This is a genomic window from Herbaspirillum sp. alder98 (genome assembly GCF_020179755.1).
Classification (GTDB): domain Bacteria; phylum Pseudomonadota; class Gammaproteobacteria; order Burkholderiales; family Burkholderiaceae_D; genus Herbaspirillum.
In genome coordinates this window covers 57,466-112,107 of record NZ_JAIUCY010000003.1, presented here as the reverse complement: position 1 = coordinate 112,107, position 54,642 = coordinate 57,466, and the positions used below count along the sequence as shown (strand labels likewise).

At 61.2% G+C, this 54,642-nt stretch carries 58 protein-coding genes and 2 tRNA genes (2 of these 60 cut by a window edge); 34 read left to right on the top strand and 26 right to left on the bottom strand.

Features of this window, described 5'->3' with window-relative positions:
- From hisH to tatC, 9 genes are all read left to right on the top strand, one after another.
- Window positions 1-407 carry the 3' portion of an imidazole glycerol phosphate synthase subunit HisH gene (hisH, locus tag LBW87_RS08375; protein ID WP_225200993.1) on the top strand. 232 nt of this gene lie to the left of the window's left edge, so only the last 407 of its 639 coding nucleotides appear in the window; its start codon lies beyond the left edge, outside the window; the stop codon is at window positions 405-407.
- Between the two features lie 80 nt (window positions 408-487).
- Window positions 488-1,285, top strand: coding sequence for a 1-(5-phosphoribosyl)-5-[(5-phosphoribosylamino)methylideneamino]imidazole-4-carboxamide isomerase (hisA, locus tag LBW87_RS08370; RefSeq protein WP_225200992.1), 798 nt, complete (start codon window positions 488-490; stop codon window positions 1,283-1,285).
- Between the two features lies 1 nt (window position 1,286).
- Complete coding sequence (gene hisF / locus LBW87_RS08365) at window positions 1,287-2,051, top strand: imidazole glycerol phosphate synthase subunit HisF (RefSeq protein WP_225200991.1); 765 nt, start codon at window positions 1,287-1,289, stop codon at window positions 2,049-2,051.
- Window positions 2,048-2,524, top strand: a complete 477-nt coding sequence (hisI, locus tag LBW87_RS08360) for a phosphoribosyl-AMP cyclohydrolase (RefSeq protein WP_225200990.1) — start codon at window positions 2,048-2,050, stop codon at window positions 2,522-2,524. The genes hisF and hisI overlap by 4 nt, the downstream gene beginning before the upstream one ends.
- Window positions 2,521-2,859 (top strand): phosphoribosyl-ATP diphosphatase, encoded by a 339-nt coding sequence (locus LBW87_RS08355; RefSeq protein ID WP_225200989.1) that lies wholly within the window; start codon window positions 2,521-2,523, stop codon window positions 2,857-2,859. The genes hisI and LBW87_RS08355 overlap by 4 nt, the downstream gene beginning before the upstream one ends.
- A gap of 28 nt (window positions 2,860-2,887) precedes the next feature.
- On the top strand, window positions 2,888-3,268 hold the full coding sequence (locus LBW87_RS08350; protein ID WP_225201405.1) for a histidine triad nucleotide-binding protein: 381 nt from the start codon (window positions 2,888-2,890) through the stop codon (window positions 3,266-3,268).
- A gap of 76 nt (window positions 3,269-3,344) precedes the next feature.
- The gene (gene tatA / locus LBW87_RS08345; RefSeq protein WP_225200988.1) at window positions 3,345-3,548 is read left to right on the top strand and encodes a Sec-independent protein translocase subunit TatA; all 204 of its coding nucleotides are present in this window, start codon (window positions 3,345-3,347) and stop codon (window positions 3,546-3,548) included.
- A gap of 141 nt (window positions 3,549-3,689) precedes the next feature.
- Window positions 3,690-4,214, top strand: coding sequence for a Sec-independent protein translocase protein TatB (gene tatB, locus LBW87_RS08340; protein WP_225200987.1), 525 nt, complete (start codon window positions 3,690-3,692; stop codon window positions 4,212-4,214).
- A 48-nt stretch (window positions 4,215-4,262) separates the two neighbouring features.
- Window positions 4,263-5,045: a twin-arginine translocase subunit TatC gene (tatC, locus tag LBW87_RS08335; protein ID WP_225200986.1), complete on the top strand. Its 783-nt coding sequence runs from the start codon at window positions 4,263-4,265 to the stop codon at window positions 5,043-5,045.
- Between the two features lie 86 nt (window positions 5,046-5,131).
- Here tatC and LBW87_RS08330 read toward each other — a convergent pair whose 3' ends face one another.
- Entirely contained in the window at window positions 5,132-5,830 is a 699-nt protein-coding gene (locus tag LBW87_RS08330) for a DUF2461 domain-containing protein (protein WP_225200985.1), read from the bottom strand.
- A gap of 61 nt (window positions 5,831-5,891) precedes the next feature.
- Window positions 5,892-7,073 (bottom strand): S1C family serine protease, encoded by a 1,182-nt coding sequence (locus LBW87_RS08325; protein WP_225200984.1) that lies wholly within the window; start codon window positions 7,071-7,073, stop codon window positions 5,892-5,894.
- A gap of 24 nt (window positions 7,074-7,097) precedes the next feature.
- Between LBW87_RS08325 and LBW87_RS08320 the strand changes: the two genes are divergently transcribed.
- Window positions 7,098-7,862 carry a Nif3-like dinuclear metal center hexameric protein gene (locus tag LBW87_RS08320; RefSeq protein ID WP_225200983.1) on the top strand — a complete coding sequence of 255 codons (765 nt, stop codon included), beginning with the start codon at window positions 7,098-7,100 and terminating at the stop codon, window positions 7,860-7,862.
- Window positions 7,863-7,882: 20 nt separating this feature from the next.
- Here LBW87_RS08320 and mscL read toward each other — a convergent pair whose 3' ends face one another.
- Entirely contained in the window at window positions 7,883-8,320 is a 438-nt protein-coding gene (mscL, locus tag LBW87_RS08315; protein WP_225200982.1) for a large conductance mechanosensitive channel protein MscL, read from the bottom strand.
- A 296-nt stretch (window positions 8,321-8,616) separates the two neighbouring features.
- Here mscL and petA point away from each other — a divergent pair, with 296 nt between their 5' ends.
- The 7 genes from petA (at window position 8,617) to LBW87_RS08280 (ending at window position 14,174) form a co-directional block, all read left to right on the top strand.
- Window positions 8,617-9,225 carry a ubiquinol-cytochrome c reductase iron-sulfur subunit gene (petA, locus tag LBW87_RS08310; protein ID WP_225200981.1) on the top strand — a complete coding sequence of 203 codons (609 nt, stop codon included), beginning with the start codon at window positions 8,617-8,619 and terminating at the stop codon, window positions 9,223-9,225.
- Between the two features lie 2 nt (window positions 9,226-9,227).
- On the top strand, window positions 9,228-10,634 hold the full coding sequence (locus LBW87_RS08305) for a cytochrome b (RefSeq protein ID WP_225200980.1): 1,407 nt from the start codon (window positions 9,228-9,230) through the stop codon (window positions 10,632-10,634).
- 24 nt (window positions 10,635-10,658) lie between these two features.
- Window positions 10,659-11,423 carry a cytochrome c1 gene (locus LBW87_RS08300; protein WP_225200979.1) on the top strand — a complete coding sequence of 255 codons (765 nt, stop codon included), beginning with the start codon at window positions 10,659-10,661 and terminating at the stop codon, window positions 11,421-11,423.
- Window positions 11,424-11,521: 98 nt separating this feature from the next.
- Entirely contained in the window at window positions 11,522-12,133 is a 612-nt protein-coding gene (locus tag LBW87_RS08295) for a glutathione S-transferase N-terminal domain-containing protein (protein WP_008115639.1), read from the top strand.
- Window positions 12,134-12,259: 126 nt separating this feature from the next.
- Window positions 12,260-12,739: a ClpXP protease specificity-enhancing factor gene (locus tag LBW87_RS08290; RefSeq protein WP_225200978.1), complete on the top strand. Its 480-nt coding sequence runs from the start codon at window positions 12,260-12,262 to the stop codon at window positions 12,737-12,739.
- A 23-nt stretch (window positions 12,740-12,762) separates the two neighbouring features.
- A tRNA-Thr gene (locus tag LBW87_RS08285) sits at window positions 12,763-12,838 on the top strand.
- A 490-nt stretch (window positions 12,839-13,328) separates the two neighbouring features.
- Window positions 13,329-14,174 carry a fimbrial protein gene (locus LBW87_RS08280; RefSeq protein WP_225200977.1) on the top strand — a complete coding sequence of 282 codons (846 nt, stop codon included), beginning with the start codon at window positions 13,329-13,331 and terminating at the stop codon, window positions 14,172-14,174.
- A gap of 53 nt (window positions 14,175-14,227) precedes the next feature.
- On the opposite strand, the gene LBW87_RS08275 is transcribed toward LBW87_RS08280, so the two are convergent.
- On the bottom strand, window positions 14,228-14,824 hold the full coding sequence (locus LBW87_RS08275) for an NUDIX domain-containing protein (protein ID WP_225200976.1): 597 nt from the start codon (window positions 14,822-14,824) through the stop codon (window positions 14,228-14,230).
- Window positions 14,825-14,912: 88 nt separating this feature from the next.
- Here LBW87_RS08275 and LBW87_RS08270 point away from each other — a divergent pair, with 88 nt between their 5' ends.
- The 3 genes from LBW87_RS08270 to LBW87_RS08260 all read left to right on the top strand — a co-directional run bounded on the left by LBW87_RS08270 (window position 14,913) and on the right by LBW87_RS08260 (window position 16,362).
- Complete coding sequence (locus tag LBW87_RS08270; protein ID WP_225200975.1) at window positions 14,913-15,668, top strand: DeoR/GlpR family DNA-binding transcription regulator; 756 nt, start codon at window positions 14,913-14,915, stop codon at window positions 15,666-15,668.
- Window positions 15,669-15,767: 99 nt separating this feature from the next.
- Window positions 15,768-16,031, top strand: coding sequence for a type II toxin-antitoxin system HicA family toxin (locus tag LBW87_RS08265; protein ID WP_225200974.1), 264 nt, complete (start codon window positions 15,768-15,770; stop codon window positions 16,029-16,031).
- A 4-nt stretch (window positions 16,032-16,035) separates the two neighbouring features.
- On the top strand, window positions 16,036-16,362 hold the full coding sequence (locus LBW87_RS08260) for a type II toxin-antitoxin system HicB family antitoxin (RefSeq protein WP_225200973.1): 327 nt from the start codon (window positions 16,036-16,038) through the stop codon (window positions 16,360-16,362).
- A gap of 92 nt (window positions 16,363-16,454) precedes the next feature.
- Here the strand turns inward: LBW87_RS08260 and LBW87_RS08255 are convergent, their stop codons facing one another.
- On the bottom strand, window positions 16,455-18,308 hold the full coding sequence (locus LBW87_RS08255) for a PAS domain S-box protein (RefSeq protein ID WP_225200972.1): 1,854 nt from the start codon (window positions 18,306-18,308) through the stop codon (window positions 16,455-16,457).
- Window positions 18,309-18,664: 356 nt separating this feature from the next.
- On the opposite strand from LBW87_RS08255, the gene LBW87_RS08250 reads away from it, so the two are divergent.
- A complete protein-coding gene (locus LBW87_RS08250; protein WP_225200971.1) occupies window positions 18,665-19,258 on the top strand; it encodes a response regulator in 594 nt (197 codons plus the stop codon).
- On the opposite strand, the gene LBW87_RS08245 is transcribed toward LBW87_RS08250, so the two are convergent.
- Genes LBW87_RS08245 through LBW87_RS08230 form a run of 4 tightly spaced genes read right to left on the bottom strand, consistent with a single transcriptional unit; the run spans window position 19,180 to window position 23,355 of the window.
- A complete protein-coding gene (locus LBW87_RS08245) occupies window positions 19,180-20,430 on the bottom strand; it encodes a c-type cytochrome (RefSeq protein ID WP_225200970.1) in 1,251 nt (416 codons plus the stop codon). The genes LBW87_RS08250 and LBW87_RS08245 overlap by 79 nt on opposite strands.
- On the bottom strand, window positions 20,424-21,227 hold the full coding sequence (locus tag LBW87_RS08240) for an ABC transporter ATP-binding protein (protein ID WP_225200969.1): 804 nt from the start codon (window positions 21,225-21,227) through the stop codon (window positions 20,424-20,426). Before LBW87_RS08240 ends, LBW87_RS08245 begins: the two co-directional genes overlap by 7 nt.
- Window positions 21,221-22,264: an ABC transporter permease gene (locus tag LBW87_RS08235; RefSeq protein WP_225200968.1), complete on the bottom strand. Its 1,044-nt coding sequence runs from the start codon at window positions 22,262-22,264 to the stop codon at window positions 21,221-21,223. Before LBW87_RS08235 ends, LBW87_RS08240 begins: the two co-directional genes overlap by 7 nt.
- Before the next feature lie 41 nt (window positions 22,265-22,305).
- On the bottom strand, window positions 22,306-23,355 hold the full coding sequence (locus tag LBW87_RS08230) for an ABC transporter substrate-binding protein (RefSeq protein WP_225200967.1): 1,050 nt from the start codon (window positions 23,353-23,355) through the stop codon (window positions 22,306-22,308).
- A gap of 211 nt (window positions 23,356-23,566) precedes the next feature.
- Between LBW87_RS08230 and LBW87_RS08225 the strand changes: the two genes are divergently transcribed.
- The 3 genes from LBW87_RS08225 to LBW87_RS08215 all read left to right on the top strand — a co-directional run bounded on the left by LBW87_RS08225 (window position 23,567) and on the right by LBW87_RS08215 (window position 26,470).
- Entirely contained in the window at window positions 23,567-24,133 is a 567-nt protein-coding gene (locus tag LBW87_RS08225) for an OsmC family protein (protein WP_225200966.1), read from the top strand.
- A 94-nt stretch (window positions 24,134-24,227) separates the two neighbouring features.
- Entirely contained in the window at window positions 24,228-24,854 is a 627-nt protein-coding gene (locus LBW87_RS08220; RefSeq protein ID WP_265112903.1) for a cysteine dioxygenase, read from the top strand.
- Window positions 24,851-26,470 carry a rhodanese homology domain-containing protein gene (locus tag LBW87_RS08215; protein ID WP_225200965.1) on the top strand — a complete coding sequence of 540 codons (1,620 nt, stop codon included), beginning with the start codon at window positions 24,851-24,853 and terminating at the stop codon, window positions 26,468-26,470. Before LBW87_RS08220 ends, LBW87_RS08215 begins: the two co-directional genes overlap by 4 nt.
- 130 nt (window positions 26,471-26,600) lie before the next feature.
- Here LBW87_RS08215 and LBW87_RS08210 read toward each other — a convergent pair whose 3' ends face one another.
- Window positions 26,601-27,080 (bottom strand): Lrp/AsnC family transcriptional regulator, encoded by a 480-nt coding sequence (locus tag LBW87_RS08210; RefSeq protein WP_225200964.1) that lies wholly within the window; start codon window positions 27,078-27,080, stop codon window positions 26,601-26,603.
- A gap of 244 nt (window positions 27,081-27,324) precedes the next feature.
- On the opposite strand from LBW87_RS08210, the gene mdeB reads away from it, so the two are divergent.
- Both mdeB and LBW87_RS08200 read left to right on the top strand, forming a co-directional pair.
- Window positions 27,325-30,000: an alpha-ketoglutarate dehydrogenase gene (gene mdeB, locus LBW87_RS08205; protein WP_225201403.1), complete on the top strand. Its 2,676-nt coding sequence runs from the start codon at window positions 27,325-27,327 to the stop codon at window positions 29,998-30,000.
- Between the two features lie 136 nt (window positions 30,001-30,136).
- Window positions 30,137-30,895, top strand: a complete 759-nt coding sequence (locus LBW87_RS08200) for an SDR family oxidoreductase (RefSeq protein WP_225200963.1) — start codon at window positions 30,137-30,139, stop codon at window positions 30,893-30,895.
- Window positions 30,896-30,951: 56 nt separating this feature from the next.
- Here the strand turns inward: LBW87_RS08200 and LBW87_RS08195 are convergent, their stop codons facing one another.
- The 9 genes from LBW87_RS08195 to LBW87_RS08155 all read right to left on the bottom strand — a co-directional run bounded on the left by LBW87_RS08195 (window position 30,952) and on the right by LBW87_RS08155 (window position 37,671).
- Window positions 30,952-31,530: a UbiX family flavin prenyltransferase gene (locus tag LBW87_RS08195; protein ID WP_225200962.1), complete on the bottom strand. Its 579-nt coding sequence runs from the start codon at window positions 31,528-31,530 to the stop codon at window positions 30,952-30,954.
- Window positions 31,531-31,539: 9 nt separating this feature from the next.
- A complete protein-coding gene (grxD, locus tag LBW87_RS08190) occupies window positions 31,540-31,851 on the bottom strand; it encodes a Grx4 family monothiol glutaredoxin (RefSeq protein WP_225200961.1) in 312 nt (103 codons plus the stop codon).
- A 179-nt stretch (window positions 31,852-32,030) separates the two neighbouring features.
- Window positions 32,031-32,423, bottom strand: coding sequence for a ribosome hibernation-promoting factor, HPF/YfiA family (gene hpf / locus LBW87_RS08185; RefSeq protein ID WP_225200960.1), 393 nt, complete (start codon window positions 32,421-32,423; stop codon window positions 32,031-32,033).
- A 142-nt stretch (window positions 32,424-32,565) separates the two neighbouring features.
- A complete protein-coding gene (locus LBW87_RS08180; protein ID WP_225200959.1) occupies window positions 32,566-34,059 on the bottom strand; it encodes an RNA polymerase factor sigma-54 in 1,494 nt (497 codons plus the stop codon).
- Between the two features lie 30 nt (window positions 34,060-34,089).
- Entirely contained in the window at window positions 34,090-34,830 is a 741-nt protein-coding gene (gene lptB / locus LBW87_RS08175) for an LPS export ABC transporter ATP-binding protein (RefSeq protein ID WP_225200958.1), read from the bottom strand.
- Window position 34,831: 1 nt separating this feature from the next.
- Complete coding sequence (gene lptA / locus LBW87_RS08170) at window positions 34,832-35,416, bottom strand: lipopolysaccharide transport periplasmic protein LptA (protein WP_225200957.1); 585 nt, start codon at window positions 35,414-35,416, stop codon at window positions 34,832-34,834.
- Between the two features lie 70 nt (window positions 35,417-35,486).
- Complete coding sequence (gene lptC / locus LBW87_RS08165) at window positions 35,487-36,095, bottom strand: LPS export ABC transporter periplasmic protein LptC (protein WP_225200956.1); 609 nt, start codon at window positions 36,093-36,095, stop codon at window positions 35,487-35,489.
- On the bottom strand, window positions 36,092-36,640 hold the full coding sequence (locus LBW87_RS08160) for a KdsC family phosphatase (protein WP_225200955.1): 549 nt from the start codon (window positions 36,638-36,640) through the stop codon (window positions 36,092-36,094). Before LBW87_RS08160 ends, lptC begins: the two co-directional genes overlap by 4 nt.
- Before the next feature lie 2 nt (window positions 36,641-36,642).
- Complete coding sequence (locus tag LBW87_RS08155) at window positions 36,643-37,671, bottom strand: KpsF/GutQ family sugar-phosphate isomerase (RefSeq protein WP_225200954.1); 1,029 nt, start codon at window positions 37,669-37,671, stop codon at window positions 36,643-36,645.
- A 262-nt stretch (window positions 37,672-37,933) separates the two neighbouring features.
- Between LBW87_RS08155 and LBW87_RS08150 the strand changes: the two genes are divergently transcribed.
- Window positions 37,934-39,925 (top strand): cation:proton antiporter, encoded by a 1,992-nt coding sequence (locus LBW87_RS08150; protein ID WP_225200953.1) that lies wholly within the window; start codon window positions 37,934-37,936, stop codon window positions 39,923-39,925.
- An 84-nt stretch (window positions 39,926-40,009) separates the two neighbouring features.
- Entirely contained in the window at window positions 40,010-41,554 is a 1,545-nt protein-coding gene (locus tag LBW87_RS08145) for a methyl-accepting chemotaxis protein (protein WP_225200952.1), read from the top strand.
- Here LBW87_RS08145 and LBW87_RS08140 read toward each other — a convergent pair.
- The 3 genes from LBW87_RS08140 to LBW87_RS08130 all read right to left on the bottom strand — a co-directional run bounded on the left by LBW87_RS08140 (window position 41,544) and on the right by LBW87_RS08130 (window position 47,111).
- Window positions 41,544-42,311, bottom strand: coding sequence for a phytanoyl-CoA dioxygenase family protein (locus tag LBW87_RS08140; protein WP_225200951.1), 768 nt, complete (start codon window positions 42,309-42,311; stop codon window positions 41,544-41,546). The genes LBW87_RS08145 and LBW87_RS08140 overlap by 11 nt on opposite strands.
- 117 nt (window positions 42,312-42,428) lie before the next feature.
- Entirely contained in the window at window positions 42,429-45,284 is a 2,856-nt protein-coding gene (uvrA, locus tag LBW87_RS08135) for an excinuclease ABC subunit UvrA (protein WP_225200950.1), read from the bottom strand.
- Between the two features lie 177 nt (window positions 45,285-45,461).
- A complete protein-coding gene (locus tag LBW87_RS08130) occupies window positions 45,462-47,111 on the bottom strand; it encodes an ArnT family glycosyltransferase (protein WP_225200949.1) in 1,650 nt (549 codons plus the stop codon).
- 569 nt (window positions 47,112-47,680) lie between these two features.
- On the opposite strand from LBW87_RS08130, the gene LBW87_RS08125 reads away from it, so the two are divergent.
- From LBW87_RS08125 to LBW87_RS08095, 6 genes are all read left to right on the top strand, one after another.
- On the top strand, window positions 47,681-48,877 hold the full coding sequence (locus LBW87_RS08125) for an MFS transporter (protein ID WP_225201402.1): 1,197 nt from the start codon (window positions 47,681-47,683) through the stop codon (window positions 48,875-48,877).
- Between the two features lie 17 nt (window positions 48,878-48,894).
- Entirely contained in the window at window positions 48,895-49,431 is a 537-nt protein-coding gene (gene ssb / locus LBW87_RS08120; RefSeq protein ID WP_225200948.1) for a single-stranded DNA-binding protein, read from the top strand.
- A gap of 404 nt (window positions 49,432-49,835) precedes the next feature.
- Window positions 49,836-50,201 carry a hypothetical protein gene (locus LBW87_RS08110; RefSeq protein ID WP_225200947.1) on the top strand — a complete coding sequence of 122 codons (366 nt, stop codon included), beginning with the start codon at window positions 49,836-49,838 and terminating at the stop codon, window positions 50,199-50,201.
- Window positions 50,198-50,665, top strand: coding sequence for a hypothetical protein (locus tag LBW87_RS08105; RefSeq protein ID WP_225200946.1), 468 nt, complete (start codon window positions 50,198-50,200; stop codon window positions 50,663-50,665). Before LBW87_RS08110 ends, LBW87_RS08105 begins: the two co-directional genes overlap by 4 nt.
- 462 nt (window positions 50,666-51,127) lie before the next feature.
- Window positions 51,128-51,466, top strand: a complete 339-nt coding sequence (locus tag LBW87_RS08100; RefSeq protein WP_225200945.1) for a hypothetical protein — start codon at window positions 51,128-51,130, stop codon at window positions 51,464-51,466.
- A 165-nt stretch (window positions 51,467-51,631) separates the two neighbouring features.
- Window positions 51,632-52,057: a hypothetical protein gene (locus LBW87_RS08095; protein ID WP_225200944.1), complete on the top strand. Its 426-nt coding sequence runs from the start codon at window positions 51,632-51,634 to the stop codon at window positions 52,055-52,057.
- Between the two features lie 501 nt (window positions 52,058-52,558).
- Here the strand turns inward: LBW87_RS08095 and LBW87_RS08090 are convergent.
- The 4 genes from LBW87_RS08090 to LBW87_RS08075 all read right to left on the bottom strand — a co-directional run.
- A complete protein-coding gene (locus LBW87_RS08090; protein WP_225200943.1) occupies window positions 52,559-53,002 on the bottom strand; it encodes a DUF1810 domain-containing protein in 444 nt (147 codons plus the stop codon).
- A gap of 5 nt (window positions 53,003-53,007) precedes the next feature.
- Window positions 53,008-53,259 (bottom strand): hypothetical protein, encoded by a 252-nt coding sequence (locus LBW87_RS08085; protein WP_225200942.1) that lies wholly within the window; start codon window positions 53,257-53,259, stop codon window positions 53,008-53,010.
- Window positions 53,260-53,415: 156 nt separating this feature from the next.
- Window positions 53,416-53,492, bottom strand: a tRNA-Arg gene (locus LBW87_RS08080).
- Between the two features lie 70 nt (window positions 53,493-53,562).
- On the bottom strand, window positions 53,563-54,642 hold the 3' portion of the coding sequence (locus tag LBW87_RS08075) for a glucan biosynthesis protein (RefSeq protein WP_225200941.1). It continues 534 nt past the right edge of the window; 1,080 of the gene's 1,614 nt are visible here — the last part of the coding sequence; the start codon falls outside the window, past its right edge; its stop codon occupies window positions 53,563-53,565.

The window sequence follows — 54,642 nt, the reverse complement described above, 5'->3', positions numbered from 1 at the left end:
TGTTCGGCGTGTGCGTGGGCGAGCAGATGCTGTTCGACTGGAGCGAAGAGGGCGACACGCCAGGCCTGGGCCTGCTGCCCGGCCGGGTAGTGCGTTTCGAGCTGGACGGCCTGATGCAGGACGACGGCTCGCGCTTCAAGGTGCCGCAGATGGGATGGAACCACGTGCGCCAGAGCGCGCCGCACCCGCTGTGGGAAGGTATTGCCGATAATGCATTCTTTTACTTCGTGCACAGTTTCTACGCCGTGCCGGGCGAGCAGTCGCAGGTGGTCGGGCAGACCCCCTACGGACGCGAGTTCGCCTGTGCGGTAGCACGGGATAACATTTTTGCAACCCAGTTCCACCCCGAAAAAAGTGCATCTGCGGGTTTGCAGCTGTATCGGAATTTCGTACACTGGAAGCCTTGATTTTGCATTAAAGGCAAGTCGGCGCCACGGGCGCCACCGGTCTTTCACACCAACCTTTCACTGACAAGCCCCCCGTAGCCATGCTGCTGATACCCGCCATCGACCTCAAAGACGGTCATTGCGTCCGCCTGAAACAAGGCGATATGGAACAAGCCACCGTATTTTCCGAAGACCCGGGAGAAATGGCCATGCACTGGTTGCGCCAAGGCGCGCGCCGTTTGCACCTGGTCGATCTCAACGGCGCCTTCGCAGGCAAGCCCAAGAACGAATCCGCGGTCAAGGCCATCCTCAAGGCCGTGGCGCAATTCGCCGAAGAGAATGACGTCGACGAGATTCCGGTGCAACTGGGTGGCGGCATTCGCGACCTCGACACCATCGAACGCTATCTCGACGATGGCCTGTCGTACATCATCATCGGCACCGCTGCGGTGAAGAACCCCGGTTTCCTGCACGATGCCTGCAGCGCCTTCCCGGGCCAGATCATCGTCGGCCTGGATGCCAAGGACGGCAAGGTCGCCACCGACGGCTGGAGCAAGCTGTCCGGCCACGAAGTGATCGACCTGGCCAAGAAATTCGAAGGCTATGGCTGCGAAGCCATCGTCTACACCGACATCGGTCGCGACGGCATGATGGGCGGCGTCAACATCGAAGCCACGGTGCGCCTGGCGCAGGCGGTGTCGATCCCGATCATCGCCTCCGGCGGCGTGCACAACATCAAGGACGTCGAAGCCTTGTGCGAAGTCGAGGGCGAAGGCGTCGAGGCGGTCATCTGCGGCCGCTCGATCTACGAAGGCACGCTCGACCTGAGTTCGGCCCAGGACCGCGCCGACGAGCTGACATCAGCCCAAGACGCCGACGACCCAGCCGGCGGTCAATGACATGGCACTTGCTAAACGCATCATCCCCTGCCTGGACGTGACGGCTGGTCGCGTGGTCAAGGGAGTCAACTTCCTTGAGTTGCGCGATGCCGGCGACCCGGTCGAGATCGCCCGTCGCTACGACGACCAGGGCGCCGACGAACTGACTTTCCTGGATATCACGGCCTCTTCGGACGGCCGCGACCTGATCCTCGACATCATCGAGGCGGTGGCCTCGCAGGTCTTCATTCCGCTCACCGTAGGTGGTGGCGTGCGCTCGGTCGAGGATGTGCGTCGCCTGCTCAACGCCGGCGCCGACAAGGTCGGCATCAATACCTCCGCCGTGACCAACCCGCAACTGGTGGCCGATGCCGCCAACAAGTACGGTTCGCAATGCATCGTGGTGGCGATCGACGCCAAGCGCGCCGGCGACGGTCGCTGGGAGGTCTATACCCACGGCGGTCGCAATGCCACCGGCCTGGATGCGGTGGAATGGGCGCGCAACATGGCACGCCTGGGCGCTGGCGAAATCCTGCTGACCAGCATGGATCGCGACGGCACCAAGAGCGGTTTCGATCTCGACCTGACCCGCGCGGTGTCGGAAGCGGTCACCATTCCGGTGATCGCCTCGGGTGGCGTGGGTGGTTTGCAGGACCTGGCCGATGGCATCACGCGCGGGCGCGCCGACGCGGTGCTGGCGGCCAGCATTTTCCACTATGGCCAGCACACCGTGCAGGAAGCCAAGCGCTTCATGGCCGACCAGAACATTTCCATGAGGCTGGCATGAGCATCAGCGCCAAATGGCTCAACAAGGTACGCTGGGATGAAGTCGGCCTGGTGCCTGTGATTGCCCAGGAAGTCGGTTCCAACGATGTACTGATGTTCGCCTGGATGAACCGCGAAGCATTGACGCGCACGGTCGAGACCGGCGAAGCCGTGTACTGGAGCCGTTCGCGCAAGAAGCTGTGGCACAAGGGCGAGGAGTCGGGGCATTTCCAGAAGGTGCACGAGATCCGCCTCGACTGCGACGAAGACGTGGTGCTGCTCAAGATCGAGCAGATCGCCGGTATCGCCTGTCACACTGGACGCCATTCCTGTTTCTTCCAGAAGCTCGAGGGCGACGCCACCAACGGCGAGTGGGTGACGGTCGAGCCGATCATCAAGGATCTGGCGCCCGGCGCCGGTGGCGCGCCTGCCGCCAAGCCGGCCGAGAAGGTCAGGAAGCCCCGCAAGAGCGCCGAACCGGGCAAGCCATCATGAGCGACATCCTGCAACGCGTGGCCGACGTGATCGAGTCGCGCAAGCCCGCCAATGGCGGCAACCCCGAGCAATCCTACGTGGCCAAGCTGTTCGCCAAGGGCGACGATGCCATCCTCAAGAAGATCGGCGAGGAAGCCACCGAAACCGTGATGGCCGCCAAGGATGCACGCGTGTCTGGCGACAAGTCCAAGGTGCTCTATGAGTGCGCCGACCTGTGGTTCCATTCGATGGTATTGCTGGCGCAGTTCGACCTGAAACCGCAAGACGTCATCGATGAGCTGGCGCGCCGTGAAGGCCTGTCGGGCCTGGCTGAAAAGGCCAGTCGTCCCGACTGAAGCTCATCCATTCACCAGGAGAACGATGTTGGATAACTGCATTTTCTGCAAGATCGCGGCCGGTGAGATCCCGTCCAAGAAGATCTACGAAGACGAAGACGTGATCGCCTTCCACGACATCAACCCGGCCGCGCCGGTGCATTTCCTGGTGGTGCCGCGCCGTCACATCGCGACGCTGGCCGATTGCGGCCCGGACGAGATCGCGCTGCTGGGCAAGATGGCCACGCTGGCGCCCAGGCTGGCGGCCGAACAGGGGTGTGGCTTCCAGCTCGACGCCGAAGGCAACCGCAGCGGTGGCTTCAAGACCTTGTTCAACACCGGACCGGATGGCGGGCAAGAGGTGTACCATCTGCACATGCACGTCATTGGCGGGCCGCATCCGTGGCGCGTGCGCTTCGTGCAACAATGACAAGCCCGATCTTACGGGCGTAGGACAGGGAACGTTTTTACAGACTGGGACAGGGATGTCCGCTTAGGAGAATAGAATGGGTTCGTTCAGTGTTTGGCATTGGCTGATTGTCTTGGTGATCGTGATGCTGGTGTTTGGTACCAAGAAACTCGGCAACATGGGTTCCGACCTGGGCAAGGCCGTCAAGGGTTTCAAGGACGGCGTCAAGAATGGCGACGAAGAAAAGAAGGATGCGGCCATCGATGTCCAGGCCAAAGAGAAGGACAAGACCGGTACCTGATCCCGCGTGTTGCAGCCTGACCGGCGGTGCTCGTGGCGCCGCCGAGGGTCCGGTGGGCTTCCATCTTCTGGCGGGTGCCGGCCCGTCCTGTCATCGGGCCAGGCCCGTCCTTAATCTGCATTCAAATGTCCAGAAAGACTCATGATTGATATCGGCCTTACCAAGCTGGCCCTGATCGGCGTGGTCGCGCTGGTGGTGATCGGTCCCGAGCGCCTGCCGAAGGTGGCGCGCATGGCCGGCACCCTGTTCGGCCGGGCGCAGCGTTACATCAACGACGTCAAGAGCGAGGTCAGCCGCGAAATCGAGCTGGAAGAGCTGCGCAAGATGCGCACCGACGTCGAGCAGGCCGCAAGCGAGGTGTCCAGCGGGTTCAACAAGAGCATGTCCGACACCGAGTCGCAGTTGAATGACGCCTGGAACGGCGGCGACGACGCCTCGACCTACGACAGCGCCAGTGCTGCCGGCGACAGCTGGAAGCGTACACCCAACGCCGACCTGCTGGCGATCAAGGCAAAGGCATTCCGGCGCAAGAAGCTGGCGCGCACCACGGCCGTTCCGACCTGGTACAAACAGCACAACGGCCGCAAGACGCGCGTGATTTCGGCCTCGGCCCGCGTGGCCAGGTATCGTCCGATCAGCGCTGGCAAATCGGCCGGCTTCTTTTAATCCCGGGGTGCGATGTGTCGCGTCCCTTTTTGATCCTGCTGCAAATCCATGGCTGAAGAAAACAACCCGGCCGCCGGCGATGACACCTTCATCTCGCACCTGATCGAATTGCGCAGTCGCCTGGTCAAGGCGTCGGCGGTGGTGCTGGTGGTGTTCCTGTGCATGATGCCGTTCGCGGCCCATATCTTCGATGTGCTGGCCGCGCCTATGCTGGCGGCCCTGCCCACCGGCAGCAAGATGATCGCCACCGGCGTCATCACGCCGTTCCTGATCCCGATCAAGGTCACCATGATGGCGGCCGTGCTGGTCTCGTTGCCATGGGTGCTGTATCAGGTGTGGGCCTTCGTCGCGCCTGGCCTGTATGCGCATGAGAAGCGGCTCATCGCGCCGCTGGTCATTTCGTCTTCGCTGCTGTTCGTCGTGGGCGTCGCGTTCTGTTACTTCTTCGTGTTCGGTGTGGTGTTTCCGTTCATCAACAACTTTGCGCCGAAGTCGGTATCGGTGGCGCCGGATATCGATGCCTACGTCGATTTCGTGCTGACCATGTTCGTGGCCTTCGGCGTGACCTTCGAGGTACCCGTGATCGTGGTGGTGCTGGTGCGCATGGGCCTGGTGCCGCTGGCCAAGCTCAAGCAGATCCGTCCTTACGTGATCGTCGGCGCCTTCGTCATCGCCGCCGTGGTCACGCCACCGGACATCATGAGCCAGTTGCTGCTGGCCGTGCCGCTGGTGTTGCTGTACGAGGTCGGCCTGTTGATCGCCCCGATCTTCGAGCGCGTCACCCGCGCGCCGGACAGTGCCGATGAGCCCAAGTCGTCGACTGCCGATTGAGCGGCTAACTGGTCGCAGCATGAAAAAACGCCGTTCGGAGGCTTGCCCCGAACGGCGTTTTTCATTGGATCGTCGATCGCTGCGCGTTAAGTTGCGCCGTCCTCGGGGGTGTACAGCGCAATGCCGCGCAACCAGTCCACCAGCGGATAGGCGTCCTTGAAGCCGCTCAGCACATCGCCTGCCAGGTCCTTGGGAATCTTCTTGCTGACATCGGTCTCGGTCCAGACGATGAAGCTCTTGCGCTTAACGTATTCGAGGTTGGGGCTGTCGGCATCGAAGCCCTTGGGCGGGCGCGACAGCATGCCTTCTTGCTGCAGATCGCCAAAGGTCGCCACCAGCTTCTTGTTCTTGCGCATTTTGGTGAAGCCCGCCGCGTCTTCGATAACGCGGGTGCGGATGGCGCGCAGCCGGGCCGGCGGCGGCAGGTACTCGCCGCCGGCGATGAGCAGCGTGCCGGCCGCATCGATGTGGAAATAATAGGCCGGGCCGCCGCCCTGGCTGGGCTTCTTCAGGCCGCTGGCCGTGATGGCGGCCGAGAAATGCGTCTTGTAGGGGCTCTTGTCGTGCGAAAAGCGCATGTCACGGTTGATCCGGAACAGCGCCTTCTTCGGATTGCATCCGGCCACCGCCGGATCGAACCTGGCGATGTCGGCGATCAGTTGCGTGGTCAGCGCCAGGAACTCGGCGCGCAGGATGTCATAGCGCGGCTTGTTCATCACGAACCAGGCGCGGTTGTTGTTTTCGCTCAGTTCCGCCAGGAAGCGGGTCAGGTCACGCACATGCATGGAAAGAGGTCTCCGTTGGGGCCGGCCGCGCCGGTGATCCGGCGGCGGCCATTGATTGTGCTTACTCTTCTTCTTCGTCGTCGGTGCGTACCGGCGGCGGACGCTTGCCGACCGTGATAGACAGCTTGGTTTCCTGCGCCCGGCGCAGCACGGTCATGTTGATCGCCTGGCCCGGGGTGAGCTGGGCGATTACGTTGAGCATCTCGGTGGTGTCGACCACCGGCTTGCCTTCGATGCTGACCAGGATGTCGCCCGGCTTCATGCCCGCGCGATCGGCCGGCCCGCCCTTGAGCACGCCGGCGATGATGGCGCCGGTCTTCTTGCCCAGGCCGAAGCTCTCGGCCAGTTCCGGCGTGATGTCCTGCGGCTCGACGCCGATCCAGCCGCGCACCACCTGGCCGTGGCTGATGATCGATTCCATTACCGTCTTGGCGGTCGACATGGGAATCGCAAAGCCGATGCCGAGGTTGCCGCCGGTGCGCGAATAGATCGCCGTATTGATGCCCAGCAGGTTACCGTTGGTATCGACCAGCGCGCCGCCCGAGTTACCCGGATTGATGGCCGCATCGGTCTGGATGAAGTTCTCGAAGGTATTGATGCCCAGATGGTTGCGGCCCAGCGCCGAGACGATGCCCATGGTCACCGTCTGGCCGACGCCAAACGGATTGCCGATGGCCAGCACCACGTCGCCCACCGAACTGGTCTCGGGATGCCCCAGCGTGATCGCCGGCAGGTTGGGCAGGTCGATCTTGATCACCGCCAGGTCGGTTTCGGGGTCGATACCGACTACCTTGGCGGTGGCTTTGCGACCGTCTGCCAGCGCCACTTCGATCTGGTCGGCCGATTCCACCACATGGTTATTGGTCAGGATGTAGCCTTGCGGGCTGACGATCACGCCCGAGCCCAGGCTGGACTGCTTGTCTTCCTGCTGCTGGTCGTCGAACTGGTCGCCGAAGAACTTGCGGAAGAACGGATCGTTCTGGAATGGGCTTTTTTGCGGCCGTGCCTCGGTGGTGGTAAAGATGTTGACCACCGACGGCATGGCCTGGCGCGCCGCGTGGCGATACGAGGTCAGCGCCGGTGCATCCGGCGTGGCTTCCTGCATCGGTACGGTGGAAGCGGCAGGGCGGGCGCGCGAGCTGAAGCTGCCCGATGCCCAGTCCGGCTTGAGGGTCGCTACAATGAACCACAAAGCCAAACCTACTGTTACGGTTTGGGCAAACAACAGCCATAAACGTCGCATATTGAAATTTAAAGAGGAAGAAGAATGACACGGCAGATTAACAGAGACGAGCTCGCCACATTTCTGGGGCAGACCCTGAATGCCGCGCAATTCAAGGATTATTGCCCAAACGGGCTGCAGGTGGAAGGGCGCACCACCATCGCTTCGGTGGTCAGCGGCGTCACCGCCAGCCTGGCACTGCTGGAGGCGGCGCTGGACCTGAAGGCCGATGCGGTCCTGGTCCACCACGGTTATTTCTGGCGCGGCGAAGATCCGCGCGTGATCGGTATCCGCCAGCGCCGCCTCAAACTGCTGCTGGCCAATGACATCAACCTGTTCGCCTATCACCTGCCGCTGGACGCGCACCCGCAACTGGGCAATAACGCGCAACTGGCGCGCCAGCTTGATCTCGCCCCCGAGGGGCGCTTCGGCGACAACGATCTTGGCTGGCTGGGGCGCTCCGGCATGGCGTCGATCAAGACGGCGGGTGACCTGGCCGCACTGATCGAAAAACGACTGGGCCGCGCGCCGTTGCTGATCGGCGACCCGCAACAGCCATTGGGCCAGATCGCATGGTGCACCGGCGCGGCGCAAGGCATGCTGGACGACGCCATCGGGGCCGGCGCCAGCGCCTACATCAGCGGCGAGATATCCGAGCCGACGGTGCACCTGGCGCGCGAGACCGGCACCGTCTACATCGCCGCCGGTCATCACGCCACCGAGCGCTATGGCGTGCAGGCACTGGGTGCCTATGCTGCGCAGCACTTCGGTATCGAGCACCGGTTTATCGACATCGATAACCCGGTGTGATGGCGCCGGGCTTGCCTGGCTTACTGCTTCTTCAGCGCGTCGCGAATCTCACGCAGCAGCAGCACATCTTCGGGCGGGACCACCGGCTTGGCGGCTTCTGCGGCCTGTTCATTGCGGGCGGTCAGCTCACGCGCCTTGTTGATCGCGCGCACCATCTGGAAGATGATGAATGCCAGGATCAGGAAGTTGAGCAGGATGGTGAGGAAGTTGCCGTAGGCAAATACGGCGCCGGCTTTTTTTGCTTCGGCCAGCGGCAGTCCGTAGGCCTGGCCGTTCAACGGAAGATAATAAGCGGCGAAATCGAGACCACCAAAGATCTTGCCGACCACCGGCATGATGATATCTTCCACCAGTGAACTGACGATCTTGCCGAAAGCGCCGCCGATGATGACACCGACGGCCAGGTCGACGACGTTGCCCTTGATCGCGAATGCACGGAAGTCCTTGAGCATGCTCATCCTTGTTTCTCCTGTTAAAGATTGCCAGTAATTCATGAAATATTATTGCTAAGCGCGTTATATCGCGCTCGGCGAAAAAAGTAAATTGGACATCGTCCGACGCCGCACTGCGCAAAAAGGGGAGACCGGAACAGACTGACTGCGGGTTGCGCTGCGTCAAAACCCGCTTGTGCCAATGCCGCTACCATTGCCGCCGTTAGCTTCAAAACCCTATTCAGCTTATATATAATCGAAAAGTTGCATGAGGGTCACTTAGAAGGTCCACGCTAACTTACATTTTGGAGATAGGGGTCTTTATGACTGACGACAATCAGGTCGATGCAAGTCGACGGGGTTTGCTAGTTGCGACTTGCGCGGCCGGAGGTGTAGCGGGCTTGGCCACCGCCGGAGCGTTCGTGTCCACCCTGCAACCGTCGGAGCGCGCCAAGGCTGCCGGCGCACCGGTCGAGGTCGATATATCCAGCCTGGTTCCCGGTGAGATGCGCACCGTCGAGTGGCGCGGCAAGCCGGTATGGATTCTCAAGCGCACGCCCGAGATGCTGGCCTCGCTCAAGGCGGCCGATGCCCAGGTGGCCGATCCCGCGTCCAAGCGCACCGATTTTTCCGAGACACCCGACTACGCGCTCAATGAATGGCGCGCCATCCGCAAGGACATCCTGGTGGTGGTCGGCATCTGCCCGCACCTCGGTTGCTCGCCCAGTGCGCGCTTCCAGACCGGGGCGCAGCCTTCGTTGCCGGATGACTGGCACGGCGGCTTCCTGTGCCCCTGCCACGGATCGACCTTCGATCTTTCCGGGCGCGTCTACAAGAACAAGCCGTCCCCAGACAACCTCCAGGTGCCGCGCTACATGTTCGAAGGCGAAAACAAGCTGGTGATCGGCAAAGACGAAAAAGGGGAGGCTTGATCATGGGAGCATTCCACGAGAAGAAACTGCCTGACGACGCGCCGGCTTCGGCCAAGGCACTCAACTGGATCGACGCACGTTTCCCGCTGACATCCACCTGGAAAGCCCACCTCTCCGAGTACTACGCACCCAAGAACTTCAACTTCTGGTACGCCTTCGGTTCGTTGGCGCTGCTGGTGCTGGTGATCCAGATCGTCACCGGCATTTTCCTGGTGATGCACTACAAGCCCGATGCCAACCTGGCCTTTGCCTCGGTCGAGTACATCATGCGCGACGTCCCCTGGGGTTGGCTGGTGCGCTACATGCACTCCACCGGCGCCTCGGCCTTCTTCATCGTGGTCTACCTGCACATGGTGCGGGGCCTGCTCTATGGCTCATACCGCAAGCCGCGCGAACTGGTGTGGCTGTTCGGCGTGGGCATCTTCCTGTGCCTGATGGGCGAGGCCTTCTTCGGTTACCTGCTGCCATGGGGCCAGATGTCGTACTGGGGCGCCCAGGTGATCGTCAACCTGTTCGGTGCGATTCCCTTCATCGGCCCTGACCTGTCGCTGTGGCTGCGGGGTGACTACGTGGTGTCGGATGCCACGCTGAACCGTTTCTTCTCGTTCCACGTGATCGCCATCCCGCTGGTGCTGATCGGGCTGGTGGCGGCGCACATCATCGCGTTGCACGAAGTCGGTTCGAACAACCCCGACGGCATCGAGATCAAGGAGAACCTGGACGCCAACGGCGTGCCGCTGGATGGCGTGCCGTTCCACCCGTACTACTCGGTGCACGATATCTTCGCCGTGGCGATCTTCCTGATCGTGTTTTCGGCGGTGGTGTTCTTTGCGCCCGAGATGGGCGGCTACTTCCTCGAGTACAACAACTTCATCCCGGCCGACTCGCTCAAGACGCCGCCGCATATCGCCCCGGTGTGGTATTTCACGCCGTTCTACTCGATCCTGCGTGCGACCACTGCCGACTTCATGGGATGGCTGATCGGCGCCGTGGCGTGCTACGTGGCGCTGCTGTCGTTCAAGTCGAACCTGTCGCGCAAGCTCAAGCTGGCTTCGATCGTGATCGGCCTTTTGGTCATCGTGGGCATGCTGGTATTCGACGCCAAGTTCTGGGGCGTGGTGCTGATGGGCGTGTCGGTGGTGATCCTGGGCGGTTTGCCGTGGCTGGATCATTCGCCAGTCAAGTCGATCCGCTATCGTCCGGACTGGCATAAATATATCTACATCGTGTTCGCGATTGCCTTCGTGGCGCTGGGCTATCTCGGGGTGCAGCCGCCGACGGCCATCGGCACCGCCATCGCCCAGGTATGTTCGTTCATCTATCTCGGCTTCTTCCTGTTGATGCCATGGTGGAGCGCGGCCGGCACCTTCAAGCCGGTACCCGATCGTGTTACCTACCATCCGCACTGAGCCAGCCGCCAAAAGGATAACAACATGAAATTGCTGAAGAGACTGCTCGCCACGCTGGCGTTGGTGCCGGCCCTGGCATGCGCCAGCGAAGGCGGCATCGCGCTGGACCATGCGCCGGACCGTACCAAGGATGTTTCTGCGTTGCAAAACGGGGCGCGATTGTTCGTCAACTACTGTCTGAATTGCCATTCGGCTTCCTCGATGCGCTACAATCGCCTGCGCGATATTGGCCTGTCAGAAGACCAGATCAAGGCTAACCTCTTGTTTACAGGGGAAAAAGTCGGGGATTTGATGAAAATCTCGATGCTGCCGCAAGACGCCAAGGCCTGGTTTGGGGCGACGCCACCCGATTTATCGGTCATCGCCCGCGCCAAGGCTTCCGAGCTGGGATCGGGGCCGGACTGGATTTATACCTACCTGCGCAGTTATTATAGGGATGATAGTCGGCCCACCGGCTGGAACAACATGTTGTTCCCCAACGTCGGCATGCCGCATGTGTTGTGGGAATTGCAAGGAATTCGCGGGGTGAAGTACGTAGATGAGAAAGACCCCCACGATCCTGCGAAAACCGTCCACAAATTTGCGGGTTACGAGCAGATCAAGCCCGGTAAGTTGAGCGCGATCGACTATGATAACGCCGTCGCCGACCTGGTCGGCTACCTGGAATGGATGGCCGAACCGGCGCAGAACACGCGCAAGCGGCTGGGTGTCTGGGTCTTGTTGTTCCTGGGGGTGTTTCTGGTGCTGACCTGGCGTTTGAACGCTTCCTATTGGAAGAACGTCAAGTAAAAAAGTAAAATCACGTATTCCCGCAGTTTTTGCGGAATCGCGTACCGGGGTGAGCGTAAACACGTCTCGCCCCCCTTTTGTTTTTAGGGCTCTATAAAATGATGGTTCTCTACTCGGGCACGACCTGCCCATTTTCGCAACGTTGCCGCCTCGTCCTGTTCGAAAAGGGCATGGATTTCGAGATTCGCGACGTCGACCTGTTCAACAAGCCGGAAGATATTTCGGTCATGAACCCTTATGGCCAGGTGCCTATCCTGGTCGAGCGCGATCTGGTGCTGTACGAATCGAACATCATCAACGAATACATCGACGAGCGTTTTCCTCACCCGCAACTGATGCCGGCCGACCCGCTGATGCGTGCGCGCGCCCGTCTGATGCTGTTCAACTTCGAGAAGGAACTGTTCGTCCACGTGCACACGCTGGAAAACGAAAAGTCGAAGGCTGCCGAAAAGAGCCAGGAAAAGGCCCGCAACGAGATTCGCGACCGCCTGACCCAATTGGCGCCGCTGTTCCTGAAGAACAAGTACATGCTGGGCGACGAGTTCTCGATGCTCGACGTGGCCCTGGCGCCGCTGCTGTGGCGCCTGGATCACTATGGCATTGAGCTGTCGAAGACTGCCGCCCCGCTGATGAAGTATGCCGAGCGCATTTTCTCGCGTCCGGCCTACATCGAAGCGCTGACCCCGTCCGAAAAGGTCATGCGCCGTTAAGCCGCATTGCCGCAGGCGGTCGCACCCGGTGCGCGCCTCGGCTTGTCGCCGCAACCCCGGCCATGCCGGTAGATGACGGATTGGTCGCTCGCCGCCCGATCCTGTCATTGCAGATCATTTCAAGTCATGCAAGAAGTCTCGACCAAGCCCTATCTGCTGCGCGCCATCTACGAATGGTGCACCGACAACGGTTACACGCCCCACATCGCCGTGGTGGTCGACGGCCGCACGCGGGTGCCGATGCAGTTCGTCAAGAATGGCGAGATCGTCCTCAACATCAGTTTTGAGGCGACCAGTGCATTGAAGATGGAAAACGACAGCATCAGTTTCAGTGCCCGTTTTGGCGGTGTCTCGCGCGACATCCTGATCCCGATCGAAAACGTGATTGCCATCTACGCCCGTGAAAACGGCCAGGGAATGGCCTTCGAAGCGCCCAATCCGGCCACCGCAGTCGCCGCAGAGGATGCGGCGGCAGATACGGCGCCGGTCTTGTCGTCGGTGCCGGTTTCTGAGCCGGAAAAGAAGGGTTTTCCGATCGATGGTAGTGACGATAATCCCGAACCACCAAAAAAAGGCGGCAGGCCTGTACTAACCCGGATTAAATAGGTTATACTCGCTGGCTAGATTTTGCTGGCTTAGCTCATCTGGTAGAGCACCTGACTTGTAATCAGGGGGTGGCGGGTTCAAGTCCTGCAGCCAGCACCAAGTTTCAAAAGAAAAGGCCCACCGTCTGGTGGGCCTTTTCTTTTTTTACGTCCGTCGGCGCACATCATTGCAGCAGCAGTGCGAGATTGCGCCGGGCAGCCATGTGAAAAAATATCCAGGCAAATTATTTAGCACTTATTTTTGCGCGACATGGCGGGTGTTGCAGGAATATTGTCATTCAGACAATTCCTATATTCTTAGTTTTCCGCGCAGACCATGATGCGGTTTTGCATCGCACAAGGCGATGCATCCTCTAACCAACATCATGGGAGGGTGTCACATGCGGGGCCTCACTCTTTTTTTCATGCTTATGCTCACCGTTGGTGTGGCTAGTGCGAGAGACATTCCGAGATGCTCCCTGACGCCCGCCGGTTCACTTGCTTTCGGCGCTCAGGCAGTGACGTTGCCACGCGACGCTGTGAGTGGAGTGGAGATTGCACGACGCACTATCTCGTACCGGATGTCCTGTCGCAACTTGCCGGTCGGTCGTATGATCGCTGTCAAGTTCCGGCCCAATGTCGACAATTGTCCGGCCCATGGCGATCCCAACTTCCTGAGTACCAATTCAATTCCCAATGTGGGCTTCAGCTTCGCTGGCACCCGCGTGCCGCCCGGGGGGACTGGTTCATCGGCAATTTGTACGAACAGTGCGACGGAGGTCAACGGGCGTTTTTTCGATCTCGTATTGCAGCGGGTGCGTGACAGTTCCGAGACGTTCGATTTTTCTATCAGCACCGCGCTGGTGAAGACCTCGGGAAGCTTGCAGACGGGGTTTGCCAGCTATGCGGGCAATATCGGGACGATGGACTGGGTTCTTCTGGGCCATTACCCGTATAAAAACCGTCAGTTTGAAAACAACGACACGATCAGCGCTTCTGCCGCAGTCACGGTCAATGCGCTGACATGTTCCATTCCGAATGTCAGGGTGGCCATGGGCAATGTGGCTACAGGCGCCCTGACAGGGCCGGGAGCCAGGGCGGCGCCATGGAAGAATTTCTCGATCCCGGTGGAAAATTGTCCGCCCGACCTGAATCGTATTCGCTTCAAGCTGGATCATCTCAATCCCATGCTGGACCGGTCGAACCATGTGATGGCGGTGACCGGAGCCAGCGATTCCGCCACTGGCGTGGGAATCCAGATAGGGCATGACGACGGTAACGAAACCATACTGGCGTTCTCGCAAATGCATGACGTCACTGGCTATAGCTCCATTCAGTCGACCGGCGGTCGTTTCATGATTGCGCTGAAGGCGCGGTATTTCAAGCCTGCTGTAGTGACTGAAGTGGTGCCGGGAAAAGCCGATGCTTCCGCACTGGTCACCATGTCATATCAATGAGGTGGCGGCGTACCGCGACCGCGATCCCGTAGCGCTGAGGACCGAGACAGCGGTCATCCACGCACCGCTGCCAGTTCGCGCAGCGCGACGTGCTGCAACAGCATGATGGTCTTGCCGTCGACGATCTCCCCACGCTCGACTGCATCGAGGGCGTCATCGAGCGTCATCTCCAGCACTTCGAGATCTTCGCCCTCGGCCTTCACGCCACCGCCGTCATTGATACGGGTTGTCGCGTCATATTCGCCGGTGAAGAAATAAAGCTTTTCGGTCACTGAGCCCGGGCTCATGTAAGCCTCGAATACCTTGCGGACCGCGTCGACGCGGTAGCCGGTTTCTTCCTCCGCTTCGGCGCGGATGCGCTCTTCCGGCGACGCCTGGTCGAGCAGGCCGGCAGCGGCCTCGATCAGCATGCCATCGTGCCCGTTCACGAATACAGGCAGCCTGAACTGGCGCGTCAGGATCACGGTCCTGCGCGACCGGTCTACTAACAATATCGTGGCGCCATTGCCACGATCATAGGTCTCGCGGCTTTGCCGCTGCCAGGTCCCATCCCGGCGAAGATAATCGAACGTGGTCTTCTTCAGCACATACCAGTCGTCGGAAAGCGTCACCGTGTCGATGATGCGCACCCGGTCTTGTGTTGGCGTCATGCGGTTCTCCTGGTTGTAAATCTGTTTTTAAGCCCGCTTTATGATATCGTGCATATTCGTGCAATACCAAGAATAAACGTGCAAACATATGTTGACGTCACAACGCAAGAAAAAGACCCTGGAGATACTGGCCAGTACCGGACAAGTATTGGCTGGAGATCTGGCGCAGGCATTCGGGGTGTCGGAAGACACGATTCGACGCGACCTGCGCGAACTCGCCGCAGAGGGCTTGCTGCAGCGCGTACATGGCGGCGCGTTGCCGGCTTCATCGGCGGTGGCGCCGTTCGCCCAGCGGCGGGGCCTGGAATCGTCGGGCAAGCAGCAGATCGGGCGCGCTGCCGCGGCGATGATCGAAGCGGGGCAGATTGTCTTCATCGACGGCGGCACTACCTCGGCCGAGCTGGTGCGCCACATTCCGCATACCCTGGCGGCCACGGTCGTGACCCACAGCCCCACCGTGGCAGTGGCGCTGGTCGATCATCCGCAGATCGATGTGGTCATGATCGGTGGCAAGCTCTACAAGCATTCGATCGTCAATGTCGGCGCCGCCGCCATCGAGGCGATGTCGCATATCAATGCCGATCTCTACTTCATGGGCGTCACCGGCGTGCACCTGACGGCAGGACTCAGCACTGGCGATCTTGAAGAGGCCTACGTGAAACGTGCGCTGGCCGCCCGCGCGGCAGAAACGGTGGTGCTGGCGTCGATGGAAAAGCTCAACGCAGCGTCCGCCTACGCGATTGGTGATATCACGCTGGCGCGCACCATCGTCGTCGAACCGGATGCGCCAGGGGCGTTCTGTTCCCGCCTGGAGACGTTGGGCGTGAGTGTCGTGCGCGCTTGACGGAGGGGGTGGCAAGAGCTGCGTCGAAGTCCGTCGAGAAATCAGACGCATCTCTTGGCTGCATCAATCGTGATATCATAAATTGATACCATTGATGGGATGAAAAGTACCCATCAAAGAACCCTCACTGCGATTTTTTCTGATCCGATTCAATCCTCTATCGAGTGGCGAAAGATTGAATCTCTCTTTGCCGCGCTTGGTGCAGAGATCGTAGAAGGGGCGGGTTCGCGGGTGCGTTTCATGATGCGGGGAGAGATTGCCACCTTTCATCGCCCGCATCCACGCAAGGAAGCGAAACCCTACCAAGTGCGTGACGCAAGGGCCTTTTTGCACAATATCGGTATCGCACCGGGGATGGAGTAAAAATATGGGAACGATGACTTACAAGGGATACGCCGCCCGTATCGAGTACAGCGAAGAAGATGAGAGTTTTATCGGTCACATCGCCGGTATTCGCGACGTCGTCGGTTTTCACGGCGATTCGGTGAGCTCGCTCAAAGCCGCTTTCGAAGAGGCGGTGGAGGATTATCTCGCCACCTGCATCAAGGTCGGCCGGGCACCGCAAAAACCATATTCGGGAAAATTCATGCTGCGGGTCGCCCCCGAAGTGCATGCCTACGCTGCCACCATGGCCCAGGCGCGTGGGCTCAGCCTGAATGCCTGGGCGGCCGAAGCGCTGGCCCGATATCGTTGAACAGCGCATGGTTGTGGCGGGCCTGAGTCCAGCCCGCAATCCCTCTCAACTTCACGCGCGCATGTATAACAAAACCAGCAGCGCACCAATCCCTAAAAGCAGACCGTGCCCTTGCCGCGGCTCTTGGCCTCGTACATGCAGGCGTCGGCTTCTCGCATCAACTGCTCGGCGCTGACGATGCGGTCTATCTCCTGCACCGCCATGCCGATGCTGGCGCCTACGCGCATGGCGCCGTCGCTGTCAGGTAGCGGCTGGGAGATGGCCTCGATCAGCGCGCGGGCGTGGTCTGCGGCATTTTGCACCGTATTGTTCGGGCCTTCCAGCAGCACCACGAATTCATCGCCGGCCAGGCGAAACGCGCTGTCGGTCTGGCGGATGTTATCCCTGAGACGGGTGGCCACGGCCTGCAGCATCAGGTCGCCGGCTTCATGGCCATGCTCGTCATTGATGCGCTTGAAACCGTCGAGATCGATGAACAGCACATGCAGCGTGGCGCGATTGCGGTGCGCGCGCTCCTGCGCCAGCGGCAGCATGTCGTTAAGCGCACGCCGGTTCATCAGGCCGGTCAAGGTATCGTGCCTGATCTCGTGCTCGCGCTGCGCTTCGCTCTGCTTGCGCTCTGAAATGTCATGCAGGAACATGATGCCGATGCGCTGGCCGTTGACGGCCAGCGTACGCATGCGCGCCTCCACCGGAAACACGCCGCCGTCCTTGTGCATCGCCTGCAGGTCCTGACGGCGCACCAGCAGCGAATGCATGCCTTCTTCCAGGTAGCGCCCCCATTGCTGGCTGGCCGAGGCAGCGGCGTCATGCGGCACGATCAATTCCTGTGGCGTGCGCCCCAGGGCCTCGGTCGCCAGCCAGCCGAAGATGTGTTCGGCTTCACGGTTCCAGGCCGTGACCAGGCCTTGATTGTCGAGGCGTATATACGCGTCGCTGGCGTTCTCGAGCACGGCCGTGAGTTCGCTTTCGCGCTTGCGCAATTCATCGGTGCGCAAGACCACCTTCTGTTCCAGGTCGCGGTGCAACGCTGCCAGTTCGAGCCGGGCCTGCTTCTCCGCATGGATGTCCTGCACCACCGAGATGAAATAGTCCAGCGTGCCATCCGGCTTGAGCTTCTTGGTCACGCCCAGGTCGATCCACACTTCGCTGCGGTCGCGCCGCAGATAGCGCTTCTCCAGATGGTATTGCCCGATCTCGCCCTTGATCAGTTGCTCCAGCAGATGAAGGTCGGCATCCAGGTCGTCCGGATGCGTGATGTCCTGGAAGGTCAGGGCCATCAGTTCGGTGGCGCTGTAGCCGACGATGCGGCACAGGGCCTTGTTGACCGTGAGCCAGCTGCCGTCGGTTCCGATCAGCGCGATGCCGACCCGGGCCAGTTCGAACACCGACCGGAATTGGTGTTCGTGGTCGGCCAGGCGGGCGTCGCTCAGCGCCAACTGGTCATGCGTATCGAGCAAGCCTTCGAGCAGCTGGATCTCTTTGGTGACGATCGAGGCCAGGTCCTGCAGCAGTTCCAGTTCTTCCGGCTTGAGGGTCTTGGGCTTGGAGTCGATGACGCACAGGGTGCCGATCGGCAGCCCCTCGTTGCTGCGGATGGGCACGCCGGCGTAGAAGCGGATGCTGGGTTCGGACAGCACCAGCGGGTTGTCGCGGAAACGTTCGTCGTCGGTTGCATCCGACACCACCAGGCTCGACTCTTCCATGATGGTGTAGGCGCAGAAGGCCTGGCTGCGTGGCGTCTGCTCGACCTCCAGACCGACCTTCGACTTGAACCATTGACGCTCGGCATCGAGCAGCGATATCAGCGAGATCGGCACATCGAGCAACCTGCTGGCCAGTCGCGTGACGCGATCAAAGGCAGGATCGGGACCGCTGTCGAGCAGCCCCAGGGAATGCAGTACGGCCAGGCGTTTTTTTTCTTCAACCGGATACGGGATGGGCATGGGGTCCTCAAAAAGGGGCCAATGGCACATCCTGCCCGATGCGGCCGTACTGTCGTCGCGGCTGGCACCGTTAACAGGAGGAATATTTAAAGACTAAACGTTTTCTGGCGTGTTGAAAATCAGACGAAGCTCAAACAGCGTTCAATGCGGGGCAAGTCATGGTCAGCGAGCGGCATTATGTTGCTTCTGGAATAACTTTTTTGATTGAGTGGTGTTAGTGGCATGGATAAAAGGGAGTTTCCTGACAGAACCGTTCAGGAAATGCCCGATATTGCGCCGGCCCGGTGTCCTGTAAAACGTCTCTATCGGTGCAAGCCGCAAGTGTCCAGGAAATGTTTTACAGGATGATGCAAGTGATGAACCTGCCTACCATAGTGATGATCGACTCCAGCCCGGAAGCGGCCGAAATGGTGCGCTTTGCGCTCTGGAAGTCCAATCTGCGCTGCACCTTCAAGGTCTACGCAGATGCTGCCGCGGCGGCACGTTGCATGCTGCAGCAGCGCCGTCGCGCCAGTGACGAGCCAGCGCCGGCACTGGTGCTGCTGGAATCCGATCTCGACTATACCGATGGCCTCGACGTACTGCGCGACCTGCGCGCAGATGCCCGTTTTGCCGAAGTTCCGGTGGTGGTGTTTCCGTCGTATGACATGGAGGGCAGCGAGGCCGCCTTTGCTGCGGGCGCGACCGAATACCGGCCCAAGCCGGTCGATGCAGAGTTGTATGTGCGCACCATCGCCGAGTTCTATCATCGCTGGTGCGTGGGTTCGGGCTCGAACGGCCGCAACGATCGCAATGATCGTAACGAACGCATGCCATCGGCTTCGTCGCAACACCCGGGTCGTCGTCGCAGTGACCGCCTGGCGTCGCCAGCTCAGTGCACGAAGCCGCCCTTGATGAACCTGATCGGTTCCGCATCCATGGCCGCGATGAGCCGTTCCAGGCCCTGCTGAGCCACACCCCCATTCCCTTTTCCGCTCGCCTGGCTCACGCCAGCCGCCGCCCCTGCCAGCAATCCCGCCTTTTCCTGATTCGTGTCCTGCGCCGCCAACGGTGAACGGCACAGCATATCGGCATCGCTCCAGCCCGCCGCGCTATCGCTGGCCGACTTGCGCGCACGCAGCCAGCCGTCGCGGTCGGCAATCAACTGCAGTCCTCCCATTTGTGCCGCCGGCGTGCCGGTGATGATTTCCAGCGCGCGCCAGGCTTGCTGGTCGGTATTGCGGCAATCCACCGTCGGCAATCCTGGCTGGCCAGCATTGGTCACGACGTGTTGCGGGTCGAGCAGCAGGCTTTGCATCCGCGGGTCCTCCAGGGGCGCGGCCGCACCCGCTTGCGCCAGCACCACGCGCACGCGTTGTCCCAGCCATTGATCGGTGCCGTGCTGCGACGCGTGGCTGCAATCCACACGCAAGCCGGGCAAGCGCACCGGCTGTTGCCAGATGCCGGTTTCACGCAGACTGATACCTGCCGCATTGGCCTTCATGTAGTCGATCAGGGCCCAGGCGTCGCTGGCGCTCAGTTGCGCAAATGCCGGCATCGCGCCCTTGCCATTGCGCACCGTCCAGAGCAGGTCGCCATCGGCGCGGCGCCATAGCAGCGGCCCGGCCAGGTTGGGCGGGGCGGTCGCCAGTGACAGTCCCAGCGGGGTGTCGCCTCGACCGTTGGCGCCGTGGCAGCTTACGCATTGCTGCGCGTACAGACGTTCGCCACGCACGATCGAGGCATCGGCAAAACGCGTCGGGGAGTCATGAAAACTGGTGGGGGTAGCGGCATTGGTCAGCAGCGATGGTGCAGGCCACGGCGCTAGCCAGGCCAGTGCCGCCGCCAGGCCCCATGACACCAGGCGCAGTCGGCGCCGGGCCAACAGGCCCAGCACGGCCAGCACCAGCGCACTGCCGCTGGCGGCCAGTGCCAACAGCAATGCGCGAGCCACGCCACGGTCGATCAGCATGACCTCGCCGGAGAGCCTGGTGGCGAAGGGCCAACCGGGCTGGCCGTCGACATCCCGCGTCAATCCCAGCGCCGACAACACATGCAGCAGCGCATGCTGACCAGCCTGCATCAGGCTCAGCAGCACGTTGATGCAGGCGTTCCAGTCGAACAGGTCCTGCAGGCTTACCAACTTTCATCCAGCCCGAGATGGCGCAATGCCTCATGCCGCAATTCGGCCAGGCGTGGGTCGCCACGATGGCGCGGGTAAGGCAGGTCGACCTTGATCTCGGCCTTGATCTGCGCCGGCCGCTGGCTGAAGATGATCACCCGTTGCGCCAGGAACAGCGCCTCTTCGACATCGTGCGTCACCAGCAGCGCCGAGAAGCGCTGGCGTTGCCACAGCGCGACCAGTTCGCTTTGCATCGACAGCCGGGTGAGCGAATCGAGCTTGCCCAGCGGCTCGTCGAGGATCAGTAATTGCGGATCGTTGACCAGCGCCCGCGCCAGTGCCACGCGTTGCGCCATGCCACCCGACAGCTGATGCGGGAATGCATTGGCGAAATCTTCCAGGCCCACCAGTTGCAGCGCATCATCGACCCGCTTGCGCTGGGTCTTGAGCAGGCCGCGTGCCTGCAATCCCAGGGCGACGTTGTCCCACACCCGGCGCCATGGATAGAGTGTCGGGTCCTGGAACACGACGATGCGCGACGGGTCGGGGCGCTCGATCGGCCTGGCGTCCTGCGCGATGCTGCCGGCGGTGGCCGGCTCAAGTCCGGCGACCAGCCGCAGCAAGGTCGACTTGCCGCAACCGCTGGGGCCCAGCAGGGCCACGAACTCGCCCGGCTCGACCGTCAGCGAGACGTCGTCCAGCACCTGCAGTACGCCCTGCGGCAGCTTGAACCAGTGACTGACGCCATTGATATCGATGTGCGCGCCATTGGAGGCGGCCGACAGCGGCGCCGAAATCTGTTCGGTTGCGGTTACCATTTGACGGTTCCTTTCTGCCACGACAGTGCGCGGTCACGTACCTTGAACAACAGCGTGATCAGGCCCGAGCAAAGCACCGCCATCACGATCAGCGCGGCATACATGTTGCTGTAGGCAGCCCAGCCTTGCGACCATTGCAGATACCAGCCCAGCCCGGCCTTGACGCCCATCATCTCGGCCGTCACCAGCACCGAGAAGGCCGCGCCCAGTCCCATGAAGAGCCCCACGAATACCTGCGGCAGCGCCGCCGGGATCGCCACGCGCAATACCAGAAAGCGCTCGGATGCGCCCAGTGTGCGGGCCACGTCGTAGTAACTCTTGTTGACCGAGGCCACGCCCGACCAGGTCAGCACCGCCACCGGAAAGCCTGTCGCCAGCGCGATCAGGAACACGGCCGCGGCATAGCTGGAAGGCGCAAAGAAGAATGCCAGCGGCAGCAACGCCGAGGCAGGCACCGGCCCCAGGAAGCGCAGCACCGGATGGACCCAGTAGCCCGCCACCCGCGACCAGCCGATCCATACGCCGACCAGAAACCCCACCGTCGCGCCGGAGGCAAAGCCATGCACCAGCAAGCGCAGCGAATGTGCGGTCGACAAGCCCAGGCGCGGCCAGTCTTCGCCGTAGACTTCGATCAGGCTTTGCGGCGGCGCGAAGAAGGGCGCCGGCAACACGCCCAGCTTGGCGGTCAGGACTTCCCACAGGCCCAACAGCAGGGGCAGCGCCAGCAGCCACTGGCCAGCCGGACGCAACAGGTGCAGCAGTGCGCCGGCGCGGCGACCGCCGAGCGCCAGCGCGGCCAGCAGCACCGCCACCGTCGCGGCCGCATAGCCGAACTCGTCGGTATAGGCCCAGTCGGAAAAGCCGACCACCTTGTTGGGCCAGCGCAGCGTGATCAGCGCCAGCGCCAGCCACCCGGTCGCGGCCAGCAGGCCCAGGCCCCAGACCGGCACGCGTTCGCCGGCCAGCGGCTGGTCCAGTGGCAGCGGCGGGGTCGCCTGGGGCGCCCGCCGTAGCAGGTGTTCGCTGGAGGATGTCATGACAGCTTCCTTTCAGTCCGGTATCGGGGCGGGGGTGCGGCTCAGGACAGCACGTCGTATGTGACGTGATTGGCAAAGCGCACCGGATCGGTACTCTTCTTGAGCACGCCGGCGGTGTGGAAGTCGCGCGCGAAGTATTCGACTTCGGCACGCAGCGGCGCGCCGGTCGGATGGTTGTGATACGTCAGGTCGGTCAGCAGCTTGCGCAAGTCTTCCACCGGCACCTTGGGCGAATACTTGGCGTACAGCTTGGCGGCTTCGTTAGGATTTTCCGCCACGAATTCGGAGGCCTGGATGATCGAGCGCACCACGGCCGCGGCCGCAGGTTTGTTATTGCGCACGAAGTCGCCACGAGCGCCGGTGATGCAGCAGATCTTGTCCTTGTACTCGCCGGTGCCGCTATTGCCCAGTTCGGTGAAGACGCCCTGGTTGCGCTTTTCGATCAGGTACACGTTAGGGTCGCCGTCGGCGATGGCCTGGATCTCGCCCTTCTTGGCGGCGACGTCGAGCAGGTCAGCTGGATAGACGCGCCATTCGACATCCTTGTCGATGTTCACGCCGCGCTTGGCCAGGTGGATGGCAAAGAAGTTCTTGGCCGGGCTGTTCAGATCGGACACGCCGATGGTCTTGCCCTTGAGTTGTTTCCAGTCGTTCACGCCGGCATCCTTGACGCCCACCAGGCGCAGGCAGCCGCCGTGCGCGGCGCCGATCACCTTGACGTCGAACCCGGCTTCCAGGGGCTTGAGCCAGCGGTGGATCAGGCCCACGCCGACATCGGCCTTGCCGGTGGCCAGGGCTTCCAGCAACTGGTCGGTGGAGCCGCCCCAGTTCAGCAGTTCGACATCGAGGCCATTCTTTTCGAAGTAACCTTTTTCTTGTGCCACGACCACTGGCGACAGGCAGAACGCGATGGCGCTCCAGGCAAAAGTTACCTTGTGCGGCGCGCCGGCCGACCAGGCATTGCTGGCCGCCAACGAGCCGCCGATCCCGGCCAGGGCGGCAGCGCCGCCGGCGCGCAGCACATCGCGACGCGACCAGGAGGAAGACTGCGCGACGATATCTTGTTCGTGCTGGGAGAGATTCTTGTTCATTGCTGATGGCTCCACTTATTAGGTTTTCGGACGAGGCACGCCCCCGGCGCACCGATTCAAGATGAGCAATATGGAGCAAGTGCCGGCGGCGACAAAAGAATAAGAATGAGCAAAGTTATGCCGGCGCACGCGCATATCCATATTTGGATTGCTTCGTTGCGCGCAGCGGCCCGGCAGCGGGACACTGGCCTGACACCCATAAGAGGACGCCATGACATCTCTGAACCACTACCTGAGCGAAAAGCGCAGCGCCGTGCTGGCGCGCGAAGCATTGATCGAAGCCGGCGACGCCGGTCCGGCGCACCTGTCGGCCCGGGTCAGCGCCGAAGGCCGCAGCGGCGTGCGCCGCATCCGCATTCGCGATCACCAGGTGATCAGCGACAGTCCGCCGGACTTTGCCGGCTACAACCTGGGGCCCAGTTCGCCCGAGCTGCAATTGGGCGTGCTGGGTTCGTGCGTGACCCATATCGTCTTGATCCAGGCATCGCACCAGCAGGTGCCGATCGACTCGCTGGAGGTCGAGGTCAGCGGTCGCATCGATCCGCGCGGCGGCCGTCCGGGGCATGAAGACATTCCGATCTGGCCGCATGACATCGCCTACACCATCCATCTCGATTCACCCGCCAGCGAGGCCCAGGTGCAGGCCTTGTTTGCGGCGGTCGAAAAGACCTGCCCGATCCTCAACCTGCTGCGCAACCCGCAACAGATTCGTGCCGAACTGAAGCACCGCCGCACTGAACCTGCCGAGGCGCAGCCGGCCGAGCGCGTCATCGCCTGACCCGCTTCAAACGGCAATACGCGGTTTTGGTTAATATCTCCAGGGTGCGCCAGCCCAAGCCGATCGCAACAGCAGGCGCACCAAGGAGACTGACATGACCCAAGCCATCGACGCCTCGCCGCAGTTGTGGCGACTGCGCGAATTCATTGGCGGTTTTGCGCAACTGCTGGACCGTAAGCCCGCCGAGGACCGCATTCTTTCAGAAGGCGGCGCCTTGTTGCGTCAACTGGTCAGTCATGATGACTGGTTGCCGCCGCAGTACGCCGAGCCGGATCCGCAACGCTATCGCCAGTTCCTGTTGCACGCCGATTCGGGCCAGCGTTTTTCGGTGGTCAGTTTCGTCTGGGGGCCGGGGCAGAGCACGCCGGTGCACGACCATACGGTATGGGGTTTGATCGGCATGCTGCGCGGTGCCGAGTATTCGCAGTCGTTCGACGCCGGTGACGGCAGCCTGGCGCCAGTGGGTGAAGCGGTGCGGCTGGAGCCGGGTAAGGTCGAAGCGGTCTCGCCCAGTGCCGCCGGCTTGCACGATGTGCACCAGGTGCGCAACGCCTTCACCGACCGGACGTCAATCAGCATTCACGTGTACGGCGCCAACATCGGCGCCGTGCGGCGTTCGGTCTACCAGCCCGATGGCACGCGCAAGCTGTTCATCTCCGGCTATTCCAATGCCACTCTGCCCAATATCTGGGACCTTTCAGCCAACCCTGCATCGCCATGAGCCAAGTACCGTCATCCTCCTCGAGCCCGGTTTCGGGTATCGCCGTCGTCACTTTTTCCGAGGTCCGCGCGGCATTGAAGGCGCGCCAGGAGATCGCCCTGCTGGACGTGCGCGAGGAAGCGCCCCATGCCGAGGCGCACCCGCTGTTCGCCGCCAATCTGTCGCTCTCGCATCTGGAGCTCAATGCCTACGACCGCCTGCCGCGGCGCGACACCCGGATCGTGGTGCTGGACGATGGCGAGGGGCTGGCGGTGCGGGCGGCATTGAAGTTGCGCAGCCTGGGTTATACCGACGTGGCGTTGCTGGCCGGTGGCGTGCGCGGCTGGGCCGAGGCCGGTGGCGAGCTGTTTCGCGATGTCAATGTGCCCAGCAAGGCCTTTGGCGAGCTGGTTGAAAGCCAGCGCCATACACCGTCGCTGTCGGCCGAGGAGGTCAAGGCCCTGCTCGATGCGCAGGCCGACGTGGTGGTGCTGGATGCGCGCCGCTTCGAGGAATACCAGAACATGAACATTCCCGGTTCGCTCAGCGTGCCGGGCGCCGAACTGGTGCTGCGGGTACACGCGCTGGCGCCGCATCCCGACACCCGGGTGATCGTCAATTGCGCTGGCCGGACCCGCAGCATCATTGGCACCCAGTCGCTGGTCAATGCCGGTATTCCCAATCAGGTGCACGCGCTGCGCAATGGCACCATCGGCTGGACCCTGGCCGGCCAGCAACTCGAGCATGGCCAGCAGCGTCGTTTCGACATCAATGCCAGGCCGGCGCCGGATGCCGCCCAGCGTGCGCGCGAGGTGGCCGACCGTGCCGGCGTGCGACGCATCGATTCCGCCGCGCTGACTGCCCTCGACGATCCCGCCCGCACGGTGTACCGGTTCGACGTGCGTACGCCCGAGGAATACCGCCGCGGCCACCTGGCCGGGTTTTTGTCGGCGCCGGGTGGACAACTGGTGCAGGAAACCGAGATGAATGCGCCCGTGCGCGGCGCGCGCATCGTGCTGGTCGATGACGATGGCGTGCGTGCCAACATGACCGCGTCATGGCTGGCGCAGATGGCGTGGGAAGTATTCGTGGTCGATGGCCTGGCGGCGGCTGATTTCAATGTCGAAGGCGATGCGCCGCGGGCGCTGCCAGCGGCCGGCTTGCAGGACGCGCAGCGCATTGCGCCCGCGCAATTGAAGGCCTGGCTCGATGCGCGCGATGGCACCGAGGTGATCGACTTGTCGACCAGTGCACGCTTTGTGGCACGCCATATCCCGGGCGCGTGGTTTGTGCTGCGTTCGCAACTGGAACAGGTCCCGCGCAAGCTGCCATCGGCCACCCGTTATGTGTTGACCTGCGGCAGCGCCTTGCTGGCGCAGTTTGCGGTGGCCGAGTTGCAGCAGCTGGTGGCGCAACCGGTGTATTTGCTGGAAGGCGGCAACGCGGCGTGGGAGTGCGCCGGTCTTGCGTTCGCCAGTGGCGAAGAGCGCTTGCTGGCGCCGCGCATCGACCGTTATCGCCGTCCTTATGAAGGCACCGACAATGCGGTGGCGGCGATGCAGGGCTATCTCGATTGGGAGTTCGGCCTGGTCGAGCAACTGGGGCGCGATGGCACCCATGGTTTTTTTGTTATTTGAAGCGGTAGTTCAAGACGCTGGGTACCGGCGTTTCGCCGGTACGACGAAATACTTATAACTCACGCTCCGTCGCCCCGGCGAAAGTCAGGGCCCAGCGTCTTTCGTCGCGCCGTAAAAAAAGCTAATTACATCAACGCTTGGTCTTGACCTTCGGCATCGGCAGCGCCGTCTTGTACTTGATCTGCTTCAGTGCAAAGCTGGAGCGGATATTCTTGATGCCGGGGATCTTGGTCAGGTGGTCGACGATGAAGTGTTCCAGCGTCAGCAGGTCGGGCACCACGATGCGCAGCAGATAATCTTCATCGCCCGTCATCAGGTAGACCTCCATCACCTCGTCGAAGGCGCTGACGGCATTCTCGAACTGGGCCAGTGCTTCGGCGCCCTGGCGTTCCAGGATCACCTTCACGAACACGTTGACCTTCAGTCCCAGCATATGCGGGTCGGCCAGCGCGACATAGCGCGAGATGATGCCTTCCGTCTCCAGTCGCTTGACCCGCGCCAGGGTAGGCGAGGGCGACAGGTTGATGCGGCTGGCCAGCTCCAGGTTGCTGATCGAACTGTTTTCCTGAAGGATGTTCAGGATGCGCAAATCGGTGGTGTCTAGTTCCATTGGTGAAATTAAATTCTGCGAGTTTCAATTTTCCAGCATATGGTGCTGAATATTGTACGGCAACTTCCTATTTTAAGTGACTCATGCGGGCACATCCGGCGTATCGTTATCCACAACCCAACAACATAACAAAAGTGGCAAGGTGCAGGAGTGCCTGGCAGTGACGGCGCGGTGAGCTGTTTTACCGGCTTTTCGGCACTTTGCATAGAAGCGCTTGAACCCTCACAGGAGACACGCAGTGGATATGTCGTCAGCCAGCGGTATTGCCCGCAATATCGATATCGATGCCCAGGAAACCCAGGAATGGCTGGATGCGCTGCAAAGCGTACTGGCCGAAGCCGGCCCCGAGCGCGCCCGCTACCTGCTGTCGCGCCTGTCGGCCTCGGCCCGGAGCTGGGGCGTCGACTGGCGCGATGCGCGCGTCACGCCCTACGTCAATACCATCCGGGTCGACCAGGAACCCTCGTTTCCGGGAGGCGCCGATGCCCAGGCGCTGGAAGAGCGCATCGCCGGCATCATGCGCTGGAACGCGCTGGCCATGGTGGTGCGCGCCAATCGCGCCCATGGCGAACTGGGCGGGCATATCGCCAGCTTTGCTTCGGCCGCCGACCTGTTCGAGGTTGGCTTCAATCATTTCTTTCGCGCCAAGAGTGACGACTTCGCGGGCGACATCGTCTACTTCCAGCCGCATTCGGCGCCCGGCATCTATGCCCGCGCGTTCCTCGAAGGCGCGCTGCAAGAGCAGGACCTGACGTATTACCGACGCGAGATCGAAGCCAAGCGCGTCGGCCGCCAGGGACTTTCATCTTATCCACACCCGTGGCTGATGCCGGATTTCTGGCAATTTCCGACTGGGTCGATGGGCATCGGTCCGATCAATGCGATTTACCAGGCGCGCTTCTTGCGCTACCTCGAACATCGCGGGTTGTTGCAGGATCAGGGGCGCCGGGTGTGGGGCGTGTTCGGTGATGGCGAGATGGACGAGCCGGAATCGCTGGCCGCGCTGTCGCTGGCGGCGCGCGAAAAGCTCGATAACATGATCTTCGTGGTCAACTGCAACCTGCAGCGGCTCGACGGCCCGGTGCGCGGCAATGGCCATATCGTCGACGAGCTCGAGACCCTGTTTGCCGGCGCCGGCTGGAACGTCATCAAGCTGCTGTGGGGATCGGATTGGGACCCCCTGTTTGCGCGCGATACCGGCGGCGAACTGGTGGAGGCGCTCAACCGCACCGTCGATGGCCAGCTGCAGACCTTCGCGGCCAATGACGGTGCATTCAACCGTGAGCATTTCTTCGGCCAGAACGCCGGCACCCGCGCCATCGGCGCCACCCTCACCGATGAAGAGATCAACCGGCTGCGCCGTGGCGGCCATGACATGAAGAAGATCTTCGCCGCCTACCAGGCAGCGGCCCAGCATCGCGGGCAGCCGACGGTGATCCTGGCGCAGACCAAGAAGGGTTACGGCATGGGGGCGGCGGGTGAAGGCAAGATGACCACCCACCAGCAGAAGAAGCTGGACGAGATCAGCCTGCTGCAGTTCAGGGATCGTTTCAAGCTGCCGCTGAGCGACGAGCAATGTACCTCGCTGTCGTTCTTCCGTCCGGCCGACGACAGTGCCGAGATGCAGCATCTGCATGCGCGCCGCGCCGCGCTCGGGGGCTACATGCCGCGCCGCCAGCCTGGTGACGTCAGGCGGGCAGTGCCATCGATCGAGGCGCATGCCAGGTTTGCGCTGGAGGCCGATGGCAAGGAGATGTCGTCCACCATGGCGCTGGTGCGCCAGTTGGGCAACCTGCTCAAGGACCCGGAGTTCGGTCGCTACGTGGTGCCCATCGTGGCCGACGAGGCGCGCACCTTCGGCATGGCCAATCTGTTTCGCCAGGTCGGTATCTATTCGTCGCAAGGGCAGTTGTATGAGCCGGAGGATATCGGCTCCATCTTGTACTACCGCGAAGCCAAGGATGGCCAGATCCTGGAAGAAGGCATTACGGAGGCGGGGGCGATCTCTTCGTGGACCGCGGCGGCGACTGCCTATTCGGTGCATGGCACGCCGATGCTGCCGTTCTATATCTATTATTCGATGTTCGGGTTCCAGCGCATCGGCGACCTGATCTGGGCCGCCGCCGACCAGCGGGCCCGCGGTTTCCTGATCGGCGCCACGTCGGGCCGCACCACGCTGGGTGGCGAGGGCTTGCAGCACCAGGATGGCACCAGCCACCTGGCAGCCGCGACCATTCCTAACTGCGTCGCCTACGATCCGGCCTATGCCTATGAGCTGGCGGTGATCGTCGACGAGGGCATGCGGCGCATGATGGAGCGCGGCGAGGATGTCTTCTATTACGTCACGGTCACCAACGAGAACGAGGCGCAGCCGAGCCTGCCGGCCGACGCCCGCGAGGGCATCCTGCGCGGCATGCATTGCCTGCAGGCGCGTCCTGACGCGGCGGTGCGACTGCTGGCGGCGGGCCCCATCCTCAAGGAGGCGCTGGCAGCGGCCCAGTTGCTGCGGCAGCACTGGCAACTCGACAGTGAAGTCTGGAGCGTGACCAGTTTCACCGAGCTGGCGCGGGACGGCGTGGCGGCACAACGCCAGCAGCGACTGGGCGGGCAGGCCTCGGTGCCTTACGTGACGAGCCAGCTGCAGGGTAGCAATGCGCCGGTGATCGCCGTGAGCGACTACGTGCGCACCCTGACCGAGGGCATCCGCGCCTTCGTGCCGGCCAGCTTCGTCACGCTCGGCACCGATGGCTTCGGTCGCAGCGACACCCGGGTCAACCTGCGCGACTTCTTCGAGATCGATGCGCGCTGGATCGCCTATACCGCCCTGACCGAGTTGTTCGCCGGCGACCATGCGCGACTGGCCGCTGCGGCGGCGACGCTGGGCATCGATACCGGCAAGCCGTTCTCGCTGACGGTCTGAGCGGGACGCGGCCGGGATTGAAAATCTCTCATCCGAGCCGGCCGATGCGTTTGTTATAGTGAAAGCCGCTGTGGGCAATTGAACTTGTCCACAGCGGCTTCTTTCATTGGCTAACAAGATCACAGGAGTAGACACGATGGCAGCACCGAAACGTATTGCACTGGTGACCGGCGCGGGTTCCGGCATCGGGCGGCAGATTTCCCTGGCGCTGCTGGGCGAAGGTTATGGCGTGGTCCTGGCCGGTCGTCGCCAGGATGCGCTGGACGACACCGTGAAGCTGGCCGGCGAAGCCGGCGCCAACGCGCTCACGGTGTCGGCCGACGTCGCCGATGCGAGTTCGGTGAAGAATCTGTTTGCCAAGGCTGTCGAGCGTTTCGGTCGACTCGATCTGCTGTTCAACAACGCTGGAATCTTCGCGCCGCCGGTGTCGCTGGAAGAGTTGAGCGTGGAGCAATGGAAGTCGGCCGTCGATATCAACCTGACCGGTGTGTTCCTGTGTACCCAGGAAGCGTTCCGGGTGATGAAGGCGCAGTCGCCACGCGGTGGGCGCATCATCAACAACGGTTCGATCTCGGCCCATGCGCCGCGTCCGTTCTCGGCATCCTATACGGCCACCAAGCACGCCGTTACCGGCCTGACCAAGGCCACTTCGCTGGATGGTCGCCAGTACGATATCGCCTGCGGCCAGATCGATATCGGCAACGCCTCGACCGACATGACCACGCTGATGAAGAAGGGGACGCTGCAGGCCGATGGCTCGACCAAGGTCGAGCCGACCATGGACGCCGGGCACGTCGCGAAGGCCATCATCTACATGGACAGCCTGCCGCTGGACGCCAACGTGCAGTTCATGACGGTGATGGCGACCAAGATGCCGTACATCGGTCGCGGTTGATCGACTGCAATAAAAAAACGCGCCGGCAGCAAGCCCGGCGCGTTTTTCTTTTTGGGTCAGCCCGCTTTCATGCCGAGCCATTCGGGCGTGAGCGCGTGGGTGATGCCGAACAGGTCCAGCACGCGGCCCAGGGTATGGTCGATCATTTCTTCGATCGACTGCGGGCGTTGATAAAAGCCCGGTAGCGGCGGAAAGATCACGCCGCCCATTTCGGTGACGGCAGTCATGTTGCGCAGATGCGCCAGGTTGAATGGCGTCTCGCGCACCATCAGCACCAGCCGACGGCGTTCCTTGAGCACCACATCGGCGGCGCGCGTGATCAGGTTGTCGGACAGGCCATGGGCGACCGCAGCCAGGGTCTTCATCGAACAGGGCGCGACCACCATGCCGCAGGACGCAAACGAACCGCTGGCGATCGAGGCGCCGACATCGCGCACGTTGTGCACCACATCGGCCAATGCCTCGACGTCGCGGCGACCGAGATCGAGTTCCTGATGGATATTGAGTACGCCCGCATCCGAGATCAGCAGGTGCGTTTCGACCTGGTCGGATTGCCGCAGGTGCTGCAGCAGGCGTACGCCATAAGCCGCACCGGTGGCGCCCGTGATGGCGATGATCAGGCGCTGGCGCGGCATGTGGATCGCTTAGCCCTTGATCAGGGTTTGCAGTTCACCGGCAGCATACATTTCGTTGAGGATGTCGGAGCCGCCGATGAATTCGCCGTTGACATACAACTGAGGGATGGTCGGCCAGTTGGAGTATTCCTTGATGCCCTGGCGCACGTCCGGGCTTTCCAGCACATTGACGGTGACGATGTTCTCGGCGCCGCTGGCCTTGAGCAGCTGGATTGCCTTGCCCGAGAAGCCGCATTGCGGGAACTGCGCCGTGCCCTTCATGAACAGCACCACAGGGTTTTGGGTAACGGTGTCTTTGATCCAGGTTTGAACGTCGCTCATGGCATTTGCCTTAAAAAATGGTGATTGCCGCCATTATATGAAAAAGCCGGGATTCGCGTTTGGAATGCGCGCAGTGTTGTTGCCCTGCTGAATATTGTTTCCGTCCCGCTTGAAAAACCAAAAAGGGCGCTTGCGCGCCCTTTCGTCATTGATGGGGGGAAATTATTTCCGCAATGGCATCACGTTGCCACGGCCGTGCTCTGCGGGTCTTCCGCATCGGCGATGTCAGCGTCGGTTTCGCTCTCGCCGGTGAGACGCTTGGCGTCCGAATGGTGATTCTGCAAACGGTCCTTGTGCTTGATTACCTGGCGATCGAGCTTGTCGATCAAACCATCGATGGCCGCATACAGGTCGTGGGCGATGCTTTCTGCATGCAGGTCCTTGCCCTTGACGTGCACATTGATTTCCGCTTTCTGCCTTTTTTCTTTTTCTGTAAGTTTATCTACGCTCAGGATGACGCTGACGTCGATGACATTGTCGAAATGCCGCTTGATGCGTGCCAGCTTGCTTTGCACATACTCGCGAATGGCGGGCGTCAGTTCGAGGTGGTGTCCACTAATGGTCAGATTCATACAACTCTCCTATCGTGAAGTCACTGGAGGTTCGTGCATCTCGTCCAATACACCGGAGAGCACAGCGTTCGTGGTCAGGTGGCATTGGATCTGCCTGAACACAGCGACGGCTTGAAATTACAAAAGATGCAACAGAAAAAACTTAGAGGGACTTACGGAGGTTGACTGGGGGGATCTTCAGCACTTCACGGTATTTTGCGACTGTGCGTCGCGCCACCACCATGCCTTGTTCCGCCAGCATATCCGCAATCTTGCTATCGGAAAGTGGTGTCTGCGGGTTCTCGGCTCCTATCAATTGTTTGATCAGCGCCCGGATCGCGGTGGAGGAAGCTTCTCCTCCTGTTTCGGTCGCGACGTGACTGCCGAAGAAGTATTTCAACTCGAACATGCCATGCGGAGTGAGCATGTATTTTTGAGTTGTCACCCGAGAAATGGTGCTCTCGTGTAAACCCAGTGTATCAGCAATTTCGCGCAGTACAAGGGGGCGCATCGCCACCGCACCATGCGAAAAGAAGTTTCTTTGACGTTCGACAATAGCCTGCGCGACTCGCAAAATTGTATCGAAACGTTGCCGCATGTTTTTGATGAGCCACTTCGCCTCCTGCAACTGGGAAGTGAGCGAAACTTCGCCTTTGGATTGCTTCAAGGCGCTCGCATACATCGCATTGACGCGCAGCTTGGGCATGACGTCATGGTTGAGCAACACCTGCCAGCCGTTCTTGGTCTGCTTGACGATCACGTCCGGCACCACATAGTCGGAGGCGTCACGCGCGAATTCGGCACCCGGATGCGGGCGGCATTGGCGGATGATCACCTGCGCCTCGCGCAGGTCCTCGTCGTCGCAGTCGAGTGCTTTCTTGATCTTGTTGAAGTCGCGCTGGGCAAACAGGGGCAGGCATTCCTCGACGATGCGCAGGGCCAGCCTGCGTGTGACGAACGCTACCTTGGGCATGCGCCGGATCTGCAGCGCCAGGCATTCGCTGGCCGTGCGCGCGCCGACGCCGGCCGGGTCCAGGCTCTGCAGCAGCTTGAGCGCGATCGACAGCTCTTCGAGGTCGACCCCGACTTCTTCCGGCAGCCGCGCGAGGATATCTTCCAGCGGTTCTTCGAGATAGCCGCTTTCGTCCAGCGCATCGGCCAGGAGTTCGAGCAGGGCGCGGTCGCGCACGGTGCGTGCGGTCACCCTTATCTGTTCCAGCAGATGCTCTCGCAGTGTGATCTCGTGCGCTTCGAGTTGCGGGCGCGAGTCGTCGTCGTCGGCCGACTTGCCGTTGCGCGCGACGTCATCGAAGCTCCATTCCGATTCGCCGGAAACGCCTGCTTCGCTCTGGTTGTTGTCCTGGAATTCGAGACTGGCTTCGCCGTCGCTGGCGGGGGCCGCCGCTTCGGCCTGTTGTTCGGCGCCGGGTTCGGCGATGCCGCTGGACTGGGTGGAATTGATGGCGCCATCGGCCAGCAGTCGCACCGAATTGTCCAAGGCATCGTCGAGGCGTTCGAGTAACGGGTTATCCGACAGGATCTGCTCGAGTTCCTGGTGCAACTCCAGCGTCGACAGTTGCAACAATCTGATCGACTGCTGCAGCTGCGGCGTCAATGCGAGGTGTTGCGATGTGCGAAGCTGGAGCGATTGTTTCATTAGTCTTTCGGAGTTCGCCTGACTGCGACGTTACATGCGGAAATGTTCGCCCAGGTAGACGCGTCGCACCGATTCGTTGGCGATGATCTCGTCCGGACTGCCGCTGGCCAACACGGTGCCCTGGTTGATGATGTAGGCGCGGTCGCAGATGCCGAGTGTTTCGCGCACGTTGTGGTCGGTGATCAGCACGCCGATGCCGCGCTCTTTCAGGAAGCGCACGATGCGCTGGATCTCGATGACCGCAATCGGGTCGATGCCGGCAAACGGTTCATCCAGCAGCACGAAGCGCGGATCGGTAGCCAGGGCGCGGGCGATCTCGACCCGCCGGCGTTCGCCGCCCGACAATGACAGCGCCTGGCTGTCGCGCAGCTTTTCGATCTGCAGTTCGTGCAGCAGGTTGTTGAGGCGCGCCTCGATCTCGTCTCGCGGCAGCGACTTGCCGTTCTCGCGGCGCAGCTCGAGCACCGCGCGAATGTTGTCCTCGACGCTGAGCTTGCGAAATACCGACGCTTCCTGCGGCAGGTAGGACAGGCCCAGCGTGGCGCGCTCGTGAATCGGCAGGCGCGAGATGGCCGCGTCATCCAGGTCGATCTCGCCGCCATCGGACGGCACCAGTCCCACGATCATGTAGAACGAGGTGGTCTTGCCGGCGCCGTTGGGGCCCAGCAGACCGACCACTTCGCCGCTGTTGACCTGCAGCGAGACGTCACGCACGACCTGGCGTGCGCCATAACTTTTCTTCAGGCCCTTTACGACCAGCGAACTTGTCATGTCACTGACCCTTTCCGGCAGGTGTTGCCGGCGCGGCCGGCGCATCGACCGGAGCCACCTTGGGCTGGATCACCGCGGTGATGCGTCCGGCGCCGGGCTTGCTCTGGCCCGAAGCGCTGTTGTTGACCGAATAGAACTCGGCTCGGCTGTCATACGAGATGAACTCGCCATTGACTTCGTCTGTGATGCGCTTGCCATCCATGCGCTGGATATGGGCCCGATTGAACAGCTTCGAAATCTCGGTCTGCTCGGCATATTCGATGCGTTCGGCCTGGCCTTCGATCCACAGGTCCGGGCCGCCATCGCGCTTCTGCCGGAAGCTCGCCAGCGCGCCAGGCGCGGCATACAGCACTGCGTATTCGTAGCCGTACTGGTCAGTGGTCAGCACCACGCGGCCGGCCTTGATCAACAGCGTGCCACGGGTGAGCACCACGTTGCCGGTGAAGGTCTTCACCTGACGCACATCGTCATACACCATCTGGTCGGCTTCGATATTGGTCGGCTTGGTGGTGTCGGCCTTCTCGGCACGGGCAACGCCGCACACTGCCAGCAGCAGCAACCAGGGGAGCAATGAGGAAGGTTTCATAGATTTAATTAGCGGACTTGGGGCTTGTGGCCAGGGTCTGAGGTCGGGGCGGAGTTCAGGGTGCAATGACTCAGCGTTTCTTGGTGGTCGGTTCGTAATGCCCGCGTACGTTGCCCAGTAACTGGACTTCCTGGGTGGCGTTGTTGGCAATCATGCCCACACCATTCAATCTGGTGGTGCCCATCGTCATTGCAACCGGCTTGTCGGTCTTGACGATTTCGTCGTCGGGCAGCAGTAACAGGTATTCCGAAACCAGGTGCATGGGCGAGTTTCCCTTGACCGCGCCGCGGATCGCATTGGCATTGCCATACATGTGGATCCGGGTCTGGTCGTCGGTCACGCGGGCCGTATCCGAGTACAGCTCCATCGGCGGGCGGGCGGCATCCAGGCTGTGCACCACCGGCTTGGTGATTTCGAACGAGTCGTCGATGGGGTAATGCACCATCTTTACGCCCGAGACGTCATAACGCGGCAGGCCATTGATCGCCATCTTCACGTAGTTGAAGTTCTCGAGATAGTAATCAGGCTTGCCGCGTGGGCGCTCCACCGGCGTCTGGTCGCCATTGCGGCGCAGCGTCTGCAGCACCCAGAAGCTGCCCAGCGCCAGCGCGATCAGCACCACCAGAATCACACCCAGCCGAATGCGTTGCGCTGCACGTTCGCCGCTGTGATTGCTCATGCCAGGTACGGCGCCAGCGCCGCCTCGTAGTTGCCTTGCGCTGCCAGCACCAGGTCGCACACCTCGCGCGCGGCGCCATTGCCGCCGGTGGCAGTGGTGACGTAGTCGGCGCGCAGCTTGACCTCGCGATGGCCGTTGGCCACGCAGGCCTTGAAGCCGACCCGGGTAAATACCGGCAGATCGATCACGTCGTCGCCCAGGTAGCCGCATTGCGCCGCCTGCAGGCTGGTCTGTTGCAGCAGTTGCTCGAATGCCTGGCGCTTGTCGTGGATGCCCTGGAATACATGGGCGATGCCGAGATCGCGCGCGCGCCGCACCACGAAGGCCGACTGTCGTGCGGTAATGATGGCGGTGGCCACGCCCGATTGTTGCAGCATCTTGATGCCGTGGCCGTCGAGCGCATTGAAGCGCTTGAATGCTTCGCCGTCTTCGCCATAGAACAGCCCGCCATCGGTCAGGACACCGTCGACGTCGAAGATCATCAGGCGCGTGGTGGCGGCCTTGGCGAGCACATCTGGCGTGAAGCTGGCGGCGAAGTCCGACATGATCAGATCACCTTGGCGCGCGTCAAGTCGTGAATATGCAGCGCGCCGGTGAGCTTGCCCTGCGCATCGGTGACCAGCAACTGGTTGATGCGGAACTCTTCCATGAGCTGCACCGCGTCGACGGCCAGCTGGTCCTGGTTCACGGTACGCGGATTGGCATGCATCACATCGGCAATCGAGAAGCGGGTGAAGTCCTGGCCGCGTTCCAGCAGGCGCCGCAAGTCGCCATCGGTGAACACGCCGATCGGGCGCTGCAGGTCGTCGACCACGGCCGTCATGGCCATGCCCTTGCGGGTGATTTCCATCAGTGCCTGCGACAGCGACACGTCAGGGCGCACGGCCGGCACGGCCTCGCCGCTGCGCATCACATCGCGCACATGGGTCAGCAGGCGACGGCCCAGGGCGCCGCCAGGATGGGAGCGCGCAAAGTCTTCTTCCTGGAAGCCGCGTGCATCCAGCAGCGACACGGCCAGGGCGTCGCCCATGGCCAGCGTGGCGGTGGTGCTGGCCGTCGGCGCCAGGTTCAGCGTACAGGCTTCCTTGGCGACTCCTACGTTCAGGTGCACGTTGGCCAGTTGCGCCAGGCTCGACTCGTCATTGCCGGTCATGGCGATGATGACCGTGCCCATGCGCTTGACGATGGGAACGATGGCCAGCAATTCGGCCGTTTCGCCAGAGTTGGAGATGACGATGAGGGCGTCGCGCGGGGTCACCATGCCGAGGTCGCCGTGCGCGGCTTCGGCCGGGTGCATGAACAGCGAAGGGGTGCCGGTGGAGGCCAGCGTGGCGGAGATCTTGCGGCCCACATGGCCGGACTTGCCAATGCCGGAAACGACGGTGCGGCCTTGGCAGGATAGCAATAAATGCACGGCGCGCGCGAGTGGCTCGGCGCTATCGTCGGTGATGCGGTTCTTCAGCGCCAGGATGGCGTCGGCTTCGATCTGCAGGGTCTGGCGCGCCAGCTCGAGCGCGCGTTGCGCGGCGGCGGCCGAAAAAGTTGCAGACGTGGTTTTATCATCGGTTACACTCATAACCGAAGTATAAACGAATTAGCAAAGCAAAAAACTTGCCAGATGTAAGTGCGCAAAGCGGGGCGGGGCGCAGGCACCAAATGCGGGCGTTGCCCGCGTGCAGTGCAGCATCCACGCAACAGACAGTCGCACCAACTTGGGCACGCGGGTGGGCGGCGCCGAATTTGTTAGTCAATGCCGATCGCCGCGTTGCTTCCCGGCATGTTTTTCGCGTGGCTGTTTCGCATTCAGTCCAACGCCATCTACCGCCCATCATCCACACATGTTTTCCGGACTGGAACTGACCTTATTCCTGCTGGCCGCAGCGGTGCTGGGGGTGGTTGCCTTTCGCATGATGCATCTGCCGCCGATGCTGGGCTATCTGGTGGTGGGGATCGTCATCGGCCCGCATGGTCTCGGTTTTGCCGAAGACAACGAGACGACCCACGCCCTGGCCGAGTTCGGCGTGGTGTTCCTGATGTTCTCGATCGGCCTCGAATTCTCGCTCAACAAGCTCTCGGCGATGCGCCACATCGTGTTCGGCCTGGGCATGGCGCAGGTCGTTACCACCATCGCCGCCACCATGGTGTTCGGCTGGTCGGTCGCCTATTTCCTGCCGCAACTGACCAGCATCAGCTGGCAGGCCGCGTTTGCCCTGGGCGGCGCGCTGACCATGTCTTCCACTGCTATCGTGTCCAAGCTGCTCACCGAACGGCTCGAGCTCGAGACCGAGCACGGCCGTCGCATTCTCGGGGTGCTGCTGTTCCAGGATCTGGCCCTGGTGCCGCTGCTGATCGTGGTGCCGGCGCTGGCCAGCAATTCCGGCAACATCATGGTCACGCTGGGCTGGGCGGTGGGCAAGGCGCTGGTGGTACTGGCGCTGCTGCTGTTCTTTGGCCACAAGCTCATGCGCGGCTGGTTCAGCATCGTGGTCAAGCGGCGTTCGCAGGAGCTGTTCATGCTCAACCTGCTGCTGATCACGCTGGGCGCGGCATGGATCACCGAAAAGGCTGGCCTGTCGCTGGCGCTGGGCGCCTTCATCGCCGGCATGCTGATATCGGAGACCGAGTACAAGCATCAGGTGGAAGAGGACATCAAGTCCTTTCGCGACGTGCTGCTGGGGCTGTTCTTCATCACCATCGGCATGCTGCTCAACGTGCGCGTGGTACTGGACCACTGGTTCCTGGTGCTGCTGTTGCTGTGCGGCCCGGTGCTGCTCAAGTTTGCCCTGATCGCGGCGCTGGCCAGGCTGTTCGGATCGGGCACGGGCGTGGCCTTGCGCACCGGCCTGGGGCTGGCGCAGGCGGGCGAATTCGGTTTCGTGCTGTTGAACCAGGCCGGCGGCCTGAGCCTGATCGATCCGCTGCTGATCCAGGTGATCCTGGCGGCGATGGTGTTGTCGATGCTGGCCACGCCCTTCATCCTGGCCAAGTCCGACGCCATCGTCATGAAGCTGTCGGCCAACGAGTGGATGCTGCAATCGCTGGCGTTGACGCAACTGGCCACCCGCACCATGGCGGTCCAGAAGCACGTGATCATCGCCGGCTTCGGGCGTAGCGGGCAAAGCCTGGCGCGCCTGCTGGAAGAAGAGGGGATCGCCTATCACGCCCTCGAGACAGACCCCGAACTGGTGCAGGATGCGCGCAGCGGCGGCGCCAATGTCTCCTACGGCGATGCGGCCCGTCGCGAAAGCCTGGTCGCCGCGGGCATCCATCGCGCCGCCGCCCTGGTGGTGACCTATGCCAGCACGCCATCGGCGCTGAAGGTCTTGCATCATGTCAGCGAACTGGAACCGGAACTGCCGGTGATCGTGCGCAGCTACGACGACGCCGACCTCGACAAGTTGCTGGCCGCCGGCGCCACCGAGGTGGTACCCGAATCGCTCGAAGGCAGCCTGATGCTGGCTTCGCATGCACTGGTCATGCTCGGCGTGCCGTTGCGCCGCGTGGTGCATCGGGTGCAGGAGGCACGCGACGAACGTTATGCTTCCCTGCGCGGTTATTTCCATGGCCTGGCCGACGGTGACGACGGTCACGATGGCGCCAATGTGCGATTGCAGTCGATCACGCTGATCGAGGGGGCCAGCGCCATCGGGCGCACCCTGGGCGAGCTGGACCTTGAGGCGCAATGCGGCACCGGGGTGGCGATGGTGCGGCGGGGCAAGCAACGCCTGACGCTGGGTGCCGACACCATCCTGATGGGCGGCGACATCGTAGTGTTGCGTGGCACTTCTGAACAGATCTTGCGCGCAGAGAAATGCTTGCTCAATAAATAACACTTCGGTTGGTACGAGAAATGCTAGTGTCTTGCAGCGCAGTCGTCATTTCTGGCGACGCGCCAATCCCGGGGGGGCAGACATATGATGAATCGATTGACGATCAAGGCGCGCTTGATAGGGGTAATGGCGGTGCTGGCGCTGCTGCTAGTGGCGTCCGGTGTACTCGGCCTGGGCAGCCTGCGCGCGACCAATGCGCAGATGAAGTCGCTCTACGAAGATCGCCTGGTGGCACTGTCACAACTGGAGCAGATATCGGCGGCCATCGATAGCGGTCGCTATGGCATTGCCACCGCCATCGTCGGCGACTCCAGCGATATCGATCGCGGCATGGATGCGCTCGAACAGACGGTGCGTCAGAGCGATGGCGTGCTCAAGACTTATCTTGATACCTACCTCACGCCAGAAGAAAAGACTTTGGTCGATCGTTTCGTGCCGCAACGGCAGAAGTTCATCGCCGAGGGCGTCAAGCCGGCTGCCACAGCCTTGCGCGACCGCGACTTTCAGGGCGCCAGCGATCTTTATAACGGTGACATGCTGAAGCTGTTTTCCGCAGCCCGCCAGACCATGAGCCAATTGATGGAATTGCAGCAGCGGGTCGGTCGAGAACTGTACGACGATGCCCAGGCGCGCTACCAGACGCTGCTGCTGGTGATGAGCGGGGCCATCGTTGGCGGTCTGCTCATCGCGGCATTGATGGGCTGGTTGCTGGTGCGCGCCATTTCGCGTCCGCTCGAGCAGGCCGTGAAGCTGGCGCAGGGCGTGGCCGCGGGCGACCTGACCCAGCAGATCGCCGTGCTCAGCCGCGATGAGACCGGGCAATTGATGCTGGCGCTCAAGGACATGAACGACAAGCTGCGCGACATCGTGGGCCAGGTGCGCCTGTCGACCGATACCATCGGCACCGCCTCGTCCGAGATCGCCAGCGGCAACCTCGATCTTTCCTCGCGCACCGAGCAGCAGGCCGGCTCGCTGGAAGAGACCGCTTCGGCCATGGAGCAATTGACCGCCACCGTCAGGCAGAACGCCGACAATGCGCGCCAGGCCAATCAACTGGCGGCATCGGCTTCGGATGTGGCGTCGCGCGGCGGCGAAGTGGTACGGCAGGTGGTCGACACCATGAGCGCCATCAACGATTCGTCCGGTCGCATTGCCGACATCATCGGCGTCATCGATGGCATTGCGTTCCAGACGAATATCCTGGCGCTCAATGCGGCAGTGGAAGCGGCCCGTGCCGGTGAGCAGGGGCGTGGCTTCGCGGTGGTGGCGTCGGAAGTGCGCTCGCTGGCGCAGCGCTCGGCGGCCGCAGCGCGCGAGATCAAGGTGCTGATCGATGATTCGGTGAGCCAGGTCGGCCGTGGCAGTACATTGGTGTCGCAGGCCGGGCAGACCATGGACGAGGTGGTGGCCAGCGTGCGTCGCGTCACCGATGTGATGGGCGAGATCACAGCGGCCAGCACCGAGCAGAGCGCCGGCATCGAAGAGGTCAACCGCGCCATTACCCAGATGGATGAAACCACCCAGCAGAACGCGGCGTTGGTGGAGCAGGCTGCCGCGGCGGCCCAGTCGCTGCAGGATCAGGCGCAGCGACTGTCGGGCGTGGTCAGCGTATTCCGCGTTACTGGCTGAGGGGGATGTCGTCCGCTGCCGCCGAGCGGGTGCCCGGCAGCGGTGGATTGCTGGCGCCATGATAGGCGAATACCGCCGAGCACTTGACCTGGTCGCTGTCGTTGCGACCGGCGGCGTGGAACAGCCCGCTGTGGAACAGCACCACGTCACCGGGCGCCAGCGAGAGATCGATGCCTTGGGCAAATAGCGCCTGGTTGGCCGGTACTTCCGGCCGCAGGAAGTCGAGTTCGTCCATCTGCTCCGGTTGCAGCTGCAGCCGGTGCGAACCGGGGATGAACTTGAGCGCGCCATTCTCCGGCGTCTCGGCACCCAGCGCCAGCCATACCGAAATCAGTTCATTGTGTTCGAACGACCAGTAGCGGATATCGCGGTGCCAGCCGGTGGCGGTGCCGAAGGTGGGATGCTTGGTCATCACGCAGTTGTGATGCGCCAGCGTGATGCAGACCGGTTCTTCCAGCAGTTGCTGCAGGATCGCCACCAGCCTGGCGTCACCGGCCCATTGGCGATAGACCGGATCGCGTTGCCACGCCGCGCGCAATCGGCGCGCGGTACGCCCGCCTTCGGCTTCGAGCGAGGCCGGGGCGCCGGCATAGCCGACTTCGGCTTCGTATTCGAGCGGGGCGACGGCACGCTTGAGATGGTCTTGCGTGACGGCCAGCAATTGCTGGCGTCGCTCGGGTGTGAGCATGCCCTTGAGCAGCAGATATCCCTGTTCGCGGAAGAACGCGACCTGGTCGGAAGACAGCGGGTTGTGCATGACTTACTTTCTGGGGCAGTGGCCTGATAACGTTACTGTAACGATATCGGGGCGGCGCGCAAGATACAGATGCGGTGCTCTTCTGTTTTCTTGCGCGCGCGCAAGCCGCGCCGTGTTTTATTTCTTTTTCTTCAACAGCGGAACCAGGTACTTGCCGGTAACGCTTTCCGGATTCTTGGCGACGTCTTCCGGCGTGCCGGTGGCGACGATCCGTCCGCCGCCGGCGCCGCCTTCGGGACCCAGGTCGATCAGCCAGTCGGCAGTCTTGATCACATCGAGGTTGTGCTCGATGATCACCAGCGTATTGCCCTGGTCGCGCAGGCGATGAATCACCTTGAGCAGCAGGTCGATGTCATGGAAGTGCAGGCCGGTGGTCGGCTCGTCCAGGATGTACAAGGTGCGGCCGGTATCGCGCTTGGACAGTTCCAGCGACAGCTTGACGCGTTGCGCCTCGCCACCCGAGAGCGTAGTCGCGCTCTGGCCCAGCTTGATGTAGCCCAGGCCGACGTCGAGCAGCGTATGCAGCTTGCGCGCAATCAGCGGCACCGGCTTGAAGAACTCGTGGGCATCCTCGACCGTCATGTCGAGAATCTCGGTGATGTTCTTGCCCTTGTACTGTACTTCCAGCGTCTCGCGGTTGTAGCGCTTGCCGTGGCAGACGTCGCACGGCACGTAGACATCCGGCAGGAAGTGCATCTCGACCTTGATGACGCCATCACCCTGGCAGGCTTCGCAGCGACCGCCCTTGACGTTGAACGAGAAACGGCCGGCGCTGTAGCCGCGTTCCTTGGCCATCGGCACCGTGGCGAACAGGTCGCGGATCGGCGTGAACAGGCCGGTGTAGGTGGCCGGGTTGGAACGCGGTGTGCGTCCGATCGGCGCCTGGTCGACCGCGATCACCTTGTCGAAGTGCTCCAGCCCGCCAATGGCCTCGTGCTCCGCCGGTTCGGTCTGCGAACCGTACAGGTGGCGCGATGCCGACAGGTACAGGGTGTCGTTGACCAGGGTCGACTTGCCCGAGCCCGACACGCCCGTGACGCAGGTGAGCAAGCCCACCGGCAATTCCATGTCGACATTCTTGAGGTTGTTGCCGGTGGCGCCGGTGATGATCAACTGGCGCTCGGGGTCGGCCGCAGTACGCTTCTTGGGCACAGCGATTTCGAGCGAGCCATTGAGATACTTGGCGGTGAGCGACTTCTTGTTCTTGAGGATGTCCTGCAAGGTGCCCTGGGCGATCACCTCGCCGCCATGTACGCCGGCGCCCGGCCCCATGTCGACCACGAAGTCGGCGGTGCGGATGGCGTCTTCGTCGTGTTCGACCACCAGCACCGTGTTGCCGATGTCGCGCAGGTGTTTCAGGGTGGCGATGAGGCGATCGTTGTCGCGCTGGTGCAGGCCGATGGAAGGCTCGTCGAGCACATACATCACGCCGGTCAGGCCGGAACCGATCTGCGAGGCCAGGCGGATGCGCTGCGCTTCGCCGCCCGAGAGAGTATCGGCGCTGCGTTCCAGCGACAGGTAGTCGAGCCCGACGTTGTTGAGAAACTTCAGGCGCGAGACGATTTCCTTGACGATGCGGTCGGCGATTTCCTTCTTGGCGCCGGTCAGCTTGAGTGTCTCGAAGAACGACAGGGTCTCGCGCAGTGGCGTGGCGGCGACTTCGAAGATGGCGCGCTGCTGGCGGCCGGTGCCGATCTTCACATGGCGCGCTTCCACCCGCAGGCGGGCGCCATGGCAGGACGGGCATTGTTTTTCGTTGATGAACTTGGCCAGTTCTTCCTTGACCGCCATCGAATCGGTTTCGCGATAACGGCGCTGCAGGTTGTTGACCACGCCTTCGAAGCTGTGCTCGCGCACCACGGTGCGACCGCGTTCGTTGACGTACGAAAACGGGATGGCCGTACGGCCCGAACCGTACAGCACGGCTTGCTGCGACTTTTCATTGAGCTGCTCGAACGGCACGTCGAGATCGAACTCGTAGAACGCGGCGATGCTGGTCAGCATCTGGAAATAGAACTGGTTGCGGCGATCCCAGCCCTTGATGGCGCCGGAGGCCAGCGACAGGTTGGGGAAGGCCACGATGCGACGCGGATCGAAGAATTCGATGTGACCCAGGCCATCGCACTCGGGGCAGGCGCCCATCGGATTGTTGAACGAGAACAGGCGCGGTTCGAGCTCTTGCAGCGAATAACCGCAGACCGGACAGGCGAACTTGTTGGAGTACAGGTGCTCGGTGCCGCTGTCCATCTCCAGCGCGATGGCGCGACCATCGGCCAGGCGCAACGCGGTCTCGAAGCTCTCGGCCAGGCGCTGCTTGATGTCGAGCTTGACCTTGACGCGGTCGATGACGACATCGATGGTGTGCTTTTCGGTCTTCTTCAGCTTGGGCAGGTCGTCGACTTCATACACCTTGGCCGTGCCGGTGCCGCTCTGGATGCGAAACCGGATGAAGCCCTGCGCCTGCATCGCCTCGAACAGGTCGGCATGCTCGCCCTTGCGGTTGGCCACTACCGGCGCCATGATCATCAGCTTGGTGTCTTCCGGCATGGCCAGCACCGCATCGACCATCTGCGAGACCGACTGTGCTTCGAGCGGATGTTCGGGATGGTCGGGGCAGAACGGCGTACCCACGCGTGCGTACAGCAGGCGCAGGTAATCGTGGATTTCGGTGACTGTGCCGACAGTCGAGCGCGGGTTGTGCGAGGTCGCCTTCTGTTCGATCGAGATGGCCGGTGACAGGCCTTCGATCAGGTCGACATCGGGCTTTTCCATCAACTGCAGGAACTGGCGCGCATAGGCCGACAAGGACTCGACGTAGCGCCGCTGGCCTTCCGCATACAACGTGTCGAACGCCAGTGACGACTTGCCCGAGCCGGACAGGCCGGTGATCACGATGAGCTGGTTGCGCGGCAGGTCCAGGTTGATATTCTTGAGGTTGTGCGTGCGCGCGCCGCGAATGCGAATTTCTTCCATGGATGCCTTCAGCAAAGTTTTCCTGCCACCGCGCATGACCTTGTGGGGCGCGGGGTCCGGGGATCAACCTGTAACTATAACAGGACTGTCAAGCGCGGGTTGATCCTGCCCTCGGGGCGCTACCGATGTGGGCGCCAAGCCCGCAAATGAAAGCGCATCCATGGAAAAAAAGCATCCTTAGTCGAGGCGGCGATACAGTTTGAGCAACTGGTGTTCGTCGCCATCGCGCCGTCCTTCCCAGAACGGTTCCCATTGTCCCGCCGGCATGGCCGGCTGGCCGGGCGTGCCCTGGATCAGCCAGCGGCACTGGGTGTCGCCGGGATGGCCGGCGAGGTCGATCGGCTGCGGCATGATACCGGTGTAGTAATACAGCATGGGCGATTCGGATTCGCCCAGGTTCTGGCTGGCCATGCAGTCGCGCTCCTGCCAGCTCCCGGCCAAAGCGGCCTGCATTCTGGCGTATGCGTATTCGTAGCTCTTGCCGTAGTCGCCCCAGGGCAGCAGCAAGGTATAGGCCAGACCCCACATCAGGGTGATGCCGCCGAACCAGCTGAACGCGCCGCGCCATTTGCCGGCCAGCTTGAAGCGGCTCAAGGCCCACAGCCAGCAGATGCTCATGGCCACGGCGCCGGTCAGCGCCAGCGGCTGGATCGGCGTGATGAAGCCCAGCGGCAACCATTTGCCGAAATAGGCGATCCAATGGTGGTGCTGGGTCGGCATGGTCGAGACGGTGTAGGTGGCCCAGATCACCACCGCCAGCACGCCGAAGGCGATGCGGGAAAACCAGTCCCAAACCAGGTGCAGCCAATCCGACAGGCGGTCGATGGCGCGCGCGCCCAGCATCACCAGGGGCAGCAGCACCGGCAGCAGGTACAGCTGGCGGGCGGTGGCGGAGGTTTGCAGCACCGCAATGCTGATGACGCCAAACGAGAGCGGCAACGCCACGCAGGGGGTGCCGAGTTGACGCCAGTGGCTGCCGGCGACGGCCAGCACGGCCAGCAGCGAACCGGGCAGGGCGAATCCGGACAGCGCACGCAGGATGACGGTATGGTCGTTGTCGGAACCCAGCCTGGACACCGAAAAGCCGAAAAAGCGACCGACGTTGTTGTCCCAGAACCATTCCATGAACAGGGGCCACGAATGCTGCGCCAGCAGCACCGGCCAGATGACGAAGAAGGGTAGCGACACCAGCACCGCCAGGCCTACCAGGCGCACATACGACCAGTCACGGCATGCCTGCACCAGGACGCCGACGCAAACGGCGGTGGCGGCAAAGATCAGCGGCACGAACAAGCCCTTGCTCATCAGCGCAATACCCACGCCCAACCCGAACCACACCGCCGCAACGCGGTCGTTGCGACCCTCTTGCCGCTGCTGTGCAATGCGCAGCAAGCCATAGGTGGCGATGGTCGCGCCGGTGACCAGGGCGACATCGGTGAACATATCGTGCGCGTGCTTGATCATGCCGGGCGAGCCGGCGAACAGCGCCAGCGTGCCCAGCACCGGCCAGCTCAACAGGCGCTGGTTCCAGATCATCTGCGCGATGCGAGCCACGAACCCCAATGTGATGAGGTTGTAGAAGATGCTGGCGACCCGTGCGCCATCGTGCAGTTCGAGCCAGGGCGACAAGGCCTTGGCAAACAGGGCCGCCGTCCAGTAGTACAGCGGCGGCTTTTCCATGAAGGGAACACCCGCGTTGGTCGGCACCAGATACTGGCCTGATACCAGCATGTGATGGATGATGCCGAAGGAGTAGGTTTCGTCCTGCTTCCAGGGGCCATGGCCGAAGATGCCGGGCACCAGCCAGGCGCCAGCGATGAATATCATGAGCCAGATCAGGCGTGCGCTCGCGGGTGCCACACCGACAGCAAGGCGGTGGTTAGTCGACAATGGCCGGGAGGCCGAGGAAGAGGGAGAGGTCAATCGAAACATGCCGTATAAGCGTGCCAAGCAGCCATTTCGCCGACAGCGAAATGCGGAAAAATAACTGAAATTAATTTTGCGGTGTCTGGTGATTCGACGAGTGTCTATGCCGGTGCAGACCAGGCCCCCCTGATCCGGCGTTCGCTCGTGCTTTCCGGCATGCCCCAATTGCCGTCCGGAAATGCGAGTAATATTGTTAGTCCATTTTTACATGAAAACCTGGCAACTTTTCGCTGTCGTGCAGGGAAGACGCAAATAATGTCGCTCAGCGCGATGAAGTGTTGGTTTGATGTCGTGCAAAGAGGGGCGATTCCTGCGCGGCAAGATGACGGATGGCCGACGGCCCGGCAGGCGATGCTGTTACCATGTCGGGTTTAGCCAGCGCGCAGACAAGACGCGCCATCGCCAACTGCATCCCAATCATGAGCCAGCCAACGCTTTCTTCTTCTGCCGCCCAGCCTGAATCGTCCGGCATGTCGCGCACGGAAGTGCGCGCCAGCGCATCGCTAGCCGCCATCTTCGCCCTGCGCATGCTGGGCCTGTTCCTGATCCTGCCGGTATTTGCCGTCTACGCGCATGGCCTGCCCGGTGGCGACAACGCTTTCCTGGTCGGCCTGGCCATGGGCATCTATGGCCTGGCGCAATCGTTCGGGCAGATTCCGTTCGGGATGGCGTCCGACAAGTATGGTCGCAAGCGCATCATCGTCATCGGCCTGGTGCTGTTTGCCGTGGGTTCCTTCGTGGCGGCGGCCGCCGACAGCGTGGTATGGGTCGCGGTGGGGCGGGCGATCCAGGGCGCCGGGGCGATCTCGGCGGCGATCACCGCCTTCATTGCCGACTCCACCCGTGAAGAGCATCGGACCAAGGCCATGGCCATGGTCGGCGCCTCGATCGGGCTGACCTTTGCGGTGTCGCTGGTGGCGTCGCCGGTCCTGTTCAAGCACATCGGCATGGGCGGTATCTTCAGCCTGACCGGCGTGCTCTCGTTGCTGGCGATTGCCGCTGTCATCTGGCTGGTGCCATCGGCGCCCATGGTGCGCGCCCGGCGCGTGCCGCTGGGCGAGGTATTGCGCCATGGCGAACTGATGCGGCTCAATGTGGGGGTGTTTACGCTGCACATGAGCCAGTTGGCGATGTTCGTGGTGCTGCCTGGCGCCCTGGTGCAGTATTCGGGCATTCCGGTCGACGAGCACTGGAAGATCTACCTGCCGGTGGTGCTGGCCTCGTTCGTGCTGATGTTGCCGCCGGTGTTCGTGGCCGAGCGGCATGGCCGCATGAAGCAGGTATTCGTCGCCTCGATCGCGCTGCTGCTGCTGGTGCAGATCGGTTTCTGGGCGGCGCTCTCGCATCCGGTGACGCACTGGTCGGTACTGGTGGCGTTGCTGTTCCTGTTCTTCGTGGCCTTCAACATCCTGGAGGCATCGCAGCCATCGCTGGTGTCGCGCATTGCGCCGCCGGACGCCAAGGGCACGGCGCTGGGCGTGTACAACACGCTGCAGGCGCTGGGCCTGTTCTGCGGCGGTGCGCTGGGCGGCTGGCTCAAACAAAATCTAGGGGCATCGTCGGTGTTCTTTCTGTCAGGATTAGTCACGCTGTCCTGGCTTATAATCGCGGCTAACATGAAAAACCTGCCACGGCGCGGCGCGCGCGCGGCAGGCGTAACGGCTTAACGTATTCAGGAGAAACAATGGCATCGGTCAATAAAGTCATCATCGTCGGCAACCTTGGGCGCGACCCGGAAACCCGCTACATGCCCAACGGCGAAGCGGTTACCAACATTGCCGTCGCCACGACCGAAAGCTGGAAAGACAAGAACAGCGGTGAAAAGAAAGAACTCACCGAGTGGCACCGCATCACCTTCTACCGCAAGCTGGCCGAAATCGCCGGTCAGTATCTGAAGAAGGGTTCGCAGATCTACGTCGAAGGCCGCCTGCAGACCCGCAAGTGGACCGACAAGGACGGCGGCGAGCGCTACACCACCGAAATCATCGCCGACACCATGCAGATGCTGGGTAGTCGCCAAGGTGGCGGCGGCGGTGGCGGTTCGATGGATGACGGCGGCAGCTACGGCGGTGGCGGTGGTGGCAGCTATGGCGGCGGCGCTCCACGTCAAGGTGGCGGTGCAGGTGGCGGCGGCGGTGGCGCCAGTGCGCCGCGCCAGCAGCCAGCGCGTCAGCCGGCGTCGAACAACTTCCAGGATATGGACGACGATATTCCATTCTAAATCCTACAAGATTGATTTTGTAAAGCAGCATGCCGTCAATTCAATCGTAACTTACTGTTCTATAAGATTTAATCCGGTTTTTACTGACCCCTCACTCCCTAAAGGAGTGAGGGTTTTTTTCATGGGCTGAAAACTTGTAATGATAGGGTTGTTGCAAACAGGAAATGCGCAAGATAGAGACGCATTTCCCAGGAAATTTGCATCCTAAGTTGCCCCATGTTTAGACCACAATCCTGCTCATGACAGCGAGCAGGAGAACGGAGTGATAGACGTGGCCCTACTTGGAATCATCCGACGCTGCTGCATCAGAGACCGCATCTCGATCCGGGAAATATCTCGCAGACTGGGCATTTCCCGCAACACGACTAGTTGCTCGGTTTGGCTTGTCTCAGCAAGCCGCAGGCATGCTCGCCGTGATGATTGTCCAGTCTGTGCAGGGCGGAAGTAGCGGAAAGATTGATGCTACTAGATATCAAGGTGAGATGCTCGGGAAGAATGGCCCTGAAATTGACAGCCTCACTTTATGGAGAGGACCGGGGAGGGCCCGCATTGACGTTGAAAATGCGGCTCCTGGTGTGCGTGCTGGTCAAGTTCATTATCAGGACAATGGCGGCAACAAATACTATTACGATCCAAACACTCAGTTATTTTTCTCCCAGAAAACTCAGGAGCTGGCTCCTAAAGCAGTGCAAAATTTATTACAAGACAAAGATTTTGCGCGGGCAATCGACAAAGCTCTTTTTACCTATCTTGGAGCAAAAAGGACATGAAGACTACGAAATCAAATTCGATGGAGCAATTGATGAGGGTGCAGCTAGATCCTTCTATCCAGTTGCCTTCGGTATTGCAGGATTTTCTTGATATGGGTTTTGAAATGCGAGAAGAGTGTGTCTTCTTTAGTAGTGAGGCCCCGGAAACTTCATCCTCAATTGCAAATATTGGAACTACTATTTTTCATGATAGAAGTGGATATGAATATGCGCTGAACAAAATACATATCGAGGACTTTGTCCATGATCGAGTTCTGGAGGCGGGATGGGCATTTGTTGATGCTTTCGTGAGTATCTGGCGCAAGAATTTCACCCATCCAGTTGTTGTTACTCTAAGTTATGTCCATGGCGATTTTGGGCCCACATGTGTTTTCCGTTTTTATAAAAAAAGAAAAGATGAAGTGATTTTTAGTTCTCTGGATGCGAAGAATTGGGAAACGCCTTTCATGATGGTGGAAGTTTAAAAGGAAGATCAGATTGCTGATGCGCCGGGCGCGGGGAATGATTCAGCATCAGACTGATGGAATTGCAGATCAGGACTTAAAGATCAAAGGCATTGAAGGAAATTAAATGAATCGGGACATTACTCTGGACCGGCTAGAGTTTCATAGACACTCGCAAGCCGTTTGATGCATAGCGCCGCTCAAATGTTGCAGGTGAAAGATTGCCAGCGGAACCATGCCGACGAAGCGGGTTGTAGAAAATTTCAATGTAATCAAATACGTCTATGGTAGCGGCGGCACTGCTCGGCACCATATGGGGACCCATGCAGATCAAACTTCTGAACGGAATGAAACTGTTAGTTGAGCTTGAAGCAAGAAACATGAACGCATACGGGAATGCATTAGGTGCTAGCGTCGGTCAACCACGAACCCAGACGAAGTTATGGGCAAAAATTACTGCCGGAACGGCTCGAACAGGAGGGGATGAGTTCGATTTCTCGCCTCCAGGTTGGTGACAAGAAGATGAAAATTCAAATTCGACCTCATGCTATAGGTGAAGGCTGGTCATTGATATTGGACGATTTTGAGCCTTCGGGGGGCTATGCAGAATTTCAAAAGAAATTATGCATTTTTCTTGGTGAGAAATTCGACTATTGGCACCAAGGCGTAGCAGAGGGCGTCGGGAGGATGAGTTATCAGCAATCATTCATCAATACTTATTGGGCAGATTACCCTTTCACTTTTTGTTTGGAGTGCCCGAATGAAAACACTGCACATCGTTTGAGAGCAGACTGCGAACGCTATTTAAGGCTGGTTTGTTGAGTTACATCCAAAACGGTTGAGTCCAGCTCTAGGGATGATTCAGTACCAAATTGATGGGGTAGTAGACCAATACATAAAAATTAATGGCATTAGTTTTTATGTTCCCGCAAACGAGACGACAAGAACGATTAAGACAGTTTTCCCATTGTGGCCGAAAGGAGTGAAATGAATTATCCGCGCAGAGTAAGTGACTTTCTGCCGCCTTTAAATGTGGGAGATCGACTGGAGCTTTTGTTTTATTGCATCAGATTTTCTCTTTACGCAGGGTTGCCACCTCTTGATCGTTACTTGGACGGTATTCTGATTCATCCAAATTCTGTACCAAAGGGCGGAGGATATTGCGGCGGTGATCCGGGCTGGGAAATTGATGGTAATAACGATGAAACAGGTGGTTTTTTCTATAATGAAAATGGCGAGCAACTCTTCCGCTGCTGGGCTCTTGCGGACGTAAGTGATATCGAACCAGATACCGCCTACTATACGGTGAAGGAAGTGCGTTATTACATACGTCTTGCCCTGGAAAATATTGGTAAGAAGTATCCAGAACACTTAAAGGAAGCGCAGGAGGTAATTGCGCGATACGGTTTGTAGCCGACTAAACTTGGAAATAGTATGTTGGCTGGCGGCTATACGGCTCCGCAATGTTTTACCGTACCGGGGCGACAGTTGGAAGGGCAAAGGCCGACATTTGGAAGAGTGCCCTTGGACAAGCCGGAATTAGAGGGCAGGCCTTTTTTTACGATTCCTAAGAAAAATATTGCCGGATTCGCCTGACGGCGCTGGCGCCAGTGGATAAAGTGGCATGGTCATTGATGTGGCAAACAAATAGTGTAAAGAAAAGAGTACTTTCGATCTTTACACCGTTCCGCTCGCTTAGATGAATTTCCTCCAGATCTGTAGCTTCCGCGCTCGATTCATGACAAAAGCTGATAGTGGGCAAAGTCTAAAATAACGCGAACGTCTATTCCTGCGTGGGTTTTAGTCTAATCGATAGACCTGGAATTACGCCCCTATAAGAACTACCGTTCTGATGGATCGGCAGGCCTGACCTTAAAGAAACCCGCGCTTGTCGCGGGTTTTTTTGTTGCCGCCTCACGCGCCCTTTGCGAGCAGCGACGTCGTGGCGGCATCGGCCCGGCTCTCGAAGAACAGCGCCAGCGCGGCACCAAACTCGGGCTGTGCAGGGTCGGTCATCGCAAAGAGCGTCATCGATGAATGAAACTTGAGGTCATCGGGCGACCCGAAGATATCGGTAGCCGTGCGTGTCGGATCGGCCTTGTGCGCCGCCATGACCAACTGCGTGCATTCGACCAGGCGCACTCCCAATACCGGATGGCGCAGGTAGGCCTGCGCCTCGGCCATCGAGCGGATGGCGAAATGCCGTGCCGTGTCGCTACGGCCCAGTCCCGCCAGTTGCGGAAAGATGAACCACATCCAGTGACTGCGCTTGGCGCCGCCGCGCAGCTCGGCCACTACCTGCTCGAACAGTGGCGCCTGCGCCTCGACGAAGCGATTCAGCGAATAGGGATCCTGCATGGCATTCAGGCGCCTGCGGGTTGTACCGTCGGGAGTGAAGAGGGTGTCGGCGCATGGGCCTGGGCGCCATCGGCGACGATGCTGCTTTCCTGGGCGACGGCTTGCATGTCTTCCTCGCCGATCTGCGTGGGCAGGCCCGAGAGCGTTTCGCCGCGTCGGCGGCGGATGATCTCATCGGCGCGTCGCATGGCCGGTTTGGCACAGGCCGCAACGGCTACCGAGGCCAAGGCCAGCATGAACAGGGATGTCTTTTTCATGACCGCTCCAGTCGAGGTGAATAAACGAATCCATTAAAGAAATTCATTATCACCATGGTGCGGGGTTTTCAGTGTCGGACAAATGCGCAATGCGCCGTCGGAAAAGCGGGCCGGAAATAGAAAAAGGGCCCATCTTGCGATGGACCCTTTTACATTTGGTGCGGCTGGCAGGAATCGAACCCACGACCCCTTGGTTCGTAGCCAAGTACTCTATCCAGCTGAGCTACAGCCGCGAAGAGCGAGATTATAGAGGCATAATATTATCGTGTGCAAGCCCTTTTGATAAAAATGTTTGGCAAGGCATCAATACACGGTGCTGGTCTTGAACGGGTGGTACTGGAACAGCCAGGTTTCGGACAACGCCTGCCCCTTGTCACGCAGGAACAGGCGCAGCTCGACCGGGTCGTCGCCGTCGACGGTCAGGTCGAACTGGGCGCGCCAGTGACCTGCCACCCCATTGGGAACCGGCTCGGTGAAGACATACGAGAAGCTGCCTCGTGAGCTTTCCAGCACCGCCTCGGGACGGGTGCCGAACGGCAGCGCCTGCAGCGGCGCGCCCTTGAATTCGACCATGAACTTGCGTACGTTGGGCGGACGCGGCTGGCCGGGCTGGCCACCGTTGCCCAGCCGGGTGGCCACGCAGCGCGCCATCGGCGAGGGGAAAGGTTCGTCGCCCTGCCAGTACAGCCGATAACGCAGGCGGTAGCTGGCGCCTGCGGTGGCCGGTGCCTTGGGTACCCACATGGCGACGACGTTGTCGTGGATCTCGTCGTCGGTCTTGATCTCGATCAGTTGCACCTCGCCGTCGCCCCAGCCCTCGAGCGGCTCGACCCACAGGCTGGGGCGGCGCTCGTACATCACCCCATCCTGATAGTGGTCGAAATTGCGGTCGCGCTGGCACAGGCCGAAACCGCGCAGGTTGCTGTCGCCAAAGGCCGATGCCATGGTGCGCGGCGGATTGTTGAGCGGGCGCCATACATGCTCGCCGTTGCCGCGCCAGATGGCCAGCCCGTCCGAGTCGTGCACCTCTGGGCGCCAGTCGACGCCGGTGCCCTTGACCGTCTCTGAAAACCAGTACATCGAGGTCGCCGGCGCCAGTCCCAGGCGCTTGACGTCGCGCCGCAGGAACAGCGACTTGTCGACTTCCATCGTCACGCCCTGGCCGCGCCGCATCGTGAATTTATAGGCGCCCGTGACGCTGGGGCCATCCAGCAGCGCATAGACCACCACGGTGTCGCTGCCGGGGGCCGAGGGCTCGAAGAAGAACTGGGTGAAGTCGGGAAATTCCTCGGGCTTGTCCGGCTGCGCCACGTCGATGGCGATGCCGCGTGCCGACAGGCCGTATTGATACAGGTCGCCGATGGCGCGGAAATACGACGCGCC

Bases quoted from the DNA above. Each gene is read 5' to 3' on its own strand.
- hisA (WP_225200992.1), top strand. From the start codon at position 488: ATGCTGCTGATACCCGCCATCGACCTCAAAGACGGTCATTGCGTCCGC.
- hisF (WP_225200991.1), top strand. From the start codon at position 1,287: ATGGCACTTGCTAAACGCATCATCCCCTGCCTGGACGTGACGGCTGGT.
- hisI (WP_225200990.1), top strand. From the start codon at position 2,048: ATGAGCATCAGCGCCAAATGGCTCAACAAGGTACGCTGGGATGAAGTC.
- LBW87_RS08355 (WP_225200989.1), top strand. From the start codon at position 2,521: ATGAGCGACATCCTGCAACGCGTGGCCGACGTGATCGAGTCGCGCAAG.
- tatA (WP_225200988.1), top strand. From the start codon at position 3,345: ATGGGTTCGTTCAGTGTTTGGCATTGGCTGATTGTCTTGGTGATCGTG.
- tatB (WP_225200987.1), top strand. From the start codon at position 3,690: ATGATTGATATCGGCCTTACCAAGCTGGCCCTGATCGGCGTGGTCGCG.
- tatC (WP_225200986.1), top strand. From the start codon at position 4,263: ATGGCTGAAGAAAACAACCCGGCCGCCGGCGATGACACCTTCATCTCG.
- LBW87_RS08330 (WP_225200985.1), bottom strand. From the start codon at position 5,830: ATGCATGTGCGTGACCTGACCCGCTTCCTGGCGGAACTGAGCGAAAAC.
- LBW87_RS08325 (WP_225200984.1), bottom strand. From the start codon at position 7,073: ATGCGACGTTTATGGCTGTTGTTTGCCCAAACCGTAACAGTAGGTTTG.
- LBW87_RS08320 (WP_225200983.1), top strand. From the start codon at position 7,098: ATGACACGGCAGATTAACAGAGACGAGCTCGCCACATTTCTGGGGCAG.
- mscL (WP_225200982.1), bottom strand. From the start codon at position 8,320: ATGAGCATGCTCAAGGACTTCCGTGCATTCGCGATCAAGGGCAACGTC.
- petA (WP_225200981.1), top strand. From the start codon at position 8,617: ATGACTGACGACAATCAGGTCGATGCAAGTCGACGGGGTTTGCTAGTT.
- LBW87_RS08305 (WP_225200980.1), top strand. From the start codon at position 9,228: ATGGGAGCATTCCACGAGAAGAAACTGCCTGACGACGCGCCGGCTTCG.
- LBW87_RS08300 (WP_225200979.1), top strand. From the start codon at position 10,659: ATGAAATTGCTGAAGAGACTGCTCGCCACGCTGGCGTTGGTGCCGGCC.
- LBW87_RS08295 (WP_008115639.1), top strand. From the start codon at position 11,522: ATGATGGTTCTCTACTCGGGCACGACCTGCCCATTTTCGCAACGTTGC.
- LBW87_RS08290 (WP_225200978.1), top strand. From the start codon at position 12,260: ATGCAAGAAGTCTCGACCAAGCCCTATCTGCTGCGCGCCATCTACGAA.
- LBW87_RS08280 (WP_225200977.1), top strand. From the start codon at position 13,329: ATGATCGCTGTCAAGTTCCGGCCCAATGTCGACAATTGTCCGGCCCAT.
- LBW87_RS08275 (WP_225200976.1), bottom strand. From the start codon at position 14,824: ATGACGCCAACACAAGACCGGGTGCGCATCATCGACACGGTGACGCTT.
- LBW87_RS08270 (WP_225200975.1), top strand. From the start codon at position 14,913: ATGTTGACGTCACAACGCAAGAAAAAGACCCTGGAGATACTGGCCAGT.
- LBW87_RS08265 (WP_225200974.1), top strand. From the start codon at position 15,768: ATGAAAAGTACCCATCAAAGAACCCTCACTGCGATTTTTTCTGATCCG.
- LBW87_RS08260 (WP_225200973.1), top strand. From the start codon at position 16,036: ATGGGAACGATGACTTACAAGGGATACGCCGCCCGTATCGAGTACAGC.
- LBW87_RS08255 (WP_225200972.1), bottom strand. From the start codon at position 18,308: ATGCCCATCCCGTATCCGGTTGAAGAAAAAAAACGCCTGGCCGTACTG.
- LBW87_RS08250 (WP_225200971.1), top strand. From the start codon at position 18,665: ATGAACCTGCCTACCATAGTGATGATCGACTCCAGCCCGGAAGCGGCC.
- LBW87_RS08240 (WP_225200969.1), bottom strand. From the start codon at position 21,227: ATGGTAACCGCAACCGAACAGATTTCGGCGCCGCTGTCGGCCGCCTCC.
- LBW87_RS08235 (WP_225200968.1), bottom strand. From the start codon at position 22,264: ATGACATCCTCCAGCGAACACCTGCTACGGCGGGCGCCCCAGGCGACC.
- LBW87_RS08230 (WP_225200967.1), bottom strand. From the start codon at position 23,355: ATGAACAAGAATCTCTCCCAGCACGAACAAGATATCGTCGCGCAGTCT.
- LBW87_RS08225 (WP_225200966.1), top strand. From the start codon at position 23,567: ATGACATCTCTGAACCACTACCTGAGCGAAAAGCGCAGCGCCGTGCTG.
- LBW87_RS08220 (WP_265112903.1), top strand. From the start codon at position 24,228: ATGACCCAAGCCATCGACGCCTCGCCGCAGTTGTGGCGACTGCGCGAA.
- LBW87_RS08215 (WP_225200965.1), top strand. From the start codon at position 24,851: ATGAGCCAAGTACCGTCATCCTCCTCGAGCCCGGTTTCGGGTATCGCC.
- LBW87_RS08210 (WP_225200964.1), bottom strand. From the start codon at position 27,080: ATGGAACTAGACACCACCGATTTGCGCATCCTGAACATCCTTCAGGAA.
- mdeB (WP_225201403.1), top strand. From the start codon at position 27,325: ATGTCGTCAGCCAGCGGTATTGCCCGCAATATCGATATCGATGCCCAG.
- LBW87_RS08200 (WP_225200963.1), top strand. From the start codon at position 30,137: ATGGCAGCACCGAAACGTATTGCACTGGTGACCGGCGCGGGTTCCGGC.
- LBW87_RS08195 (WP_225200962.1), bottom strand. From the start codon at position 31,530: ATGCCGCGCCAGCGCCTGATCATCGCCATCACGGGCGCCACCGGTGCG.
- grxD (WP_225200961.1), bottom strand. From the start codon at position 31,851: ATGAGCGACGTTCAAACCTGGATCAAAGACACCGTTACCCAAAACCCT.
- hpf (WP_225200960.1), bottom strand. From the start codon at position 32,423: ATGAATCTGACCATTAGTGGACACCACCTCGAACTGACGCCCGCCATT.
- LBW87_RS08180 (WP_225200959.1), bottom strand. From the start codon at position 34,059: ATGAAACAATCGCTCCAGCTTCGCACATCGCAACACCTCGCATTGACG.
- lptB (WP_225200958.1), bottom strand. From the start codon at position 34,830: ATGACAAGTTCGCTGGTCGTAAAGGGCCTGAAGAAAAGTTATGGCGCA.
- lptA (WP_225200957.1), bottom strand. From the start codon at position 35,416: ATGAAACCTTCCTCATTGCTCCCCTGGTTGCTGCTGCTGGCAGTGTGC.
- lptC (WP_225200956.1), bottom strand. From the start codon at position 36,095: ATGAGCAATCACAGCGGCGAACGTGCAGCGCAACGCATTCGGCTGGGT.
- LBW87_RS08160 (WP_225200955.1), bottom strand. From the start codon at position 36,640: ATGTCGGACTTCGCCGCCAGCTTCACGCCAGATGTGCTCGCCAAGGCC.
- LBW87_RS08155 (WP_225200954.1), bottom strand. From the start codon at position 37,671: ATGAGTGTAACCGATGATAAAACCACGTCTGCAACTTTTTCGGCCGCC.
- LBW87_RS08150 (WP_225200953.1), top strand. From the start codon at position 37,934: ATGTTTTCCGGACTGGAACTGACCTTATTCCTGCTGGCCGCAGCGGTG.
- LBW87_RS08145 (WP_225200952.1), top strand. From the start codon at position 40,010: ATGATGAATCGATTGACGATCAAGGCGCGCTTGATAGGGGTAATGGCG.
- LBW87_RS08140 (WP_225200951.1), bottom strand. From the start codon at position 42,311: ATGCACAACCCGCTGTCTTCCGACCAGGTCGCGTTCTTCCGCGAACAG.
- uvrA (WP_225200950.1), bottom strand. From the start codon at position 45,284: ATGGAAGAAATTCGCATTCGCGGCGCGCGCACGCACAACCTCAAGAAT.
- LBW87_RS08130 (WP_225200949.1), bottom strand. From the start codon at position 47,111: ATGATATTCATCGCTGGCGCCTGGCTGGTGCCCGGCATCTTCGGCCAT.
- LBW87_RS08125 (WP_225201402.1), top strand. From the start codon at position 47,681: ATGTCGCGCACGGAAGTGCGCGCCAGCGCATCGCTAGCCGCCATCTTC.
- ssb (WP_225200948.1), top strand. From the start codon at position 48,895: ATGGCATCGGTCAATAAAGTCATCATCGTCGGCAACCTTGGGCGCGAC.
- LBW87_RS08110 (WP_225200947.1), top strand. From the start codon at position 49,836: ATGCTCGCCGTGATGATTGTCCAGTCTGTGCAGGGCGGAAGTAGCGGA.
- LBW87_RS08105 (WP_225200946.1), top strand. From the start codon at position 50,198: ATGAAGACTACGAAATCAAATTCGATGGAGCAATTGATGAGGGTGCAG.
- LBW87_RS08100 (WP_225200945.1), top strand. From the start codon at position 51,128: ATGAGTTCGATTTCTCGCCTCCAGGTTGGTGACAAGAAGATGAAAATT.
- LBW87_RS08095 (WP_225200944.1), top strand. From the start codon at position 51,632: ATGAATTATCCGCGCAGAGTAAGTGACTTTCTGCCGCCTTTAAATGTG.
- LBW87_RS08090 (WP_225200943.1), bottom strand. From the start codon at position 53,002: ATGCAGGATCCCTATTCGCTGAATCGCTTCGTCGAGGCGCAGGCGCCA.
- LBW87_RS08085 (WP_225200942.1), bottom strand. From the start codon at position 53,259: ATGAAAAAGACATCCCTGTTCATGCTGGCCTTGGCCTCGGTAGCCGTT.